This window comes from Alkanindiges hydrocarboniclasticus, from assembly GCF_001982605.1.
Lineage (GTDB): Bacteria > Pseudomonadota > Gammaproteobacteria > Pseudomonadales > Moraxellaceae > Alkanindiges > Alkanindiges hydrocarboniclasticus.
Map to the genome: position 1 here is coordinate 1 of NZ_MLCN01000027.1, position 57,671 is coordinate 57,671.

The window sequence follows — 57,671 nt, forward strand, 5'->3', positions numbered from 1 at the left end:
GTACCTAACCCTATTGTAATTGTACAATATGAAATTACTCCACCTTATACTTACAACCATTACCTCACATTAGATGAAATTGATGAGCAATATTCGAAAATCTTAGATTTATAATTTTTAATATTTATAAAATTATTTTTTCATCTGATTTGACCAAGCATCGACAAAACACGTACCGCTATTTACAGGAATTTTGGTTAAAACATAGACTTGTCTTTAGTCAGTAAGAAACACAAATGATTCCTGATGCGCAATGTTATGACGTAATTGTGGTGGGGGGCAGCTTTGCCGGAATGACGGCTGCCCTGCAACTGGCACGTGCACGCCGTAAGGTGCTGATTATTGATGCAGGTCTTAACCGTAATCGCATGGTGCGCCGTTCCTATGGTTTTTTGGGGCAGGATGGCAGCTCACCCGATGACTTTATCAATAATGCCAGACAGCAGCTATTAAAATACCCTAACCTTGTCTGGCTGGATAATGTGATTGCCCTAAAAGCTGAAAAGCAGGATGACGGCTTTATTATTGCCACCAATGAAGACAAATCCTATCAGGCCCAACGGCTAGTCTTGGCTATCGGTATTATTGATAAGCTGCCGGATATTGCAGGTATTGATGAGCTGTGGGGCAAGTATTTATTTCATTGCCCTTACTGTGACGGCTATGAGCTTAATGAAGAAGACATCGCCGTGATTGGCACCGGCCATGAGTCCATTGGCAAAGCCTTAATGCTGCCCGACTGGGGCAAGGTCACCCTGTTTTCCAACAAGGTCGTTCATCCTGACCCAAGTGAACTCAAACATTTGCAGGCGCGTGGTGTCAGCATTAATGATGAACTGATTGAGCAAATTTATGTAGAACACAACCGGCTGGCAATTCGCACCACAGATCAGCAAATCCATCGGTTTAAGGGCGGATTTTTATTACCCAAAACCCAGTTGGCCAGTCCGTTGGCCCAGCAACTCGGTTGTGAAATTGGTGAAAGTGCCATTGGGCCATTTATCATTACCGATGAATCCAAGCAAACCACGGTAAAAGGCGTATTTGCCTGCGGTGATGCAGCACGGACTACCGCCAGTATTTCATGGGCGGTGGGAGATGGTGCCAGTGCAGGCATTGGCGCGCATCAGTCGCTGATCTTCAAGGATATATTTGACTAACCCAGCCCGGCCTAACTGGCTTGCAAACGCAGAAGCCAGCGTTTTTCACTCAGCATAATCAAAAACGAAGCACCACACAAAATGGCAAAACCCCAGGTCATGGGCACCAGTGTATTGTCATATAACTGGCCAATAACGCTGGCAAGAATTAAAGACAGCATGGACGCTGATGCACCAATAATGGCAGAGGCCATGCCCGCCACATGACCCATGGGTTCCATGGCAATGGCATTTAAATTGCCAAACAGGCAGCCAAATACGGAAAATAAAAGACTGGCATACAGCAAAAACATCCAGAAGGTAATTTTAATGCCACTGTACTGCACCAGTAAGAAGCCAAAGGACAGCACAGCAATACACAGCATGCCGTACATGCAAATGGGCCGCATGCCAATTTTGGCTACCAGCCTTGAATTTACAAAGGAAGCCACACCCATTAAGGCAGCCAGCAGCGCAAAACACAGACTAAAGGTTTGCCCAGACTGACCAAACTGCTGCATAAAAATTTGCTGCGAAGTACCCAGATAACCAATAAAACCGCCAAAACACAGGCCGGTACACAGCAAATAGCTCATGGTGGTGCGGTTGCTGACCACTTCGCGAAAGCCACTTTGAAAAGCCTTAATCTGCATGGGCAGGCGTTGCTCTGGCAGCAGGGTTTCTTCCAGACGCAAGGCAATCCAGATTCCCACCACCAGCGCATAGGCAATATAAAGCAGGAAAATTTCACGCCAGCCTGAAAAATGAATAATCACTTGCCCAATAGCAGGGGCAATGGCAGGTGCCACCATAAATACCATCATAATCAGTGACATTACTTTTGCCATCTGGTTGCCGCTGTATTTGTCGCGCACCACAGAAATAGTAGCCACATATGGCCCGGCTACACCTACACCCTGAATAAAACGGCCCAGTAGGAATAGCTCAAAACTAAGGGTCAGATAACACAGCAGGCTACCCACAAAATAAATGGCAATGCCAGAAAACAAAATGCGCTTGCGGCCAATGGCATCCGACAGTGGCCCGGCAATCAACTGGCCCAGTGTCATGCCTGCAAAAATACAGGTAATGACCCATTGCACAAGGTTAGGGTTATCTACAGCAAACACCCGGCCAATCTGACCCAGCGCTGGCAAAATCGCATCAATGGAAAACGACACTACCGACATCAGTAATGCCATAAGCAAGGCAAACTCTCTGGAATGAATCTTGGACATATTTATTCTCGTGGATATCAAAGACACTGGACTACTCCAGCCTGCTTTATGTTTGGTGCTTTATCTTCGCGACATTGTATTATTGTGTGGTGACTGTTTGAGGGTTACACCTGCCCTATTCCACGATCTGATTTTTTACAGCGACTGAAACTTTTTATAACAGCCCTAAACACTTAAACCAGCCCAGCCAGATACTTGCCAAACCACTTGGCGGTTTCAATATCGCCTTTTGGGGGTGTTTGTTCTACTGGGGCATTGTCGGACTGGGTCATCAGGCCCAAAAAGCCGGACAGCCGGTTTAAATCATTTTCGGTATGCCCGGTTGGCATCAGGGGAATACCGCTCCACAGCATGCCATGCTGCATGGCAAACAGGCAAATTTGCTGCAATACCGCCAGCTTGTCACCGCTTAAGCCGCCGGAATTGGCAAACCCTGCGGCCAGCTTGCCAACCCATAAGCGATTTTTCCAGCGCTTGGAAGTGGCATCCATAAACAGCTTAAAGCCACTGGTTACACTGCCCATATAGGTGGGGGAACCAAATACAATGACATCCGCATGATCCAGCGCATGCCAGTCCACGTGCTCTACCGACATGACATGTACCTGTGTATTGGCAACCTGTCGCGCACCTTCGGCAATGGCACGCGCCACCCGCTCGGTGTGTCCATACGGACTATGGTAAACAATACAGACCTGTTTACAGGCAGCAGACAAGTGATGTGTAGTATCGGAAACAATTGCGTCGGTCAATTCAGCATCCTAAAAGCGGCCTGCAAAGAAATGCAGTTCAGGCGCAATAGCATAGCAGTTTGAGGGTTTTAGCACAAAAGCCGATGCAAAAAACCAATATTAAAGCCCTATAAAAGCATCTGTTTAAAAACATTTTGTGCTATCGGAATAGGCCTAAGCTTAACGTTAAAGATCAAGCACTTTTATTGTTGGGCCATAATTACGCTAACCTAAAAAGCTGGCTTTAAAATAAAGTAAACGCTTTACAGCATAACAAACGTTGCCATGCGGCCAGTTTTTGCCGTATGCCGATAAGAATAAAACCTGTCGGCCTGCTGATAGCTGCACGCCGCACCACCACTGATGTGCTGAACCCCTAACTGTTGCAGGCGCTGGCTGGCCAGTTGATAAATATCAGCCAGATACTTGCCTGTCCCATGGCTGGTAAAAGCACTAGCAGCTTCAGGATGGTGCTGGGTAAACGCTTCAAAAACCTCTGCGCCCACCTCAAAGCTGCATGGCCCAATGGCAGCACCAAACCAGGCAAACACAGCCGGTGACTGCATGGCATTAATCGTATTTTCAATAATGCCATGCAGCAAACCACGCCAGCCCGCATGGATACAGCCCACCTCGGTACCGTCTGCATTGCTCAGGACAATCGGCAGGCAGTCAGCCGTCATGATCATGCAGGCCACCCCAGTTTGCCGGGTAATGATGGCATCTGCATTAACTGCTGAAAACGGCATGGCTTGTTCAGTCACTTCATATACGTGGGTGCTATGGGTTTGTTCCAGCCAGACCAGTCGTTTGGCGCCATAAGGTTGTAATGCCTTTAACAGCTCAATGCGTTGCTGCTGAACTGTTTGGGCATCATCCCCTACATGTAGCGCCAGATTAAAGCCATCATAAGGCGCAGCACTATGCAATAAGGGATTAAGAGCTTGTCTGCTGGTTTGTCCGGCCAGCACACCAGCCGGCAAACCGGTTGCTGCAATCAGTCCTGCCGATAAAGGCAACCTAGTCATCAGCACCCTCATCACGCAGGGCTTTAACCAGTTGGCTAAAATCATCCGGCCATGGCGCTTCAAACTGCATATTTTTGCCAGTGCGCGGGTGCACCAAGCCCAGCTTGCGCGCATGTAAGGCCTGCCGCTTGAAGTTTTGCAGGGTCTTCACCAGATTCGGGCTGGCCCCTTGTGGCAAGCGCCGACGGGTGCCATAAAGGGGATCACCCACCAGTGGAAAGCCAATATGAGACAAATGCACCCGAATCTGATGCGTGCGGCCAGTTTCCAGTTGCGCCTGTACCAGCGTATGCGAGCCAAAGCGCTCCAGCACACGATAATGGGTTACCGAAGCACGCCCGCCCGGCTGCACACTCATGCGGGTACGTTCTACCGGATGGCGCTTGATTGGCTGGTCAACCGTGCCACCGGCAATCACATGGCCCACCACCATGGCATCATAAATACGATATACCGACTTATCGGCTAACTGCTTGCTTAAGTGGTGCTGGGCAGCCAGATTTTTGGCCACCACCAGTAAGCCACTGGTGTCCTTGTCAATACGGTGTACCAGACCAGCGCGTGGCAACTCTTTAAGCTTGGCCTCATGGTACAGCAGGCCATTGACCAGTGTCCCCGACCAGTTGCCCGCGCCCGGATGCACCACCAGTCCAACTGGCTTGTTGACCACCAGAATGTCATCGTCCTCATACACAATGTCCAGTGTCATTGGTTCAGGCTCGGTGGTGTTCTGGTCTTGCAGGGTCACATCCAGATTCAGCACCTCGCCGCCCAGACAGCGGATCTTGGGTTTTACCGTTTGACCATTGATGGTGAGCTGGCCATCCTGCAACCAGCCTTTAAGCCGTTCACGCGAAAACTCAGCAAAAAGACTGGCCGCTACCTGATCAAAGCGCAAGCCAATCATATCGTCCGGCACCACGGCCTGTTGCGAAATTTTGGTGGCTGTAGCTGCTTGATTTGGCGTCAGATCTACATCAAACAGGTCTTCTTGCAGATCAGCAAATAACGCATTGTCATCCTCAAGCGGCTCATTTATGCTTGAATCTGGTGTTTGCTGTAGATTTTGTGTATGGGCCATTTGGTATCTGTCATCAAAAATGGTTAAATAGCCCCATTGTAGCGTATTGCCCGTTAAGTCCAGAGGAGTATTTATGTCGCTGCCCCGTTTTAGTGTGTTGATGTTGTCATTTTCAGTGGCAATTGCAGGAGGAATGGCGGGTTGTAGCAGCTTTCCAAAGAAGAAAAATGATCTTAAGGATGCAGGCCCACAGCGCAGTGAGCAAGCCTATTATGAGTCAGCACAAAAGAGCCTGAAACGCGGCCAGTACACCGAAGCCAACAAATCACTGGAAGCACTGGATACTTATTATCCAACCGGTGAATATACCGAACAGGCCCAGCTGGACCTGATGTATTCCCGTTTCAAGCAAGGCGATTATCCCGGCGTTGTAACGCTGGCCGACCGCTTTATCCGCTTGTATCCCAGCAATGCCCAACTGGATTATGCCTATTATATTCGCGGTGTTGCCAACATGGAGCAGCATTATGACGGCCTGCTGCGCTACACCAACCTGAATCAGGCGCACCGTGATGTCAGCTATCTGCGTCTGGCTTATAGCAGCCTGCGTGAATTTGTACAGCGCTTTCCCAGCAGCCGCTATGCGGTAGATGCTGCCCAGCGCATGCAATATGTCAATCAGGAACTGGCCGAAAGTGAAATGAATGTAGCCCGCTATAACCTGAAACGTCAGGCATGGCTGGCTGCGGTACAACGTGCGCGCTGGGTGCTGGAATATTATCCGCAAACCCCGCAAATTCCTGAAGCACTGGCCACCATGGTGCATGGTTACCAGAAACTGGGCGACCAGCAAACAGCCAACCAGTATCTTGAAATCATTCGCCTGAATTACCCTACGCTGATCAAAGGTAATGGTGTTGACCTGAATGCAGCACGTGGCAAGGCTTCGTGGGTGAATCGTGCGACCTTGGGTATTTTCGGCCGTCAAGCACAGTCGTTTGTACCACAGGATCGCGCCAATGCAGCCGTTGTGGTGCCTCCTGCGGCAACCCCGGCCACCAGCAATGAACTGACTTCCGAGCAGATCAAACCTGATGTGCCGCAACCGGATCTGGACAATGCCGTACAGCAACCGCCAGTGCCCAGCATTGGTCTGGGCCTGCCTGAGGAAACCTCACCACAGGACGAGCGCAACCCTTAAGCTGTAACAGGCTTGCTGAACATTAAAACCAGTGCCTGAACTTGTATAGCCAAACTGCAAACTGAATGAAAAAATAGCCGGACTCCTGTTCCGGCTATTTTTTGCCTCAACAGCAGCAGCCTGACTATGCTATAGTGGCCCGACTGTAATGGCTTGATCCGCGTGTTGCAGCATGAGGGTAATATGGCAATTCCACAACACACCATCGACCAGATACTGGATCGCATTGATCTGGTAGAGCTGATTGGCAGCCGGATCAAACTCAAAAAAGCCGGTAAAACCTACACTGCCTGTTGCCCGTTTCATCAGGAAAAATCCCCGTCATTTAATGTAGACCGTAATAAAGGCTTTTATCATTGCTTTGGCTGCCATGCGCACGGCAATGCCATTGGTTTTTTGATGGAATACGAAAACCGCAACTTTATTGATGTGATCAAGGATCTGGCGCAACAAGCCGGCATTGAGCTGCCAAAAAACTCGCAGGATGACACTAACAAATTTAGCTATAAACGCAGTGACGCGCCCAAGCCCACTGTTAAAAAATCAACAGCTAAAGCCAACCAGCCAGCGAACAATACCAGTTCGCCAACCCGCATCAAACTCAATACTCAGCCTGCCCAAGGCAGTGACCCTTTTGACATTCCTACAGATAATGACTCAACCGACGGCTTTACAGCCTCTGATCACCTCATGCTGGATGACATCTGGCATGACAACGGCAGTCAGGGTGAACCAGAAAATGAAATGGCAGGTGCAGCCTCCCAAGAAGGCAACCTGTACGACCTGCTGGAACAGGTGGCCCAGTTTTACCAGCAGCAACTGGCGAAAAATAGCGCAGCGCAAGCCTATTTAAACAGTCGCGGACTGGACGATAAAGCCTGCGAATTCTGGCGACTGGGTTATGCGCCAAGCGACTGGCAACACCTGGAACAGCACTTTTCACGCGATGTTGAAGGCTTAAAAACCGTAGGCCTGATCCGTGATAGTGAAAAGGGCCGTGCCTATGATCTGCTGCGTGACCGGGTGATTTTCCCCATTCGGGATGCCAAGGGTCGTGTGGTGGGTTTTGGTGGTCGCGCCATGAGTGATGACATCAAGCCAAAATATATCAACTCGCCCGAATCAATAATTTTCCATAAAGGTGAAATCCTGTATGGCCTGTATGAAGGCCGCAAGGCGCGCGCGGGTCAATGGCTGATGGTTGAAGGCTATATGGATGTAATTGCACTGCAACAGGCAGGCATGGCTGGCGCAGTGGCCTCCTTGGGCACAGCTACGAATGTAGAACACCTCAATACCCTGTTTAAGCAAAGCAACAAGATTACACTGGCCTTTGATGGTGATACGGCTGGGCAACGTGCAGCATGGCGTACCCTTGAGCTGGCATTGCCTGCGCTCACTGATGGGCGTGAATTGCGTTTTCTGGTACTGCCTGAACAACATGACCCTGACTCGCTCATCCGGCTGGAAGGCTTAGGCGGTATCCGGCGCCGGATTGAACAGGCACCCCCGCTGTCAGATTTTTTGTTTGAAAGTCTGGCCCAGCAAATTGACATTAAAACGCCCGAAGGCAAAAGCCGGCTGATGCAGGAAGCACGTGTCTTAACCGGACTACTGCCGGCTAAAGGTAGTTTTAAACGACTGCTGGAACAATCACTGCGTGACCGGCTGGGACTGGGCTGGAATAAAAAACCAGCCGCACAGCAGCAATTATTGTCCTTTGAACAAAGCTCCAGCCTTGAAGAAAAAGCCCTGTTGTTGCTGTTGCAATACCCGGCTTTGTTTAACCAGATGACCCACCTGATTGATCTGGCCGATGCCAACCATGCCTTTGGCCGCGCACTCTACTTGATGCAACAGGCAGAAGAAGAGCTGCCGGATGACCCGGAACAATGCCTGTATTTCCTGCTGGGTGCATGGCCCAATGAACAGGAACGCAACAAGCTGTGTCATCTGCTGGACGCGGTGGACATGGGGGTGTATGTGCAGCAGCCTGAACGGCTGGATGGCTTATGTCAGGAAATAGTTTTGCAATTAAAAAAAATGTATTTAAGTAGAAAAATGAATATTGCGACCTCAGTTCAAGCGCAGCAGGATTTGAAAAACCAGCTATTAGAAGTTAGTAAGCAACTATCTTTCCGCGAAGATATTGTTTAACTATTTCTACAGTTAAAGCTGAACAGTTTTATTTTAAAATTTTATTAAAGCCAAAAGCTTACTTTCCTTTAATGTCTTTATCCTGACATTATTTTGTCACCCGCCTGTCATCAGTTCGCTATAGCTTAAGCCGGTCTTTACACTGGAACTGGTTCATGCAAATCAACTATAAACCGCTCATCATTGCCATGAGTGCGCTGGCTCTATCTGCCTGTAACGATAATAACGATCACCACAATGTTGACCATACTGCCCCAGCGGCCCAAGTACAAACCGCCTATTTTATTGATAGCACTATTAGTGGCCTACGCTATAACAGCGGCTCGCAACAGGGCGTCACTGGTACTGACGGCAAGTTTAATTATCAAGCCGGTGAAACCGTCACTTTTAAGCTGGGCGACATCACACTGGGCACGGCCCAACCCACCTCTGACAAGTTACTGCTGAAATCTCTGAATAACGGGACTACCGAACAAGGGAACGTGAGCAATAGTAGTATTAACCGCGCAGTGTTGCTGCAAACGCTGGATCAGGATGCTGACAGCAGCAATGGCATTCAACTGGACAGTACCATGCTGGCCCAGTTTAAAAATACCGATACACTGGATTTTAATATAGCACCGGATCAGTTTGCCCAGCAGCTTGGTAGTTTGTTTGTCAAACTGAATATTGCCAGCAGTGTGGTCGATGCTGCCCTAGCCAAGGATAATCTGCTGCTCAGTGAAGCCAAGGCCATGGGTAAAGTTACTTTACACTATGATAAAAACATAGGCAGTGGATTGGTGAGCCGTGTCGAGCGCCATATTATTCCCGATGTTTATGTGCCTTATCACGGTGCTGATGCCAGTCTCAAGCAATATTTCCCCAAAGGTTTTCCGCTGGCGGTGGGGTCTGGCTTAAGCTTTATAGGCACACAAAATGGTGTTTCCACGTTTTATGCCATTACCGATCGTGGGCCAAATGCCGACTCGCCCCTACTGGCAGATAGTACAGCCACTAAAGTTTTCCCAGCCCCGCAATTTGCACCGACTCTGGTTAAGCTCAGCGTTGACCAAAATGGCGTCAAACTGGCCAGCCAACTGGAACTCAGCTTAAACGGCAAGAAAATTACCGGTCTACCCTTGCCTGCTGGCAGTATTGGGTCCAGTAATGAAGCAGCGCTCAGCGAAGACCTGAAAACCAATCTAGGCACGGATATCAATGGCCTGGACACCGAAGCCATTACACTGGATGCCGACAATAAACATGGCTGGATTTGCGATGAATACGGCCCGTTTGTAGCCAAAATTGAACTGGCCAGCGGTAAAATTGTTGAAAAATTTGGCCCCGGTACGGGCTTGCCTGCCTTAATTGCCAAGCGCCAGCCCAATCGTGGCTGTGAAGGCTTGGCCTATGACAGCGGCAAGCTATATGCCATAGTGCAAAGCACGCTGGACATTAGCAAAAACAGTGCCCTGTTTACCCGTCTGGTGGAATTTGATCCGCAAACCCGCACCAGCAAAACCTATGCTTACCCGATTACGCCTGCTGACTGGCAGGATGGCAAGGCAGGTAAAGCCAAACTGGGTGATCTGCTGGCACTGGGCAATGGCCGGTTTATGACTATTGAACAAGGCACTTTTGCAGACAATAAAATTCATAACAAGCTGTATGTGTTTGATATCAAGAACGCTACGGATATCAGCAACATGAAATCCGGCGAAGATGAACTGGAAAAAATCAAAGATCCAGCCAAATTACTGGCTTCAGGCGTCAGGACTGCCAGCAAAACCTACCTGCTGGACTTGAAGGATTACGGCTGGCTGATGGAAAAAGCGGAAGGACTAACCCTGATTGACGCCACGGCCCTGGCCATTAGCAACGACAATGACTTTGGTTTGCGCGTGGATGCCCGTGACAAGGCAGGCAATAGCGTGGATGCTACTGAGCTGACCGTGAATGCTCAAGGTCAGCTAACGGATGAAGATGGCAATACGGGCTATAGCTATAAACTTGTTGCCAATAAGCCAGAAGAACGCCATAGCCAGTTGTGGTACATCAAGCTAACCCAACCTGTAAAATAATAGTTATTAGACTTTATTCATAAGTTATCACCTTGCTTTCGACAAGTCCAACGTGAGCTTGGTCTAGTGCTCAATGACCGCAGGCTACGGTGGTTGCCCTTCGGCAAGCTCAGGAACAGGGTCGAACTAGGGTTGGTGAGCATGTCGAACCGCTTTTGAAATAACTCTATTGTCTACGGATCGCAAAAAGGCGACTATGAATTCATAGCCGCCTTTTTAATGCTTATGATACGGGTGCAATTAGGGCTTTAGCAGTTCATTACCGGGCTGTCCGTCGGCTGCCCGCAGGTTGTCCTCAGTGGCTTCTTCACGAGGGATGGGGGTTTCTATTCCCAGTGCTGTCATGCTCCATTCCAGTATCTCAGGATTTTCATGCATGGCGGCTTGCCGTACCAGCTGGGATGGCGCATGGGCCAGTTTTGCAGTTAAGGCATTGGCCAGTCGTTCCAGCACATGCCCGGCATCCTGCCCCTGTAACAAAAGCTGTTTTGCCTTATCCAGCTCACTGCTTTTCAGCTGCTCAATGTGACGACGATACGCCACAATATGCGGCGTGGCCTGCTCGCTGCGTTGCTGGCGAATAAACTGGGCTGACAGCTGGCTCACCATCACCTCAGCTTCCAGCGCTGCCTGCCGCCGCTGTGCCAGATTGCCTTCAATGACGGTTTGCAGATGATCCACATCATACAAATACACATCGTTTAGCCGCGATACTGCCTGATCAATATCACGCGGTACGGCAAGGTCAACCATCAGCATTGGCTTAAAGCGGCGTTTTTTTAGGGCTTGCTTGACATCACTGGCCTGAATAATCTGGTGCAGGCTACCGGTACAGCTAGACACGATATCGGCACGCGGCAAGGCATCCGCCAACTGGTCAAATGGAATTATCTCTACCGGCACGCGTGCCATAAGCTCATCAGCCAGTTGTACTGCGCGCTCAACACTGCGGTTGCAAATCAGGATACGCCCAACATCCTGCTCCACCAGATGACGCGCCACCAGCGTGTTCATTTCACCAGCCGCCACAATCAGTGCGGTCGTCTGGTTTAAACTGCTAAAAACCTGCTGCGCCAGTTGTACCACCGCATAGCCCATCGAAATGGCCTGCTCACCGACTGCAGTTTCCGAACGTACTTTTTTGGCCGCATAAAATGCATGCTCAAACAGACGGCTTAACGGGTTACCCACTGTGCCGGCCTGTCTGGCAAGTTGAAGCGCATGTTTCACCTGACCAAAAATCTGTGGTTCGCCCAGTACCATCGAATCCAGCCCACTGGCCACCCGGATCAGGTGGGTAATGGCAGATTCATTATCAAATTGATAAACATGCTGCAACAGATCAGTACGCTGCAAGCCATTAAACTGGGCTAGCCAGTCCAGCAGCAGATCGGGCTGCTGGGTCATCGCATAAATCTCGGTACGGTTGCAGGTGGATAAAATCACCAGATCATTGAGATGACAAACTGCACAGGCTTCATGTAGTGCTGTGGCCAGACGCTCAGGCGAAAACGCGACTTTCTCACGCAAGTCAACTGATGCCGTAGTGTGGTTAACGCCTAACGCAAAGAAACCCATATTGCGTGGATTGCTGCAAAAAAATATGTGCTATTGTGCGTTATCTACTCCACAAACTCAAACAATTCGCAAAAACAGGATTCACTTTGCCCTTATTTTCTACTCCCCATGCTTGTGTTCGCGCTAGCCGGCAATGTCTTTGCACAGTGCTGATAGGGAGTATTTTTTTATTACAGCCGGTATATGCCTTTAAAAACAGTGATACCCCTATTACTCCGGTCAATGATCACTTTAGCAGTAGCCTGCAAGCCGAATTTTTACTGGCGCGGCAGCAGCAGGCCGAAGCAGTGGCCATTTACCAGAAAATGGCCTTTGAAACCCTGACACCCAGCATTCTGGAACGTGCCCTGACTGTGTCTATTGATGCACAGGACGACAAAAACGCACTGAATATTGCCAAGCACTGGGTTGAAAATGAACCGCAGGATACCCCAGCCCAGTTTTACCTGGCGCATTTGGCGCTTAAAACCCATGACTATCCACTGGCTGCCCAGATTCTGGACAAAATCCTGAGCGCAGATGCCGATGTTGCGCTGGATCAGGTACTGGCGGGCATTTACCCGGAAAATGAACAGGATCGTCAGCAACTCCTGAATGCCCTGATTCATCTGGATATGCATGACAACCCGTCGCTACTGGTACTCATGGCAGGCTTGCAGGCTCAAAATGGCCAACTGGATGAAGCCTTAAAGCGCATTAATCGTGCCCTGAAAAAACGCCCGGATGTCACGGCTTTTATGACCTTAAAAGCCAACATCCTGATTGCACAAAATAAAAATGCCGAGCTGATGCAGTGGCTGGACAAGCAAACCAAACTACAATCCACCAATAAAAGCCTCAAACTGTTTGAAGTCCGCTACCTGCTTAAACAAAACCAGCAGCAAAAAGCGCTTAAAAAACTCGATGGCATGATCCGGCAATGGCCTGACGATACCGAAATCCTGTTGCTGGCTGGACTGGTCAGCATTGATGAGCAGCAATATACCAAGGCAGAACAATACCTGTTAAAGCTGTTGCAACAGGAAACCTATATGGATCAGGCCTATTATTATCTGGCCATTAATGCGCAGCGGCAGAACAGGACTGATCTGGCCAGCGCCTATTACAAGCGGGTGGAAGGGACGCTCTACCAGAGTGCCCAGAAAAAACTGGCCCTGATGCTGGCCGAGCAGCAAGCACTACCACAGGCGATTTCGCACCTGACCCAGGAACGGGTTAACCACCCGGATGAAGCCAGCTTTCTGTACCAGTTACAAGTCCAGCTGCTCAAGGATAATAACCAGCCAGAAGCAGCACGTGCCCTGCTGGATGAGGCCATCAAAAACCTGCCGGATGACCCCGAACTAATTTATGCCCGTGTGTTATTGCTCAAACCCAATGAGCAGGCCTTGCTGGATCAGGAGCTAGAGCGCCTGCTGGGTATTGAACCCAATAGCCCAACCTATCTAAATGCCTATGCCTATACACTGGCCACCCAGAACCGGCGCTTAAATGATGCAAGGCAACTGGCTGAACGGGCCAATGCACTGGCGCCGGATCAACCTGCCATTCTGGATACGCTGGGGTTGGTGGCGTTCCTGCAAAAGGACTACGATAATGCAGCCAGTGCCCTGCAAAAAGCCTTGTCGTTTGGTGATAACCTTAACATTGCGCTACGGCTGGTCAGGGTTTATCAGGCCAAAGGTGAAATGACCGCTTACCAAACCTTAAAAGCCAAACTGCAAGCCCAGTATCCTGATAACCTTCAGGTCAAAAGCCTGTAACTATTCTGATCGCAGTGCTGTGCTGGATAGAATCCTGCCTTTTCAAAAAACCACAAAATGGCTTAACTTCACGGTAGCAACTTCCTTACAATACATGATTAATTTCACTCACTTAAAATTAAATCCATGCCTGTCCAGATTTCCCAGTCCCAAGTTTTTCGTCTTTCTGCAGTCTTATTGGCCAGTTGTATAAGCCTTGGCCTAAGCGGCTGTCAAAAAACCCTCAAAGCCCCAACCCTGAGCACTCCCCTGCCCACTCAGGAAGTGGTCAAAACCCAGTTTGGTATTGCCGGCAAAATTGGCGTGAGAACCCCACAGCAAAATGGCAGCGCCTTTTATGCATGGACACAGGTGAACAATTACTTTGCCATTGACCTCACGGGCGCGCTAGGCATTGGACAAACCCGGATTGAAGGTATACCCGGCAAGGTTAGCCTGACCAGTGCCAAAACTGGCACCCTGCAAGCCGCCACACCGGAAGAATTACTGCAACAAGCTACCGGCTGGCAAGCGCCTATCTCCTATCTGGTGTCCTGGGTGCAGGGCAAGCCAGCTTCCAGCAGCGCACAAGCCCAGTATGATGAACAGCGGCGACTTAAACAGCTAAATGAAGGCGGCTGGCAGGTTGATTTTAGCTATAACAACACGGAAGCCTTGCCGCAAAAACTGGTCATGGTACAGCCGCTGCAACAAGGCGAAAATCGGGTAACGCTTACCATACAAACGCGCGAGGATGCAACCCAGCAATGAGCCTACTAACGCTTCCTTCTCCCGCCAAGCTAAACCTGTTTTTGCATATTACCGGCAAGCGTGCTGATGGCTACCACAACCTTCAATCTGTCTTTCAGCTCATTGATTTATATGATTACTTGAGTTTTGATATTGCTTATGCCGATTTAAGCATCAACCAGCTGGACGAGGTGGCCAGTAGTGACAACCTGATTATCAAGGCAGCCCGGCTATTACAGCACCACACCGGATACAGAGGGGGCTGCCGGATTGAATTGCAAAAAAATATTCCCATTGGCGGCGGGGTTGGAGGGGGTTCCTCCAATGCGGCTACAACCCTGCTGGCATTAAACTCGCTATGGCAAACTGGCCTGACGCTGGCTGAACTGGCGGGGCTGGGTATTCAACTGGGTGCTGATGTTCCCATTTTTATTCTGGGTAAAAATGCTTGGGCGGAAGGTGTGGGTGAGCAGTTGGTTGCTGTCGATTTACCACAAATTGATTATATTGTGCTCAAGCCTGACTGTTTTATCAGCACTAAGCAACTTTTTTCACAAGAATCATTGACAAGAAACACGCCAGAAACTACATTTGCCGCCTATCAGCAAAACCCAACGCAATGCGGTAATAATTTTGAGGCAATTGCCCAGAAATTATATCCCGAAGTTGCACAAGCGCTCGCCTATCTCAACCAGTTTGGTCAGGCACGTTTGACAGGTACAGGGGCCTGTGTGTTTTTACCGGTTCAGCCGGAACAGGACATCACAGCCATCATGCAGAATGCGCCATGTCAAAGTTATTTTTGCCATGGATTGCAACGCTCTCCGGTACATGAACAGTTGGGTCTGGTTTAAACGTGGCTATCAATGTGATCATCCACGTCAACAGGGGCGTCGCCAAGTGGTAAGGCACCGGGTTTTGATCCCGGCATCCGTTGGTTCGAATCCAGCCGCCCCTGCCATTTTAACCAGCTGGTATCTTTCAAAATCAGGAACATGTGTGTGCTTAACTGATTAAAGGTTGCTTTTTTAAAAGCAGTTTTTATGTAAATCAGCTTGACAGTTTACAGCAATAACACTATAGTTTCCGCCGATTTAGGGGCGTCGCCAAGTGGTAAGGCACCGGGTTTTGATCCCGGCATCCGTTGGTTCGAATCCAGCCGCCCCTGCCATATTTCAAACTACTTTTCCTTAATTCTGTTAGAAAAATCATAGATTTTCTAATATACAGCGAAAAAGTAGTGCTTTTTATTATCGCTAGAAAAATTAACAAGTCTTGCTTCAGTAATTAAGCTAATGGTTTAGTGAGTCTAAGCTTAGGTAAATGTTTTAGGCTTGCTTTAATCTCTATGGAAAAATCATGGATTTTTCCCTTGCGCTTAGACGGAGCCTTAAAGCAAAGCTTTAAGTTCGTTATTTCTTCGCTCAGGTGTTACATGCCCAATCTTGTCGTTTTTAGTGGAAATGCCCACACCGAACTGGCCCATAAAGTCGTCAGCCATCTTCATGTTCCATTGGGTTCAGCTATTGTTAACCGTTTTTCTGACGGTGAAATTGCAGTAGAAATTACCGAGAATGTGCGTGGTAAAGACGTTTTTATCGTACAACCTACCTGTTGCCCGACAAACGACAACCTGATGGAAATTCTGGTCATGGCCGATGCATTGCGTCGTTCCAGTGCTGGACGTATTACCGCGGTTATCCCCTATTTTGGCTATGCACGTCAGGATCGTCGTCCACGCTCTGCCCGTGTTCCCATTACGGCCAAGGTTGTTGCCGACATGCTCACCACTGTCGGTATTGACCGTGTGGTCATGATTGACCTGCATGCCGACCAGATTCAGGGCTTCTTTGATATTCCGGTTGACAACATCTATGGTTCGCCGATTTTGCTTGCCGACCTGCGTCAGCAAAAATATGATAACCTGATTGTAGTTTCACCAGATATTGGTGGTGTGGTGCGTGCACGCGCCATTGCCAAACAAATGGGTGATGTAGACCTGGCAATTATTGACAAGCGCCGCCCAAAAGCCAATGAATCTCAGGTGATGCACATTATTGGTGACGTTTCTGGCCGTGATTGTGTCATTGTTGATGACATGGTGGACACTGCTGGCACCCTGTGCAAGGCTGCTGAAGCACTGAAAAAATTTGGTGCCCGCCGTGTGGTTGCCTACTGTACCCACCCGGTACTGTCTGGCCCTGCCATTAGCAACCTTGAAAACTCAGTGATTGATGAGCTGGTGGTTACTGACACCATTCCGTTATCGGTGGCTGCACAGCAATGTAGCAAGATTCGTCAGGTGTCAGTATCAGCAATGGTTGCTGAAACGGTTCGTCGTATTAATAACGAAGAATCCATCAGTGCCATGTTTGATGAAAGTATCTAAAATTTAAGTTTTCTGTTTGGTTATAAAAGCTGTTTTTTTATATCAAACACCCCAGCTGAACTGGTCGCAAGTTCAGCTTTTTTTAACTGTTAGGACATATCATGACTGATTTTAACTTAAATGCCGTAGCACGTGATCAGCAAGGGAAGGGTGCGAGCCGCCGCCTGCGTCACGCCAATCTGGTACCTGCCGTTATTTACGGTGGTGAGCAAGCGCCACAAAGTATTTCCATTACCTTTAAAGAACTGGTTAAGGTTCTGGAAAGCGAAGCGTTTTACTCTCACATTGTTAACCTGAATGTTGATGGCCAGGTACAACCTGTTGTCCTGAAAGCATTACAGCGTCATCCTGCCAAAAACTTCCCAATGCATGCTGACTTCCTGCGTGTTGATGCCACACATACCATTAACGTACGTGTTCCATTGCACTTCATTAATCAGGAAAGTGCCGTTGGTGTGAAGCAGCAAGGTGGTATCGTTTCTATTATTGCAAACGATGTAGAAATCATTACCCTGCCAGGCAACCTGCCTGAGTTCATCGAAGTTGATCTGGCTGAAGTTGAAGTCGGTACTGTTGTTCACCTGTCTGACATCAAACTGCCAGAAGGCGTAAAAATTGCTGCACTGGAACAAGGTGCTAGCCATAACAACGCCATTGCCAACATTCATGCACCAGCTGGTGGTGCAAGCCAGGACAGCGCTGAATAAGCCTGTACCTGTGATATTTGAGTCAGACCATTGAATAAATTGTCACTCATTGTCGGGCTGGGCAATCCGGGTTCGGAATATGCCCAGACCCGTCATAATGCGGGTTTCTGGTACGTCCAGCAATTGGCCGACCAGTACCGCATTAGCCTCAAGAACGACCCGCGCTTTTTTGGTATTTCCGGCCGGGGTACGATTGAAGGACAGGAAGTCAGATTACTGCTTCCCTCTACATTCATGAATCGTTCCGGGCAATCGGTTGCCCCGTTTGTTAAATTTTTCCAGATTCCTGTTCAGCAAATTCTTATTGCCCATGATGAGCTTGACATGCCTGCCGGTACTATTCGCCTGAAAACAGGAGGTGGTCATGGTGGTCATAATGGCTTGCGGGATATTGTGCCGCATATTGGCGCTGATTTTCACCGCTTGCGTATTGGCATTGGTCATCCAGGGTCGCGTGAAAAAGTCACTGGCCATGTTTTAGGCAAGGCACCGCCAGCCGAACAAAACTTATTTGATCAGGCCATTGAACAAGCACTACAGCAAACCCATCTATTGGTTAACGGCGATGTTGCCAAAGCCATGAACCAGCTGAACGCGTTCAAGCCTGAGCGAGGATAAGTCGAGTATTGCTCGACCCGAGCGCAAGACGAGAGCTGAGCTCGAGTGACGCGATGAAGCAAAGCCACTACGTCTTGCAGCATATATGCCTCATTTGCCGCGTCGCAAGATGAGAGCTAGGCTCGAATGCAAGGACAAGCAGGGATTGAGAATCCCTGACTGAACGCAAGAAAAAATCTATGATTTTTTGTGAGGATAAACAAAGATTAATCTTGTATCCTATATATCTCATGCCACCCTCAAGCTCCAGAAATACAGTTGGTCCTGTTGCAAACGAGAGTACGCTCTCATAACGCGTGTCAGGTCATTCACCCCCATGATTTTGTGATTATCCGCACAAATTACTTGCAGCACCGCCCTGAACACGGCAAAATGTCGCCGTTTCAAAGCGGAACAAGCTTTCGCAGAATATCTGTCGCTTAAACTGCTGATATTTTGCCAGCGTTGGTTACCCTACTCCTCAGGAGACATTTGCCATGCAAACTCATATGCTTAAATGTAAAATTCACCGTGCGGTTGTAACCCATGCTGAGCTACATTATGAAGGTTCCTGTGCCATTGATGGCAAGCTGATGGATCTGGCCGGTTTACTCGAATACGAACAAATTCAGGTCTGGAACGTGACCAATGGCAAGCGTTTTACCACCTATGCCATTCGCGGTGAAGATAACTCCGGCATTATTTCTGTCAATGGTGGTGCTGCGCATCATGCTGATGTGGGCGATATTATTATTATTGCCGCTTTTGGTGTTTATACCGAAGTCGAGCTAAAATCCTATAAGCCGCGTCTGGTCTATGCTAACCCGGACAATACGGTTAACCATACCACCAATGTCATTCCGGTTCAGGTTGCCTAAAGCAGCTTCCCGCTGGCTTTAGCAGTTGAGTGTTTTTGATGGTTTCAAGGAATTATGGCCAGCAAAACATGATTAAAGTTAGAAATTACTGTTACCAGTGAAATAAACTACTTAATACATATCCCACAAAGCCCATGCAGTGACATGGGCTTTTTGCTGTATACCATCTTTTGCTTATTATTAGCCTGCTGCAATAAGCCAGTAAAATTAAAACTGGCTACACGCCTGTCATGCATAAATTATTTTATATTACTAAAGCTTTAGCGCTGTTATTTTAGCAATTGTCATCACTGTACTAAAAGACGCGGCGATTAGTACAGCATGTGCTTGCCAAAATAACTGTATCAGCGTAGCTCTACATTACTACAGCTCTAAAACTGCTACGTTTAATTAAAGACTAAAACCGAGTTGGCAGTACTACTCACGCAAGCTTTCATCGGCTGGTACTTCAGTAATTTTGCCGCCCTGCGCCAGAAAACGTGCCACCTCATCTTCCAGTTGCTGGCGAATAGACTGCTTGGCAGTAACGGTCAGGCTTTCAGCTTCAGCCAGATCGGCATCAGTCAGACTTGGCACTTCCTCAGCACTATCACCACCTCCTACATCGGTAGAAACAGTTTCGGTTTCATCAACATCAACTGCTTCTACGTCACTGTCGGCATTGTCGTAGTCATCGTCGTGATCAATAGTCATTGTCATTACCCCTAATGCACATCTTGAAATATAGTCAGGTTTTCTTGAGCTTATTTTCGCCCAAGAATTTCGCTAACTGTAGCAATCTCGAAATATCCTTGCTAGTGGTGGTGACAATAACTTGCTATTTTTTTAAGCGGTTCAACAAAACATGGGTAAATAGTAACCCAAAAGCTAGAACTGGTAATATCTCGTATCTTTTATTGCAGATTTACCACTGGCTTGTTCAGTAAATATATTCAGCAATAACGGATTGTTAGCCACAAAATGCATGCCTTCACTTCGCAACCACTGGACTGCTTTTAACTGACTGCCCTGCAACCAGCCAAGCGCGGAAAAACTATGCATCATCAGGCTATTGTGGCTGCGACGCTTGACTTCATAACGGTTCAGGGTTTGCCAGTGTGCCCAGAGTCCACGCGCTGCATCACGCATCAGACAATCCACTAATAATGCCGCGTCCAGACAGCCCAGATTGACGCCCTGCCCTGCCAATGGATGCACCACATGCGCAGCATCACCAATCAGCGCCAGATGCGGCAATACGTAGCGCTCCGCCTGTCTGGCTGCCAATGGAAATGCAGCACGGGACTCTACGGCTATTACTTGTCCCAGCATATGTCCACTGGCATGGGTAATTGCCGCCAGAAAATCGGAATCACTTAGCTGGCTTAGCTCTTCTGCATCCTGTTCAGGCAGTGTCCATACTACTGATTGCCAATAGCCAGCGGGCTCATCCCCGTCTAAATCGGTCAACGCTAAATCAGTCATGGGCAGGAATGCTAAAGGCCCGGTGGGTAAAAATACCTGACGGGCAATCTGCTGATGTGGCTTTTCGGTTTTAATGGCACAGCTAATGGCGGTTTGCTTGTAATTCAGCACATCAACACCAATGCCTGCCATTGTCCTGACCAGTGAATTGGCCCCATCAGCGCCAATCAGTAAGGCCGTATTAAACTGCTGCCCGTCATTTAAGGTAATTTGCCAGTAATCACTAAATGGCTCAATGCCCTGCACCCGCACCTGTGTGTGGTATTGCTGAACCTGGGCTTTGAGTTCATGCTGAATGGCCAATCCCAGCACGCCCGGCTCTACCATGCTGCCGAGTAAATCTTGGGCCGTACGCGGTGCTGTCGTGTCTGTTTTGCCAAATTCCAGACTACCATAGCCGTCCCGTGACCAGACCTGCATGCCATAGTAATCTGCCTTGCGCTGGATATGCGGCCATACGCCGGTTTGTTCAAGTAAACTAATCGTAGCGGGACTTAATGCCAGTACCCGCGCATCACGGCGCTGTAAAATGGCCGTATCCAGTTCAGGTGCAGCATCCAGTACAATGGGCTGAATCCCAGCCCGGACCAGTAACAGGGCGCATAAACCACCAACCAGACCACCGCCGATAATAACCACCTTTTCAATAGGTGCTGCTTCCAACTGCTGATTTGCCGACATGTGCTGCCCCTATCCTAAGCTACTCGTTTCATACTGATGTTGTAATGATGATTTAAACCTTTAAGCCCATGGCATAAGTTGCGACCAGTTGCTTGGCACCCGGAATGACATCAAAGGCTACAAGACCTGTATTGCGTGCCAGCTTCAGCAGTGGATTCTGGTTGGAAAAGCCACGCACCACGCTATCACAAAAACGGATCACACGTTTCTGGTCACTCAAGCGGGCCTGTTCATAATGCTGAAGGCGGGTATTGTCACCCATGTCCTGTCCGGCCTGATATTGCTCAGTAAGGTAACGGGTCAGCACATGGGCATCACGCATGCACAGGTTAAAGCCCTGCCCAGCCACCGGATGCAGGGTGTGCGCGGCATTACCCATAAGCACTACACGGCCAGACACTTGTCCATGCGCCAGTACCTGTGACAGCGGATAGGCAAACCGCTTGCCTGTTTTGGTAAATTCACCGGCACGGTTGCCATAAGTATGCTGCAAGGCCTGTAAAAACTGCACATCATTGGCTTCGCCCAGCCACTGGTTTTCACTACCTTTTTCGACTGTCCATACTACCGAACGACGATAACTGTCCTGCTGGCCAGTGATTGCAGGCAATGGCAATAAGGCCAGAGGGCCATTTTTACTAAAACGCTCAAATGCCACTTGTCCATGTGGCTTGCTGGTTTGTACAGTGGTCACTATCGCCACTTGCTGGTAATCATGCTCATCCACGCCAATGCCCAGTGCCTTGCGGCAAAATGAATCACGGCCATCGGCTGCAATCAGCAAACTGGACTGAAACTCCAATTGCTCGCTGCCCTGCTGTGCGGTAACCCACACCTTGCCTGTATCCTGTTGCAGCGATGTCACCTGAATGCCATCCACCAGTTCAATATTGGCATTGGCACGCACTTCACTGAGCAACACACGGCCCAGCCATGCGTTTTCAATCACCTGACCAAAGCTTTCTACTTTTTCCTCATTGGCCTGCAAACGTGCCTTGCCAAAACCACCCTGCTCACTAATATTAACCTGCAAAATCGGCGTGGCATGCTGCGATAATTTATCCCACAGACCTAGCTCGGTAAAAATCTGTACCGTGCGACGTGATAAAGCCGTATTGCGGGCATCAAAACTGGAATGATACGTGTCAGGTTCACCAGCGGGGTTTTCAGGATATTTCACCGCTTCCAGCAAGCGAATGGCAATGCCTTGCCTTGCCAGCATTAATGCGAGGCTTAAACCGACCATACCGCCGCCAACGATTATTACTGGTTGCTGTGACATATTTTGGTTCCTGTTTCAGATGTCTTTTTTCAATCGACTTATTTTTAAATCAAATTCAATTACTGGCTAAGCTAGAAACACTGTAAAATCAGCCAGCCTTTTGCATTAATGCTTCAATCTCTTCCACGGTTTTTGGCACATCTTTAGTCAGTACCTCATTGCCCGTTGTCGTCAGCAGCACATCATCTTCAATACGGATACCAATGCCGCGCCAGCGTGCTTCCACTGTTTCATCATCCGGAGCAATGTACAGGCCGGGTTCAACCGTCACCACCATGCCGGGTTGATACGGCCGCCATTCATTGTTCAGCTTATAACTGCCCACATCGTGTACATCCATGCCCAGCCAGTGCCCTGTGCCATGCATATAAAACTGGCGGTAGGCTTCGCTGCTAATCAGCTCGTCCACATTACCCTGTAACAACCCCAGTTCTACCAATCCTTCGGTCAAAATTCGGACTGCGGTTTCATGCGGCAAACGGTAGTGATTGCCGGGTTTAGTTGCTTCAATCGCGGCAAGCTGGGCTTTTAACACCAGCTCATATAAGGCTTTTTGCTCCGGTGAAAACTGGCCATTGACCGGAAAGGTACGGGTAATGTCCGCGGCATAATGATCCAGCTCGGCACCGGCATCAATCAACACCAGGTCACCGTCTTTTAAGGGCTGGTTGTTTTCTACATAATGCAAAATGCAGCCATTGGCACCGCCCCCCACAATACTGTTATAAGCGGTCTGGCAGCCATTTTGCGCAAAGACATACAACAGCTCGGCTTCTAGTGCATATTCCATCATGCCGGGCTTAGCCTGCTGCATGGCACGCATGTGTGCCTGCGCACTAATTTGTGCTGCCTTGCGCATTAAATTAATTTCATGCGGATCCTTAAACAGGCGCATTTCATCCAGAATGGAATCCAACTGGATAATTTCCACAGGCCCCTGTCCACCCTGACGCTGGTTGGCCGCAATTTTTTTTAGCCAGCCTGTCACACGCAAATCAAATTCAGCATCCTGACCTAGCCGTACATACAAGCGCTTTTTACCACTCAGCAAGCCAATAATTTGCTCGTCCAGTTGTTGAATGATAAACGCCTGATCTGCTGCATATTGATTGACTGCGCCTTCGGTTCCGGCACGCAAACCATTCCAGATTTCCATTTCGCGGTTACGCTCACGGCAAAACAGCGTATACGGCTGCGTACAACCACTGTCCAGCACTGCTACTGCTTCTGGCTCGGCAAAACCGGTCAGGTAATAAAAGCTGCTATCCGCACGGAACTTATAGTCCGCATCGCGGTTACGGTACATTTCCGCACGGGTAGCAATAATGGCAATGGCATCATTCCCCATTTTTTCCATCAGGCGGGCGCGGCGGCTGGCAAAAGGCATCTGTTCTGGCAAGGTCATTGTTTAATAACTGACTTTAATGGATGGATTTTAGAATCATTCCCTCTTTTGCTGAGGGAATGCAAGCATTTTTATAAATACAGCAGCTACAGAATAGCTCATCTCAGGATGGGCGATCCGGTGTAAACATATCGACAATGGAAATATTATCATCCTGCACTACTCTGGCTGAGGATGCCTGATTTTTTGAATTGTTCTTGAAAATAGCGGTATCAGCCAAATCCTGTTTCTGGCGGCCAGTGGCAAGGCTTACCGGAATCAGGCGTACAAACTCCACCAGATCCGCATAGCTGGCTTCACCTTCCTCATCATCATCGCCAGCTTCAAACTCAACTGCCGCCACATCCTGCAAATCTTGTAACAATTCAGACTCATCGTTACGCAACTGGCCAGAAGCCAGCCCAAAACCCAATACCACGCCATTACACCAGTCTGCCAGACACTGTACCCGTTCTTCTAGGGTGTGCTGGTCATCCGGCAACATAGGCATGTAATCCAGACTATCATCAGCCAGTGCGGCGGCGGCATCTTCTGCTTCATCTACCAGCAATTGCAGGGCATTGGGGTCTAAGGGCGCAAAATCCAGCTGTTGCAGCATATACTGCCATTCTTCTGCATTGGGAGGCTGTGCCACCGATACAATTCCCATCACCAAGCCATGCAGCTCACTAGGGCTTGCCAGCTCGGGAATATCGTTAAAAGCGGCTTCCCATTCGTTCCAACCTGAAATATCGTCTTGCATTACATTGACCAACCTCTATCTTGGCCTCTATATTACTCTTCATTGTTAAGCGACGCGACCCAATCATGTTGGAAGAAGTTCAGCGTTTACAAACGCTCATTCAAAAATTAACCACTCAGTTGCAATTGGTGCAAACGCAAAACCAGGAATTGCGTACCGCGCTGGAAGCCAAGCCAAAAACGGTGGAAGACCCGGCAGTGCGCGAAGCACTGGAACTCACCAATGTCCGCAATCAGGAACTGGAACAGGAACTGGAGCAATTCCAGCAGCGTTATATCAGCCTGCAAACTGACGCCACTGCCTTGGCCGAACGCTATGGCCGCCTTGAACAAAATGCCGGTGAGTTAAAAAACCGTTTTGAGTCATTACTGGTGGTGCGTGACCAATTAAAAACCGAGCGTGACAAACTGGCCGCAGAACAGCAGCAACTGGCCCAGAAGCATCAGGGACTGATTAAAGAACGTGATGATTTAATCACCAAGAATGAACACGCCAAGCAAAAAGTGGAAGCCATCATTCAGCGTCTGGCCTCTTTGGGTCAGGGGGTCAGTCCGGCACAGGCCAATCAGGACATTGCGGGACTTGAAAATCTTGCTGCCGAAGAGGAAGGAAATCAGCCATGACTGTTGACGTAAGAATTCTGGACCGCTCCTATAAACTGGCATGCGAACCCAGCGAAGAGGAACAACTGCAAAAAGCGGTAGGCCTGCTGGAACAAAAACTACAGGAAATCCGCCGTAACATGCCAAGGCTGGAATCTGAACGGGTGGCGGTGCTGGTGGCCCTGAGTCTGGCCCAGGAAGTGTTAACCTTAAATAAAGGCTTGCAGGAACAAACCCATTGCCAGCGCCTAATTAAGCAAATGATTAACGAGGCTGAAAAAACGCTTGCATAGTAATAAGGTTGCAGAGTCGTTCACAGTGTGAAGTTCAAGCCTTAAAAGTGTTTTTTATACAAAGTCCCACAAAAGCTTTGCTAAAAAATAAAGCAAACGCACAACAGTGGGGCTTACAGCAGCTTCAGTCTGCGCTATAATGTGCTTAATCTGAAGTGTTCGCCAGTGTGTCCTAATCCCCTGAGCCGATATCAACACGTATGGATGCGGTCTGCTGACTTTGTGTGCATGTCTACCCCGAGTAGAAAGCCTGTAAGTTGGCGTCGCCTCCGCCTTGAACTTTAGGGTTCAAGGGTAACGACACACAGCGGCACTTTGGAGCTTTTATTTTAAAATAATAATTGATCTCTGTACGCTTCAGGACTCATACCAGCCAGTACCTTAAAGGCCCGTGCAAAGTTTGATGATGAGGAGTAACCCAGTTCATATGCGATCTGGGTAATGCTATCCGAAGAATTCTCAAGTCGTTGCTTGGCCCTTACAATAATCACTTGTTTTTTAATATAATTAAAATCTGTATTTTTCTTGCGCAGTTGGCGCTGCAATGTTTTGGTTGATACATGCAGCAGGCTGGCACATTCTGCCAGCGTTGGCATTTGATATGCATTCATCAATACGCTTTCGATCCATGCCGGAAAATCCTGTCCATGGGTAATTTCCTTCATTTGTTCCTGACATCTCAACTCCACTGCCTTTAAAGTCATCTCGTCAGCCAGTGGTAATTTATAGTCAAGCAATGTCTGACTTAAAATGAGTTTTAATCCCGGTTTATGCAATGCATTAAAATGAAATATTGCTGAGGTTAAATGTTTAAATTTAGGCAAGTGTCGCGGCTGCGGTATGGATAAAAAAATGTGATAGTTTGAGATATTCTGGTTAAGTAGCTCGTTGATATTATTCTGTAATGCCACGGCAATGGCTTCAATATGGAAATTCAGGCTAAGTGGTTGCATCACCAGTTCCGGTTCAATCAGCAATTCCATGTGGTTTTGCTCATTGTAATGAATGGATGCCTTAAAGCTGGGCATGATTAAGCTGAAGTAACGGGTGACAAGCTTAATGGCATGTTCAATAGTGCCACAGGTTAAAATTGCATAACCCACCAGACTATGCGAGCTTAAGTGTAAGGAACGGCCTAGTTCAAACGCCAGATCATGGTTAGCCGGATAGCTTAAACAATACTGAACAAATTTTTCTACCTGTTCCACCGATACCTTGAGATCAGGTTCGGCAACAAACTTCTCAATATCAATATTAAGCTCATCGAACAGGGCCTGCGTGGAAATACCCCTTGAGACAATGAGTTCAAGTAATCTTAAATAATAGCGCACCGGAATGAGCGGAATGGTTTTATTGATCATTTTAGTATGATGTTGAGGCAGGTTTAAGGGAATGATTTAAACCGCTGAGCATGTAGAAATGTCCAGCGGCTGCGTTAGACTTTGTTCACTTCAATTTTTTCCCATGTCAATTTTTGATCATTTCAAGCCGTAAGCACTTCAAATTTTAAACTTTAGCTATCTCAATGTTTGTCCATTTCAAAGCACTATCATTTCAAAATCCGCTTTGCTGACACCACAGTCAGGACATGACCAGTGTTCGGAAATATCTTCCCAGCGCGTACCGGCATCAATCCCTTCTTCTGGCCAGCCCAGTGCTTCATCATAAATCCAGCCACAAACAATGCACTGATATTTTTTCATGCTGCTCTCATTGTGCCAGCGTCACTGGTTGGGTGGTATGTTTAAATAAGGACGCGTACTTGTTTAACAGCAGTTTACGCGCTTTGGGATAAATATTCAGTTTGTCTATTTGACCCTCATAGTGCTGAATTACCCGTTCATCCATGAGTTTAAACCACCAGTTTGGAATCAGGGCGGGCAACACCATGCTGGCATAACCGGCAGGCAACTGCGGTACATTGGCATAATGGCGCAGCGACTGAAAACTGCGGGCAGGATACGCATGATGATCGGAATGACGCTGGAGCTGGTATAGCAGCACATTACTGAACATGCTGTTATTGTTCCAGCTATGCTCTGGCATGGTTCGCGCATAACGCCCATTGCCCAGCTCCTCCCGTTTCAGGCCATAATGTTCCATATAATTAACTGCCTCAAACAACGTGATACCGCACATTGCCTGCGTAAGCTGGGTTGGAATAATCCGGGTACCAAAGCATTTCAGCATAAGCAGATGGTAAGCTGCACTAATGGCCCAGCCGTGCATCAGTTCATTGTCCAGCGACCAGAACTGTTTGCCCTTGCGCTCCAAGCGGCGGGTTTCAATCTCTATGGCAGACTTAAAGCTGCCCACTACGGTACGGGGCCAGAACTGCCAGAAGCTTTCACCCAGTTGAGAGGATGCCGGGTCTTCCGGAGTAGCCACGCGGCGGTGATGCCCATACGGATGCTCAATGCGAAAATGGTTGTAGCCGGTTGGGGCCAGACACAAATGCGATAAGTAGTGTTCCAGCTTGCCCGGCTTATGACTTAATTCATGGGCAGTATTGATGGCAACACCGTTGACCACGCCCAACAGGTGACCAAATAAAATCCGGTCTGTCAGTGGTGTGGTTTCCCTGCTGGCAATGTAGTTACCATAAAAATTGGCAGCCAGTTGAAAAGGAATAAATAATTTCACCACACGGGCATAATAGGGATCATGTTCCAGCGCCGCAATTGCCTCTTCAGGCGGGTTATCAGGGTCTTCACCCATGGCTTTATCAATGGCTGGAATAATCAGATGCAACGCCAAAGGGCCAGTAGCAGCAAATACTTTCCGGGTTATTTTTGGGCCAAACTGGTAACCCAGAAAAGCCGCATTGGCAATATTGGGCACCACCAGCCCCAATAGCCATAGCCTCCGTTTGTTATCGCTGAATTTGACAGCGGACTTAGCTGAATTAATAGAGGTTTTCGCGTTCATCACCGGCTCCACAACTTGTTATCTTGGGCTTGATAAAACCAATTGTGGCCGTTAAACAGGCTTGCTGAAATTCATTAAACGACATTTATCATTCATTTTAAGACACCTTGTCATTTAATGGTGTGTGTTCTTTCGAGTACGTTGCAAATCCGGTTATTAGCTGACAGCAGGATTTTTATGCTGTACAAATACAAAGCCGGTTTGATCAACCGGCCAGTGGATGTAAATTGTGGCTTGCTAATCTTGACCCGTTATTCCTCATTCATGCTGCATTCATAGTTGGTTGGCTCAAACTTGCAGCGTACCCGCTTTAAAAACTGCATCATGGTTTTATCGTAGTAACCTTCCTTGGTCATGGCAATGCGTGCTTCACGCATCATTTTCAGATAACCCGGCTTGTCGGTACTGGGCACATCCATCCAGTATTTAACGGGAATGTCATTTTCGGTTTGATACACAAAGTCGTAGGCTGGTGCAAGGTTAAGCGAACTGACCTCCCGTACAATCTGGCCGAGGCCATCCGGAAACTTGCCACGGTGCATCATGAGCACGCCCGTCACCTGCATCAGTGGAAAACGGATAATGGCACCCTGTATCTGCCCATCCGGGCCAGTCATGCCTTTGGCCAGCTCCATGGGTTTAAAGATAAGCGCTGGCCCAGCCATCACCTGCACCTCGCCATTGTTAAATTTGCCGCCCACAGAGGTAAAATCCACAGCTACCGGCTGGGCACCTACCCGCTGTACCAGTTTGGCCTGTGATTTATCAAAATCAAATACCGCCACTTTCTTACCTGCTGCCTTGGCCAGCGTATTAATCTTGCGGTCATTGACCATAATGTAGGCGGCACCCAGCGGAATGATACCCACCACCTCATAGTCCTTATTGGTCATGCGGCTGGCAAATTCAGGCCGTGACAGCAAGCTGATGGCTTCGGACAATTGCTTGTAGGTGAGAATACCGCCAATGGCGTCCATGCTGCCGGTAAAGGAATTAAACTGGCGCGCACGAATATTGCTCATGCCGGCGCCATCACATTTTTTCATTTTAAAATCTTCGGCCAGCACACGCTCATCGCTATACACGCGGATTTTGGTTTCGGTACTGGCGCTTTTTTTCAGTTTGGGATAACCCAGATCAATGCGCAAGGTGAGCGGATTAATCATGGTGACATTCAGGTTAATGCCAATGTCCTTGGCCATGCGGGTGTATTTGGGCACTTCCGTCAGGTAACTCATGGCCTGTTTGAAACTTTCCCCCTTGGGACCGTCCGGTGAATACACACACAAGGTGACTTGTTTGGGGATTTTTTGCCACGTTGCCGGATTGTCCATCAGCTTTTGAATACGGCCAATCACCGACTGGCTCAGTTGCGGCTCAGGTTTGCTGGCAGGTGCCGCAAATGCTGTTGCAGGTAATAGTACGGGAGCAAAAGCTGCACATAACATACTGCTGCATATTAGGTTTTTTGAGGCAAACTGCTTGAGATTTTTCATTATTTTACATCCTGCTTGGCTAATCCTTCAGCAGGATTAAAGCATGCCTTGTGGGCGGCCACATTGACACTTGCATAACGAAGCACCTGAGAGTTTGGTCAATAGGACGACTGCCTGAATTGATTTCAGGGGTTGTCAGACCCAAATAAAATGCCGGCAGCTCAATTTTTATTGATTGGGACAGGCTCACTTGGGCATGATACAGAGGCAGCGCGTCATTACTTGACGCCAGCTAATATTTATTTATGCATTCTGCGTGGCCAACTGCTTTTATTATTTTCCAGATTGGTTAGTATTTTAGTCAGGCCAATTTATCTTACCGATTTTACAAATAATTTTTACAGGCATATCAATGCTAATGACAATTACTGCCGAACAGGCACAACAAGCAATTCCTGATGCCAACTCACAAAAAGCAGCAAAAAAACTGTCCAGATGTGAAGATTGGCACAATAAGGGAGCATCCAGCGAACAATGGATCTGGGGTGAAATTACCGGTAGCGCCATTTACCAAAGTGCGGTGTTTTTACCTGAACTGAAGTTTGAATGCAGTTGCCCCAGCTTTAAACGTCCCTGTAAACATGCGCTTGGCCTGCTGCTCTGCTATGTTGATCATCAAATCTTGTTTCCCATGGTGGATGAACAGCCTGAGCGGGTTAAAAAATGGATTGAGAAAAAACACAAGGCCAGTCAGAAAGCCACTAGCAGCGAACCCGCCAAGGCAGTTGATCCGGAAGCACGCGCCAAGCGCCTGGCTGCACGCGAGAAAAAAGTGGACGATGGCATCGGCACCCTTGAAGTCTGGTTGCATGATCTGGTTCGGTTGGGGTTAGCCAAGGCCAGACAGGACAGCTATAGTTTATTTAACCAGATTAGTACACGCCTAACTGATGCTCAGGCCACCGGTTTGCTGGCATGGATTGAGGCGCTGCATACGGCCCTGTTTACAGAGCACTGGCAACAAGACAGCCTGAACTGGCTGGGACGTTTAAATCTGGTGGTACACCTGTGGCAGCGACGCTCACAACTTGATCCGCTGTTACAGGCTGAGTTACGCCAGTTGATTGGTTTTACAATGACATCTGACCAGTTGGCCACTTTACCCTTCGAAAAAAAACATTACTGGACGCTGGGACATAAAATTGGTGCGCTAAATGATGGTAAGGGCCGTTATCGTCGCCAGTGGCTATGGCAGCCCGAACAACAGCAGCCTGCCCTGCTTCTGGATTTTGAGATTGGCTCATTCACCCATTTTCCACTGGCGTTACCGCTTGGCCAGTTACAGCCACTGGCGCTGCAATTTTACCCGTCTTCTGTGCCTTGCCGTGCCAAACTGGCTGAGCAGCCCAGTACCATTGCTTTCTCCAATGACAGCATTCCCCAAGGTGCATTTGCCCATTTTGAACAGGCATTACAGCACCACGCCAGCCGTCTAAGCCACAATCCGTTGATGACGCAAGAATGCTGGCTGGTAGAGAATTTATACTTGCATCTGATTGATAACAGGGTCTATGCGGTGGATCAGCAACAAGCCCTATTGCCGTTAAGCATTCAGGACCACTGGAAGTTAATGGCGGCTGTAGGCGATCAGGCATTTTTACTGGCGGCTGAATGGAACGGGCAGCAACTGGATGTGCTGAGTGTATGGCAGAACAATCAAATGAGTTGTTTTTATTAATAACCACAAATTAAAGAGTACAAAAAAGATGAGTACATTTGCCCATGAGCTAGGGCTACAACTGACTCTGGGAAGCCAGTTTAACAAGCCTCTTAATATTCCATCTGACGTAAAAGCCCTGCTTAAAGATGATATCACCGAGGGCGACAAGGAACAGTATTTGCTGCAACTGCTGTCGGCATGGACGCTGTATCAGGATGCTGGCTTTCAGCCCGTTACGCTTTCATTGGATCATCCCCGAACAATTTCACGTGCTGATCCAGAATCATTAATTGTGGTTGCCGAGCCAGTGCAGCACATTTTTAAACGCTATTTTGCTGAAAAAAGCGAACGCCAGCGCTTAAATTTCCCCAAAATTCTGTGGACTTACTGGATACAGGCTACCCGGCAGCAGCAAGGCAAGATTCCTAATGCCTTATTGGTGGACTTTTTATCTGCGCTGTATAGTGATCAACGTGCCGATGTGCTGCATTTGCTTAGCTCACGGGCCTTGTGGCTTGGCCAGCATAACCCGGAATGGCAATGGACAGCAGCAGCACAATCCATCACGCTGGATGCTACAGGGCAACTGGATGCGGCAACGCAACAACTCTGGCTGAGTGCCGATAAATCAGTTCGTGTGTTGCTATTACAACGGTTGCGCCAGCTTGACCCCATGCTGGGCTTACAACAATTACAATTGGTCTGGGACAGTATTGACGCTGAACAACGCGAAAACCTTGTTCAATGCTTGGCAGCACAATTGTCAGAAGCTGATGTTGCGTTTTTACAACAGGTATTTGGCACTGATCGTAGCCGCGTGGTCAAACAAAGTAGCGCCTATTTATTGAGCCGCTTGCCGCAAAGTGACTTTTACCAGCAGTTGGTAAGTATCTTTAATCAATCGGTAAACTACCAGAATAGCGAACAAGCGCTTGAATTTGAACTGCCCGAAACATTGCTAAAACAGCTTAAAGAACAATCACTGGATGGTAAAGGCAGCAAAATCCTGTCTGGCAATCAGCAGAAAACCGGCGAAAAAGCACAAACCATTGCGTTTTTATGCAGCCTGTTTCCACTGGATTGCTGGTCAAATTTGATTGCTGATGCGCACCAGTGCTTTAGTGCCATAAAAAAATGTATCTGGGCGGATAGCATTCTGGCTGGATTGCGTTTGGCCATCATTCACCAGCAGCGTCAGGACTGGGCAACCACATTATTCCAGCACCAGCAAGGCTTACTGATTCATCACGACGCCACCGATGAACAAAGCCAGTTACTGGCGCTGCTCTCACCCGAACAGCGTGAAAAAATCATGCTACTGCAATGCCAGAATTTTAAGTCTGGTCATTATCACGACAGCACCCGACAAGTATGGGATCAGTTTTTTGCTGAGCAAATCAGGCAAGTCAAAAATTTGGATGACTCGGCACAAGGTTTTATCTCTGAACTGCTTGCAGATGAGTGCCTGACATTTATTCAAACCCATGACAAATACACCCATACCTGTGCGTGGCTAAAAGATTTTCTGGTCTTATGCGCCTCTCCCCAATGGATGAACAGGCACTTAACTCACTTTGAACCCGATGAGTTGCCACTGTGGCATACCCGACAACAGTTAACCCAAATCAGTCCTTAATCAGACTGGCTATTTATTCATAAACACCAATTGACCAGACAACGAAAAACAAGGAACACCTCATGAACGATATTCTGCGCGCCAAGGCTGAAATACAATTTGCCCACGAGCTAACCGCCCTGCGTGAACATGATCACCATGTCCGTCCACCACAGTGGCAGTTGTCCCCGCAAGCTGTGGTGGACTACCTGATGGGCAAAACACTGGCTGATGGTACGGTGATTACGCCCAAATACATTGGTAACCGTCGCCTGATGGAAATTGCGGTTGCTACCTTGGCCACGGATCGCGCTTTATTGTTGCTGGGCGTTCCCGGAACCGCCAAATCCTGGGTATCTGAACACTTGGCTGCTGCCATTTCTGGCAATAGTGGCTTGCTGATTCAGGGCACAGCAGGCACCAGTGAAGACAGTTTGCGTTATAGCTGGAATTATGCGCTGTTACTGGCCAAAGGCCCAAGTACAGAAGCACTGATTCAAAGCCCAATGCTGAACGCCATGCAGGCAGGCAAGATTGCCCGGATTGAAGAACTCACCCGTATCCCTGCTGACGTACAGGACACCCTGATTACCCTGCTGTCAGAAAAAACCCTGCCGGTGCCGGAACTGGGGATTGATTATCAGGCGGTTAAAGGCTTTAGCGTGATTGCCACGGCCAATAACCGTGACAAAGGGGTGAATGAACTATCGTCGGCCTTAAAGCGCCGTTTTAATACGGTAATTCTGCCCTCACCTGCCAGCGTGGAAGAGGAAGTCCAGATTGTGCAGCAGCGGGTGGCTTCACTGGGTAAAACACTGGAGCTGCCTGAAATTGCCCCGGTGGATGAACAAATTATAAAGCTGGTGACCATATTCCGGGAGTTACGGCATGGTGCCACGCTGGACGGCAAACAAAAACTTAAAGCGCCAAGCGGTACGTTGTCTACTGCTGAGGCCATCTCGGTAATGAGTCAGGGCTGGGCCATGGCGGCGCATTTTGGCAATGGAACGGTTAATGCCGACGATCTGGCAGCGGGCCTACAGGGTGCTATTTTAAAAGACCCGGTACAGGATCAACTGCCCTGGAAGGAATATCTGGAAACCGTAGTAAAGGAACGTGAAGGCTGGCAAGACCTGTATCGTGCCTGTCGTGAGCTGGGTTAATTCCCTGCTACACAGATGGGTTGGCATATTGGTTAAAACAGGACATCAACATGATTCACTTACTGGGTATTCGCCATCATGGCCCGGGGTCGGCACGCAGCGTGCTGGCGGCCTTACACACATTGCAGCCTGACTGCATCCTGATCGAAGGCCCTAGCGATGCTGATGCACTGCTACAGCATGTGCTTGATCCCGCCTTTGTGCCGCCTGTAGCGTTGCTCATCAACACCCCCATTCAAAAGCAGGAACGCCCGCAGGCTGTATTTTATCCATTTGCCGAGTTTTCGCCGGAATGGCAGGCCATGCGCTTTGCAGCACAGCATACAATTCATGTTCGCTTTATGGATTTACCCTGCCAGCATGGTTTTGCCATTGACAGTGAATGGCAGGCAAAAATGGCTGAGCAAGCCAAGCAGGAACAGGCTAAGCCAGACCCTGATGCCGCTTTGCCTGATGCTGCTCATTCGGAAGTTCTTGCTGATATAGACCGCATTGATCCCATCCGGTTGCTGGCTGAAGCTGCCGGTTATCAGGATAGCGAACGCTTCTGGGAGCATCTGGTTGAACAGCAACCGCACGCTGGTAATGTGTTTGAACTGGTGGGTGATGCCATGCAGGCCGTACGTGAACATATTGAAAGCCAATACAGTGAAGCACAACAGCAGTCTTATGCCTATTACCGGGAAAAACTGCGGGAAGCCTGTATGCGCAAAGCCTTGCGTCAGGCTGAAAAAGACGGCTTCCAGAACATTGTGGTGGTGTGTGGCGCATGGCATGTGCCCGCTTTGCGCGAACTGAAAAAAACCCAGAAAGACGACAATGCCTTGCTGAAAGGCTTACCCAAAGTAAAAACCGAAAGTGCATGGATTGCATGGACCCATGGTCGGCTAAACCGCGATAGTGGTTACGGTGCAGGCATTGAATCAGTGGGCTGGTATGCCCATTTGTGGAAACACTATACCCAGACGCCTGAAGGACAAGCCATTGATGCTGAAAAAATCAGTATTGACTGGCTAAGCCGCTTTGCCCATGCCCTGCGCCAGCAGGGACAGGATGCCTCCAGTGCGCAACTGATTGACGCAACCCAGTTAATTCAGGCCTTGTTGAGCTTGCGAGGACGACATTTACCGGATCTGGATGACTTGCAGGAAGCCATTGTCAGTGTCCTGCATCATGGCTATGCCCTGCCGCAACCCGTGCTGGACCAATTACTGGCCGATGAAAAGCTGGGGCAAGTGCCTGAAGCCCTGCAAAACCTGCCGATTCAGCAAGACTTTGCCCAGCAATGCAAAAGCTTTCGCTTAAAACTGGAAGCACCACATAAAACCATTGAGCTGGATTTGCGCGTTGCCTTTGATCTGGCAAAAAGCCAGTTTTTGCATCGCTTAAAACTACTGGGCCTGCAATGGGCAGCGCTGGAAAACTACCCGAAAGGCCGTGGCAGTTATAAAGAAACATGGACGCTGTCATGGCAGCCCGAAAACAGCCTGTTTTTGAATGAGATGTCTGTGTGGGGCAACCGGGTTGATCAGGCCGCACAGGCGCTGATCCATGACCAGATCCAGCATGTCGATGACATTGCCATACTGGCCAGAACCATTGAAGGTATCCTGCTTGCAGCGCTGGATGACAGTCTGGAAACAGCCCTGTTACGACTTGATGCACTGTCCAGCCAGCAGCACGATCCGGTTTTGCTGATCCAGGCGCTGAACCCACTGGCCAATGCTGTGCGTTATGGCAGCGTGCGCCCGTTTAATCCTGAGCTGTTACAGCAAATCATTCATCGGTTTGCCCTGCGCATTAGCCTGTCCATGCCATTGCATTGCCAGAACTTAAATGATGAGGTGGCCGTAGAACGCGCCAAACAGCTTGACCAGTTTTATCAGCTGATTGACCTGCTGGACGATGCCGAACTCCGGCAGGCATGGCAAAGCCTGTTAGTTAAACTGCTCAATACTGAAACCCTGCATGGCTATTTGCAGGGCTGGTGCTGCCGGATTGCCCGTGAACAGCAGTTGATTGACGATGCACAGGCACGCACCCGGTTTTCCCATGCATTATCAAGTGGTCAGACACCGGAATACAGTGCAGCATGGTTTGAGGGATTTATTACCCAGCAGGCATTGTTGCTGATCCATGATGACACTTTATGGCAATTGGTAGATCAGTGGCTGCTTGGCCTGTCGGAACTGCAATTGATTGAACTCTTGCCATTATTGCGTCGCACGACCTCAAGTTTTAGTCATCCTGAACGGCAGCAACTGGCGCAAAAGTCACAGCATGGACACAGTGTACAAGGCAAACAACAGGGTCTGGAAGCGTTAAATCAGGCGCGCAGCCAGCAGGTACTGGCTGTATTACAGCAGTGGTTGCATTTACCACGCGATCAGGACTTGCCAGCCCGTCAGGCTGATACTCAGGAGCAAACTGTATGAATCAATCTGCCATGACTGAACGTGAGCGACGCTGGCGTCTGGTGCTGGGTGAAGCACCAGAACAGTCTGGTCAATGGAGCCAGCAGGATGTCCAGATGAATCAGGCGTTGAGCCTGTTGTACCAGAGTGAATCAGACCGCCGCGGTGGACTGGGTTCATCCTCGCCCAAAATTGCCCAGTGGCTGGGGGATATTCGCCAGTATTTTCCAAGTTCTGTGGTCAAGATCATGCAAAAGGATGCTTTAGAACGCCTTAATTTGCAGCAGATGCTGTTGGAACCTGAATTACTGGCTACCGTGGAAGCCGATATCCATATGGTGAGCACGCTGATCAACCTTAACCATTTAATGCCTGAACAAACCAAGGAAACCGCACGTCAGGTGGTGCGTAAGGTGGTTGAAGAACTGGAGCGACGTTTGGCACAGCCCATGCAGCAAGCCATTCGGGGTAGCCTCAATCGCGCCCAGCATAGTCGTCGCCCAAAACGGATTCAGGACATTAACTGGAAGCGCACCATTCAGGCCAACCTGAAACACTGGCAACAGGACTACCAGACCATTATTCCGCATGAGCTGCATGGTCATCCACGCCAGCAATCCTCCATGAAGGATATTGTATTGTGTGTGGATCAAAGTGGCTCCATGGCGCCTTCGGTGGTGTATTCCAGCCTGTTTGCTGCAGTGATGGCCAGCATCCGCGCGGTCAGTACCCAGATGGTGGTGTTTGATACCAGTATTGTCGACCTCACGCCGCTGCTGGCTGACCCGGTGGACGTGCTGTTTGGTACACAGCTTGGCGGCGGCACAGACATTGCCAAGGCACTTAAATTTTGCCGCCAGAAAATCACCCGGCCTGAAGATACCATCTTTATTCTGGTGAGCGACCTGTACGAAGGCGGTGATGCCAAGCAAATGCTGAAACAGGCGGCTGAAATGGTCAATAGCGGCATTCAGGTGATTGCCCTGCTGGCTTTATCCGATGAAGGCGCACCGTTTTATGATGCCAATCATGCCACCTTATTTTCTCAAATGGGGATTCCAACCTTTGCCTGCACGCCGGACCAGTTTCCTGACATTATGGCCGCTGCTATTGAAAAACGGGATATTCAGCAGCTTTTGGCACAGAATCCTTAAATAAATAAGAACCTGAAACTGGCGTGTCATTTCATACTGGTGATCGCTAGCACAGCAACGCTAAAACATTAATGGAAAGGCAGACCGCAAGATGACAAAAAAATCTGCCTTTCCATGGCATCATTTTCTTTAATCCACTTTGAACCTACTTAGGCGCAAGGCATTCATCACCACCGATACCGAGCTAAGCGACATGGCCAGTGCCGCCATCATCGGGGTGAGTAAAATACCAAATAGCGGATAAAGCACCCCGGCCGCAACGGGTACCCCAATGGCGTTATACAGCAGGGAAAATGTCAGGTTTTGCTTCATGTTTTTCACCGTGGCCTGTGACAAGCGATAAGCCCGGGCAATGCCATACAAATCACCTTTCACCAACGTCACACTGGCACTTTGCATGGCAATATCGGTGCCGGTGCCCATGGCAATTCCCACTGTTGCGGCTGCCAGTGCGGGCGCATCATTAATGCCATCACCGGCCATAGCCACCACCTTGCCCTGCTGTTGCAGGCGTTTGACCAGCTCAGCCTTGCTGTGCGGAGTCATGTCGCCATAGGCCTGGGTAATCTCCAGGGTATTGGCTACTACATTGGCACTGGCCTGACTATCGCCAGTTGCCATAATCACTTCAAGGTTTTGCGCTTTTAGGAACGCCAGAGCCTGCGCGGTGGTTGCCTTGATGGGATCATTCACACTCACCAAAGCAGCCAGTTGTCCATTAATGGCAAAATACAAAATGATTTCACCCTGATGACGCAATTCTTGCGCCTGACGCTGGGTGGCACTGTCTAGCACAATGCCTGCCTGTTTCAGCCAGCTTTCACTGCCAGCCATTAACTGATGACCGTTGAGCTTGGCTTGTACGCCAATCCCGGATGAAGAATCAAAATCTTCCACCGTTTGCAGGCTGATATTTTGGGTGTGGGCAGCTTGCATAATGGCACGTGCCAGTGGATGCTCGCTGCCCTGCTCCAGTGATGCCAGCATGCCCAAAAGCTGATCATTGTCAAACTGGTTGGTCTTGGCAAGCAAACGATTCAATACCGGACGGCCTTCCGTTAAGGTGCCGGTTTTATCAATCACCACCGTGGTCACTTGCCGTAGCTGCTCAATGGCTTCGGCATTACTAAACAGCACGCCGCTGGTTGCAGCCCGGCCAGTTGCAGCCATAATCGACATGGGCGTTGCCAAGCCTAATGCACAAGGACAGGCAATAATCAGCACGGCCACACTGTTGAGCAAGGCATAACTTAACTGCGGTTGCGGGCCAAACAATGCCCAAACTGCAAATGTCATCAGTGCAATCGCCAGCACCACCAGTACAAAACCACCCGCCACTTTGTCAGCAATTCGCTGCATGGGCGCACGCGAACGTTGTGCATCCGCTACCAGCCGCACAATCTGCGCCAGCATGCTGTCCTGTCCAATATGCTGCGCTTCAATCACTACGCTGCCACTGCCATTAATTGTGGCACCAATCACCCGGTCACCAGCCTGTTTTTTCACTGGCATCGGTTCACCCGTCAGCATGGATTCATCAATACTAGTGCTTCCCTCTAGTACCATGCCATCTACCGGAATTTTATCACCGGGCCGGATGCGCAACTGGTCACCCACCTGCACCTGTTCCAGTGGAATTTCCTGTGCCTGCCCATCCTGCACCCGCCATGCAGTACTGGCCTGTAAACCCAGCAGGCTTTTTAGTGCGCTGGAGGTTTTGGAGCGGGCTTTAAGCTCCAGAATCTGGCCAAATAAGGTGAGTGATACAATCATACAGGCGGCTTCAAAATACACGCCCACCCGACCATGCATATAAAACGACTGCGGGAAAATTTGCGGGGCTAGTGTAGCCACCACGCTATAAATAAATGAGGCGCTCACGCCAATGCCAATGAGCGTCCACATATTCAAATGACGGGTTTTTAGGGATGCAAAACAACGCTGTAAAATTGGCCAACCCGCCCACAGTACCACAGGCAGGCTAAGTAAGAGTTCCAGCCCACTGCGTACACCGGCAGACAGTCCTGCAATATGGTGACCCAGCATGGCCAGTGTCATGACGATGATAGATAGCGGCAATGTCCAGTAAAAACGACGGCTAAAATCAACCAGTTCCGGTGATACCTCATCAGTTAAACTGGGCTGCATGGGTTCTAGCGCCATGCCACAAACTGGACAGGTGCCCGGCCCTTTTTGCACAATTTCCGGGTCCATGGGACAGGTGTACAACATTTCCGATGCACCAGCGGGCAAGGGCTGTGTGGCTTTTGGTTGCAAGTATTTTTCTGGCTCAGCCTGAAATTTGGCCAAACAACCTTCCCGGCAAAAATAATAGTGCTGCTGCTGATAATCAGTATGCCACTGACTCGCTGTGCTGACTGTCATGCCGCACACCGGATCAATGGCCGACTCAGTTGGGTAATCAGGGTTTGCATTGGACTTTGTTCCGCCACAACATCCCTGTTTTTCTGGCTCAGTTGCAATTGACTGGGTTGGCTGATGTTGATGATTCGACAAATGTGGATCGCTGGCATCTTGAGGCACTTCGCCACAACAGGAGGAATGGGCCTTGTGATTTGTGTGGTTTGCGTGGTCTGATTTAGCATGATTCATGATCAATACCTGATTTGACATTTCTTACCAAACACGATAAACCCTGTACTCAGGTACAGAGTCAAGTCCGCTTTGTACACATTTTTTGGCAACAGCAATGTTGTTTAATTATTCATTTTTTGCGCACTCATGAGGCGACAACGCACATGCTAACCATTGGCAAACTGGCAAAGCAGGCAGGTGTTTCCAGCGAAACCATCCGTTATTACCAGCGTATTGGCTTGCTGCGCATTCCTGAAAGTACACAGGCTTACCGCTATTATCAGGCGCACGATCTTGAACGTCTCTTATTTATTAAACGTGCCAAACAGGCTGGCTTGCAGCTCAATGAAATTGCCGAGTTGCTGGCACTCGATGGTTTACAGGACAAACAGCGTGTGCGTGAAGTCATCAAAAAGCGTTTGCATGAAATCCAGCACCGTATTGATGAACTCGAGCATTTACAGCATCGCCTGAGTACCTGGATTGATGAATGCGAGCACTCCAGCACTGCCTGCTGTCCTATTTTGCAGGCGTTAAATGACCCTGCTGTTTCATCCGACCAAATTCCCAGACTTTAATCCGCCTATTGGATTGCAGATCAATCAACCATCCAGATATTGAGTATATGACACCCGAACAGCTTAAGCTTTTGCGCAAACAATTACGCCAACAGCGCCGTTCTTTAGCCTTGCGCACCCGGCAACAGGCAGGACGCAAGGTTTCTCAGCATCTGCGCAGGCAGGCTGTATTGCATCAGGCGCGCCATATTGGGATTTACCTGAGCGCCTTTAGTGAAGTTCCTACCCAGTCCATTATTAACTTGGGCTTAAAACTGCATAAAAAAATTTACCTGCCACAAATCCGTAACTTTGACCAGAAACTGCGGTGGGTGCGCATTAATCGCCAGCAATGGCAAAACCGGCGTTTTTCCAGTCACAAACTGGGTATGCATGAACCACGGCAACGCGGCATTAGCGTCAATCGCTTGGATCTATTAATAATGCCACTACTGGCCTTTGACCGGCATGGCTCCAGGGTCGGCATGGGCGGCGGTTACTATGACCGCACCTTATGGAAGAAGCATAAGGCTTACCGGCTGGGACTGGCCTATGAGTTTCAACAGGCAGAGCAGCTTGATCGGAAGCCGTGGGACCAGCCACTGGATGCCGTGCTGACCCCATCCGGCTTGATCAGTTTTACCTCACAAAAATCGTTCTACAAAACATAAAACAAAATCAAAAACAAAATCAGTGTCCTAAGCTCAGGATTCATTCATTTTTTTGTGAATAAATGATGCCTTGAGTCTGAACCATTTGCGTCAAAAGTCCAGACAAGGTAAATTGCAGCACCAGTATTCGTTGTATTTTTATTCGTGGCAAAACTTTATTTTGTCATTGATTGAAGGGTTAGTTAATGAGTTTATTTATTTCCACTGCCTATGCTGCACCAGCGGCTGGCCAGCAAAGTCCGCTACCTTCCATCCTGATGATGGTTGGCTTTATCCTGATTTTCTATTTTCTGATCTGGCGTCCACAAGCCAAGCGCACCAAAGAACACCGTGTCATGGTAGAGAGCATTAGTGTGGGCAGCGAAGTGGTATTTGCTGGTGGACTGATGGGCCGCATTACCAAAGTGGAAGGTGATTACGCAGTGGTTGAACTCAACCGTGGCAATGAAGTGAAAATTCAAAAAGCTGCGGTCATTTCCGTATTGCCAGAAGGCACTCTCAATAGTCTGTAATTTTTATAGGGATTGGTTAATCAATCCCTTTTTTCATTAAGTAGAATTCAAATGCGTTATCCAGCGTGGAAATATGTACTGATCCTTTTTGTTCTGGTGATCAGTACATTATATGCCCTGCCCAGTCTCTATCCTGACGAGCCAGCGGTTCAGATTTCAGGCGCCAAGGCAGGAAGCCAAATAGACCAGACGGTACTGAACCGTGCAGAACAAATTTTAAAAAGCGCCAATATTGCAACCCATAACGGCAGTTTCGGCCAGAATGCGGCCTTGTTGCGCCTGCGTACCAGTGAAGACCAGATCAAAGCACAGGAAATCCTGCGCCGTGGACTGGGTGAAAACTACGTGGTTGCGCTAAACCTTGCGCCAACGACACCAGCATGGCTACAGGCCATTGGGGCCAAGCCCATGAAGCTGGGACTGGACTTGCGTGGTGGTGTACATTTCCTGCTGGAAGTAGACATGAGCAAGGCGCTGGAGCAACGACTGGAAACGGCCACGGCTGATATCCGTCGTAACCTGCGTGATAACAAGGTCAGTTTTAACGGTGTGCGTCAAACCAAAGACAATATTGTGGTGAACTTTGCCACAACCACAGACCGTGATAATGCCTTAAGCGTGCTACGCCGCCAGAGCAATGACTTTAACATTCAGCCATTGGCCTCAGCCGATGGCCCAATCTTGCAATTGCAATATACCGAAGCCCGCTTGCAGGAAATCAACCAGTATGCGGTCAACCAGAACTTAACCACGCTGCGTAACCGGATTAACGAGCTGGGCGTGGCAGAAGCACTGGTACAAACCCAGGGCAGCAATCGCATTGTGGTGGATTTACCGGGCGTACAGGATACGGCCGAAGCCAAGCGCGTACTGGGCCGCACGGCCAACCTTGAGTTCCGTCTGGTGTCCGAACAGGCAGACACTTATGCTGGCGGCCCTGTTCCGGCTGGCACTCAGGCTTTCCCGTTTGAAAAGCTTGATGGACCCACCATTTTGCTCAAGCGCCAGCGTATTGTTACCGGTGAGCGCGTACAAAATGCCATGAGCGGCTATGATGAAAACAACCAGCCTGAAGTCAACATTACGCTGGATACTGCTGGCGGTAAACTGATGGCTGATGCCACCCGTAATGCCGTTGGCAAGCAAATGGCCGTATTGTTTATCGAAAACAAGCAGCGCATTAGCTATGTCACCGATCCTGTCACTGGCAAAACAGTTGAAACCCGTACCCCCTATACCGAAAGTATTGTGATTAACCGCGCCACCATTCAGGCTGTACTGGGTTCACAGTTCCGTATTACAGGTGTAGGTACACCTCAGGAAGCTTCCGAGCTGGCACTGTTATTGCGTGCAGGCGCACTGGCTGCCCCCATGTACTTTGTAGAAGAACGCACCGTTGGCCCAAGTCTGGGTCAGGACAATATCGACAAGGGACTGTTATCCACTCAGGTTGGTTTTGTGCTGGTTGCGCTGTTCATGATCGTGTTTTACCGCGTGTTTGGCTTAATTGCCAACGTGGCACTGTTTATGAACCTTGCCATGATCCTGACAATAATGTCATGGATTGGCGCGGCACTGTCCCTGCCCGGTATTGCCGGTATTGTGCTGACCATTGGTATGGCGGTCGATGCCAACGTCCTGATCTGTGAGCGAATACGGGAAGAAATTCGCTGGGGGTCCTCACCCAAGCAGGCCATTGTGGCAGGTTATGACCGCGCTTATACCACCATCTTTGACTCCAACCTGACTACACTGCTGGTTGCATTCATCCTGTTTGCTATTGGTAGCGGCCCTATCAAAGGCTTCGCCGTTACACTGGCCATTGGTATTATCTGCTCCATGTTCACGGCCATCACGGTCACCCGTGGTATTGTGCAACTGGTTTATGGCAAGCGCCGTATTGAAAAATTGAGCATTTGAGGAGAAACCCATGCAAAAATCAACTGCTCAAAATCCGGTTCCATCCAACGACAACCAGCCGCGTGAATACGGACGCCGTGGTGACGAACCCGTTATTCGGTTTATGCGCTTTAAAACACCAGCCGCTATTTTTTCGCTGGTGTTCAGTCTGGTGTGCCTTGCCGCTATATTCACCAAAGGTCTAAATCTTGGACTGGATTTTACCGGTGGTGTTTCGGCTGAAATTAACTACACCCAGCCGGTTGAACAAAAACAGGTAATGAATGCGCTGGAAGAAGCCGGCTTTAAAGAACCTGTTGTACAGTTTCTGGGTAATCAGCGTGACCTGATTATCCGTATGCCTGCGCAAGAAGGTGAAGACCTTGCCAGCCGCCTGAACACTGCCGTACAACTGCCCAACAATACTGCATCGGTGCAAAAAGTGGATGCTGTGGGCTCTCAGGTGGGCAATGAGCTATATATCCGCTCTGTCGGTGCAGTGGCTCTGGCGCTGATTCTCATGCTGGTTTATGTCACCATCCGCTTTGAGTTCAAGCTGGCAGTCGGTGCAGTGATTTCCCTGCTGCATGACACCATTGTGACTGTGGGTATTTTTGCCATTTTCGGCTGGCCATTTGACCTGACCGTACTGGCTGCGGTACTGGCGCTTATTGGTTACTCGCTTAACGACAGTATTGTAGTAGCCGATCGTATCCGCGAAAATTTCCGCAAGATCCGTGGCGCTGACCCAGTTGAAGTGGTGGATATTTCCCTCACCGAAACCCTGCGCCGCACCATCATGACGGTCACTACCGTATTGCTGGTTGATTTGGCCATGCTGTTTTTAGGCGGTGATGGACTGTTCTGGTTTGCAGTTGCCATGCTGGTTGGCCTGTTTGTTGGCACCTACTCGTCCATTTATATCGGCACCTCCTACGCCTTATGGCGTGGCCTGAACCGTCAGGATTTTGTGGTTCAGGTAAAACCCGAGTTTGAAGAAACTGACATCGTGCCTTAATCCTTTTTAAGGGTTAACACGATCCAAATCCTGCTGTTAATAGCCTGCTGGTTAATAGAGTAATGAATATTAACCAGCAGGCTTTTTAATGCATGCTGGTTTGGCTTGTGGATACGCTTTACTACATCTCAAGGTAGCCAGTTTACGCTAACCGGATGATATAAATGATTTTGCCATGCAACCGTGCAGTAATAGCCTGCCGTTTCAAAACACAGATATGCCCATTCGCCAATTGCTGCATGATAAGCCGTACTGACGCCATGCTGAATGTCCCTATTTTTAATGGCTGTATCTGTGTTTTCTATCCTATTAAATAAACTATTTTTATTTTCTGTTTCCAGCGTATTCAGGTTTAAACGAATCCCTAGGCCACAGGCTTTCAGCACTGCTTCCTTGATGGTCCAGCACTTTAGCAAATAAGCCTGCGGGTCTTTGGTATGTGTAAATACCTGCATTTCGCTAGCGGTTAATATGCGCCGGGCCAGCCTTGCCTGATTTATCACGCGCCGTTTGGCTTCAATATCCACTCCCAGTGCTATTCCCTGCTGGTTAAATGCCAGTACAAACTGCTCTGTACAATGCGACTGGCTAAATTGCAATGCTGGATAATGCATTAAATATGGCTTGCCATAAGCATCTTTTACGAAGCACAAATTGTCCGGCGTTTGATGAAGCTGTGCTGCTAAAATTTGCCGCCGCCAGCTTCGACTGATTAATTGCTCCATTCTACGCTGCGGATGCGTGGCTAACTGCTGTTGATCCGCTGCTATCACCTGTAGGCTCTCCAGCTGTTCAGGATGAATCTGCCGTAAGGCCATTGTAAGGAACAGGTTATTTGGCATTAAGGTAATTGATGGATCCGTCATCGTTGAAGCTTTAACCTATTATTCTAGCGGCAACGTTAGCTTATAAATGGTTGTGTTTAGCTGTTCTGTATCGTTGTCTTCACACAGTAAAAACTCCAGCTTATGAGGCGCTTTATGATACAGGGTTAGGCCTTCAAACTTATGGCATGTGCTAATTAACTGTACGTCCTGCACGGTTTTGGTGTTTATATCCATACAACCAATATAACTACCCAGCACCTCCCCATCATGGTAAGTTGAACTACTGTTTTCTGCGGTGGCCAGAAAATAAATGGTTTGTTCTACCAAAATAGCATCGGTAAATCCGCTGGTTACCTGATTAATCACTGGCAACTGGACTGGCACAAACTCTACCGTATGACTGGCATCCAGAATTTCTGCATGCTGTATGTTTTCATCCTGAAAACCAGCCTTATCTAAAGTATTTACCTGCCAATCAGCCCGTTGAAAAAGATTACCCTGAACGACAAAAATACCATTCTGCGCTTGTTCGCCATTACCCCGCTGGAAAAATAGCCATTGTCCCTGATGATAGATTGCCCCTTCAATATTTAGTTCACTCTTGCTGAGCTGCGCGGTGTGCTTAAATTTCTGGTATAGCGCAGACAAGTCATACTGACGCGGCTTTGAATTGGCGCTGCGCTCATTATCCGGGGAGCCAGCTAAATTATAACGTACCCCCGTATTACGGCGCTGGGTAGAACCTGATCCCAGCAATAACAAGGCATTGTCATATTGCAGCAGCGCTTCAAAATCAAATTTTTCCGGCTTGGGTATCACTTCGCGGCTATCGTCAAACAAGGCAAGCTTATGCAGTTTGATTTCGTCCAGATCATAGCAATACAGATAGCTGCTGTAATCTGAAATCAGGTAAAGGCGAGGATGCTGGTAAACCAGTCCGGAAGCAGCACCCAGCCCCTCAATTTCCTGAAAGGCTTTTAATATAAATTGCATGATGCTGCCTGCTTGCTAGGGGATAGCTTATGATCATACAAAGAAAAAACGCCGCATTAGCGGCGTTTCTTATCCATTTTCTTAAATTTTTGTACAAAACGCCGTTTACGATCAGCTACTCGTGGATCAACCTGTGTACGCCGGCCTTCAAATGGATTGGCACCCGCCTTGAATTCAATCTGGATCGGTGTCCCTTCCAGTTTAAACACCTTGCGGAACACGTTTTCCAGATAGCGTTTATAAGCCGCTGGCACATGGTCGGTCTGGTTACCATGAATAACAATGAGTGGTGGATTAAGCCCACCCATATGGGCATAACGCAGCTTGATGCGACGTCCAGACACCATGGGAGGTTGATGCTGCTCGACCGCATCTTCCAGAATCTTGGTGAGTTTGGGCGTTGGAATCTTGGTAAATGCAGACTCATAGGCCCGGTGAATCGACGGATATAAATCGCCCACGCCTGTGCCATGCAATGCTGAAATCAGGTGAATTCGTGCCCATGGAATAAAGTCAAAACGACGCTCCATGGCTTCCTTAACCTGACTGCGGTCATAGTCGCTCATGCCATCCCATTTATTAATGGCAATGACGATGGCACGGCCCGCTTCCAGTGCAAAGCCTAGCAGGTGTAAATCCTGCTCAACAATCCCCTCGCGTGCATCCAGAACCACCACTACCACATGCGCATCCTTGATGGCTTGCAGCGTTTTAACGACCGAGAATTTTTCAATCATTTCATTGACACGGCCACGGCGACGCACACCAGCAGTATCAATCAGGGTATATTGCTTGCCCTGCCGCTCATACGGAATATAAATACTGTCGCGTGTGGTACCCGGCATGTCAAACACCACCACCCGCTCTTCACCCAGCAGGCGGTTAACCAGCGTGGACTTGCCTACATTGGGTCGGCCAATCACTGCAAGACGCAAGCCCTTGATATGTTCCTGCTCATCAATGGGTACATCTTCAGGTAATTCAATCAGCACATCTTCCAGCAGTTGCTGTACACCACGGCCATGACTGGCCGCCACATGATGCGGCTCGCCCAGGCCCAGCTTGAAGAATTCGCTAACTGCTGCCTCCGCATGTACACCATCAACCTTATTGGCCACCAGATGTACTTTTTTACCCAAAGTACGCAGGTCACGTGCAATTTGTTCATCAGAGGCCAGCAAGCCTGCACGGGCATCAACCACAAACAGGATGATATCTGCTTCTTCAATTGCAGTTTTGGATTGCTCTGCCATATAGGCATCAATCCCACCCTCGCTTTCGCCAATACCACCGGTATCCACCACAATGAAAGACTTGTTTTCATACGTGGCATCACCATACTGGCGGTCACGGGTCAGGCCAGGAATATCAGCCACCAGCGCATTACGGCTTTTGGTAATCTGATTGAATAAAGTCGATTTGCCCACATTGGGGCGGCCAATCAAGGCCAAAACAGGTTTCATGAATTAGGAGGCCTGCCACACACTTAAGTTGCCGGTACGCGTTGCTACATACAGGCGGTTATCGATTGCACGAATGGTGGTAATTTCACCCTTGCTGCGTACACGTCCCAACACATTACCTGTGTTAGGGTCAATCAGGTGCAGGTAGCCGTCAAGGTCACCCACCACCACATACTGGCCAATGACGACCGGATTGCTTAGCTTGCGGTAAGCCAGCGCATCCTGTTCCCACGTTTTTTCGCCAGTCACCTGATTAAACGCCTGAAGATGGCCTTCGCTGGTGGCCACATAGACCAGTCCATTGCCCACCGCCGGACTACGCAGGCTGCTGGTATCCTGTGCCCACATTACCCGCTGGGATTGCAGGTTAACCGCAGTCAGCTGGCCCTGATAGCTTACGGTAAACATGTTATTGTCCTGAATCACCGGTTCGCCATCAATATCAATCAGGCGTTGCACTTCGGAACGGCCTTCGCTGACTGCAACGCGACGCTGCCAGCGTGGAATCCCGCTTTGCACATCAAGGCCATACACATAGCCACTGTTGTTGGCCAGAATCACCGTATTGGCATCCGCCAGTACTGGTGCTGCATTACCACGCACACTTAAGGGCGCGGTTGCGGTATCAAATGTCCATACCGGCTCACCCGTGCTGGCATCAGTACCAAATACAGTACCATCGTTGGCATAAGTAATGACACGGCCATCATGGATCAGCGACGGTGACAAAATGGAACCGGATAACTGGCGCTGCCATTTGACTGTACCAGTAGCTGCATCCAGCCCATACAGGTAACCCTTGCCCGAACCAACCACAACCAGTCCATCGGCTGCTGTCACACCACTGGTCAGGTCTTTGTCTTTCTTGCGTGGACGGGTTTCCCAGATCTTCTTGCCATTTAAATCATAGGCAACCACTTCACCTTTACGGCTAACGGCATAAATGGCCTGATTGCTGGCATCCAGTTGCAAACGCAGTGGATCATGCTTTTCGCTGCCACTAACGCTTTCCTTAAATACTGGGGTCAGGGCCTGCATTTGCGCGACTTTGGGCAATTTGCTGGGCTTGTGTTCTTCAACCTTGGGGCCTTTGCTACAGCCTGCCATAATAGCCATGGCAATACAGGTGCTTAGCAATAAGGGTTTACGCAGGTTGCTTACTGCCATTATGTTCACCATTGTCTTATGCTCCTGAACCGGATTGTGCTGTTGGTATTGCTGGCGTAGTGCCTGGCTTAGCGCTGCTTTCACTGGCTGAACGGATCGGACCATCTATTTTTAGCTCAGGGACCTGAACACCCAGACTTTCCAGCTTAACCTGCAATAACTGACGTGGTTCTTCACGCTTAGCCAGCGCATCCCACGCCGCCTGATACGCTGTTTTGGCACCAGCCAGATCATTCTTCTGGACTAAAACATCGCCTTTGGCTTCATTGGCACTTGGCAGGAACGCAGCATCAGTTACCTGCTTTAGGCTCGCCAGTGCAGCATCATGCTTGCCCTGCGCCATTTGCATATAAGCCAGACGCAACCATGCCAGCTGTTTTAAGCCTTCATCTTTGACATTGCTCTTGGTGGCCGCCAGCAACTGTTTTTCAGCCGTTGTATAATCACCCTTGCCTGCTGCAATTTTGGCACTTAAAAAATGGGTTTGCAGCGCATGCGCGCTATCCGGATTGGTTTTCACCAGTGCATCAGCCTGAGAAAAATACTGGGTCCGCGCAGGCTGGTTATCTGGTGCTGCTGCCAGACGCTTGCTGGAATCCACCACCTGCTGGTACTGGGTTGCCAGATTAAAGCGTTCAACCGCCTGTTTCTTTTGCCAGTATTGCCAGCCAAAAAAGATAATCAGGGCCAGCAGAATACCAATGACAATGGCATTACCATACGTTTTCAGAAAGCCTTTAAAGCGATCAATTTGCTCTTCATCACTTAAATAGGTACTCATGTATGGCTTCCTGTCTGCGGGTTAAAAGAATCACTGTTCAAAGAATTGGACGATAAAGAAGATTGCTCTACTGTAGCCGATTGTTGCAATTGTTCAAGTAAATAGCGGTTTAAATCCGTTAATGAAACAGTGCTTTGCTCACCCGTGGCCAGTGTCTTTGCCATGACTTGCTGGTTTTCAGCTTCACGCTCGCCCAGAATCAGTGCCAGCTTGGCCCCCGATTGGTCGGCTTTTTTCATCTGGCTTTTCAGGCTGCCCTGTGAACCGGTTTTTAGGCGAATCAGTACACCTTGCTGGCTAAACTGGCTGCGCAATTGTTCGGCCAGCACCAGTGCCTGACCCTGACAGACCGGATCAGCCAGCAGGAACACATCACATTCGGTGGTATTAATGACCTGACTGGTTTGCTCTAGCAATAACAACAAACGCTCCATGCCCAAGGCAAAGCCCACTGCCGGTACACTCTGTTCAGGCTTGCCTTTCAACTGGCCAACCAGTCCATCATAACGGCCACCTGCACATACTGTGCCTTGCGCACCCAGATGTGTGGTTGTCCACTCAAACACGGTTTTATTGTAATAATCCAGACCACGCACCAGTTTCTGGTTAATCACAAATTCAATGCCCGCTGCTGTTAAATAGCCTTTAAGCTGTTCAAAATGGGCCAGCGTTTCCTCACCCATAAAGTCATGCAGCTTGGGCGCATTTTCCAGAATGGCTTGGGTCTGGGCATTTTTACTGTCGAGGATACGCAAGGGATTGCTGTCCAGACGGCGCTGTGAATCCTCATCCAGCTGCGCTTTATGCGCTGTTAAATAATCTACCAAAGCCTGACGATATTGGGCACGCTCATCACTTTCACCCAAGGTATTCAGTTCAAGTTGTACCTTGTCGCTAACGCCCAGACGCTGCCATAACCGCGCGGTCATCAGTATCAATTCAGCATCAATATCCGGCGTTGCAATGCCAAAGGTTTCTACACCAAACTGGTGAAACTGGCGATAGCGGCCTTTTTGCGGTTTTTCATAGCGAAACATGGGGCCTATATACCAGACCCGTGGTGCCGCACCACGCAGCAAATTATGCTCCAGCATGGCACGCACACAGCCTGCGGTTCCTTCCGGACGCAAGGTCAGTGAATCTGGTGGATCACCTTTGTCAAAAAAGGTATACATTTCCTTTTCAACAATATCAGTGGCATCACCAATTGACCGCTTAAACAAACTGGTTTGCTCAACAATGGGCAAGCGGATCTGCTGATAGCCATAACTATCCATCAAACCTGTTAGCTGGATTTCCAGCGCACGCCATGCCGCAGTTTGCGCAGGCAAGATATCATTAAAACCTTTAATTGCTACAATTGAACTCATAACCCACTCAAGACGCTTTTATCATTTAGCGCGAATAATCTCTTTTTCTCTAGCTTTTTCAAGCACGTCAACTTTGGCACGAACCATGGCTTCAATTTCATTAACCAGCTGGTTGGTGTCAATCAAATGGCTCTTTTCACCATTCATATACACCAGTGAACGCGGACTAGCGCCCACCACACCAATATCAGCTTCCTTGGCTTCGCCCGGCCCATTCACCTTGCAGCCAATAACAGAAACATCCATTGGTGTGCGGATATCTTCCAGCCGCTCTTCCAGTGCATTCATCACCCGGATAACATCAAACTCCTGCCGTGAACAACTGGGACAGGCAATAAAATTAATCCCATTGGAACGAATATTTAGGGACTTTAAGATATCAAAGCCAATCTTGACTTCATCTTCCGGCTCAGCGGCCAGTGAAACACGCAAGGTGTCACCAATGCCATCCAGCAATAATCCACCTAATGCAATGGCAGACTTAACAGTACCGGAACGGAATACCCCAGCTTCAGTTACGCCCAGATGCAGTGGATTATCAATTTGCCGGGACAATAAACGGTAAGCATCCAGTGTTAAAAATACATTGGATGCTTTCACACTTACCTTGAATTCGTGGAAGTTTAAGCGATCCAGAATATCAATGTGGCGCATGGCCGATTCGAGCAGGGCTTCACCGGTTGGCTCACCATACTTGACCTGCAAATCTTTTTCCAGAGAACCCGCATTGACCCCAATCCGCATGGAAATGCCATGGTGACGCGCCGCAGCGACCACTTCACGTATCTTGTCTTCGTTGCCAATATTGCCGGGGTTAATGCGCAGGCAATCTGCACCATAATCAGCAACAGCCAGCGCAATCCGGTGGTCAAAGTGAATATCGGCGACCAGTGGCACATTCACTTGCTTGCGGATTTGCCCAAATGCTTCTGCAGCCTGCATGGTCGGCACCGAGACACGCACAATGTCTACCCCGACATCAACACAACGGTTAATCTGTGCCACGGTAGCCGCTACATCACAGGTTTCGGTGTTGGTCATGGTCTGCACCGTAATGGGCGCATCGCCACCAACATAGACTGAACCCACACGGATTTTACGGGTAGGTCGACGCACAATAGGAGAGTGGTGCATTCTTTATATTTTCCGTCAAAATTCTGGAGAAAAGTCCAAACAACCGAGGCAAACTGTAAACAAAACCTGTTAGCGCGATAACCGGAACTCGGCTTTGCCATTTACGGTATAAGGCGACAGGGATATCTGTTCCTGATTAAAGCTTAAATTCACAGCCGCAGCATCATCTAAACGAATGCTAAATGGCGATTGCCCGGTCAGGGTCAATGGCTGGGTCTGACGGCCAGACGCCAGATTTTTACCGGTTGCATCATGAATGGATACAGTAACCGGATGGCTAAAGGTCAGACTCAGGCGATCTTCACTACTGGCGGGTGTCGCGGGCAGTGTTACTGGGACTGGCAATACTGCAGGTGCTGTCGTAGCTTCAATCGGGGCTACTTCTGTGGCTACGGGATCAACGGGCTGTGCCGGCTTGCTGCTACGCCATGCCTTGATACCCGCATAGAGCAGCCACACTACGGCAATAATAACCAGCGCACCTACCAGCCACTTTATCCAGCTTAAGCGCTCACGGCGGCCACGCTGCAAGCGGCCCAGTGCCTTTAAGGGAGAATTCTCCAATGCATGATTGGTGGGCAGTCCGGTATCACTGGTATAAATTTCATCAAACCGACGAATCAGGTGATTGGCATCAGCACCCAGCAAACGGGCATAAGTCCGTAAATAACCCTTGATAAATGCAGGCTCTGGCAGTGCCTTATAGTCATCAGCCTCCAGTGCAGTCAACTGGCGTTCCGGCATATTTAGTTCGCGGGCAACTTCACTCAGCTCACGCTTTTGCATGCTCCGCAACTGACGCAAATATTCACCCGGACGCTGCGCATTACTCAGGTTACCTGTACCTGATGATGGCTGCTGGTTGCTGTTTATTTCCATACTGCCTCAGGAGTTTGTTGCAATTGAAGATAACGTTGATACTCGGGACTGGCTGGATAGGCCGCACCAAGTTGATTAATAAAATTTTTCATGCGTATGGTATCACGTTCTGCGCGGGCAATGCGGATTCCTAGCCATAAAGAACGTGCCCCCTGCTCTTGTGAGCCAATCTGGCGCAAGTAATCATTATACAGGGCGCTGGCATCCCGAATCTGGTTACGCTGCAAAAACAGGTCTGCCAGTTCCAGCTTGGCAATCACCGAATCACGGTTGGCCTGCAAGGCCTGCTTAAAGGCTTTTTCAGCATTTGGGGTGTCATTTACCTGAAGATAAGTACGCCCCAGATTTTCAAGGGCAGCCGCGCGTCCTTCATAACCCAGGGTTGCACCTGCTTCACGAAACTGGGCAATGGCTTCCGGGTAACGCTTGCGGCCACTTAGATAAACGCCGTAGTTATTGCGTACCTGTGCATATTTGGGATCAAGGGAAATGGCGCGCTTAAAGTAAGCTTCGGCCTTGGCCACATTGGATGGGCTACCTTCCTGCTGCAATAGCACACCCATCATGTTATTGGCTTCCACTGAGCTAGGCTCTGTTTCCAGTGCTTCATCCAGATTGCGCTTGGCAGCATCCAGATCACCACTGCGAATATATTCAGCGGCCAGTGCTGTACGGGTGGCAACAGCCGCTTTTGGATCAGCTTTAAGCCGGTGGGTGGTCTGGCATCCTGTCAGGGCCAGCGCCATAACCAGTGCATAAACAGCACCCGGATTTAATTGTCGTCCATAACGGACGTATGCTACTGCAGGTTTATGCTTAACGCTCACCTTAACCTCGTGTTCTTAGTATTTCAGTATGATTCGCGGTGGTGGTAGACCCCTGCTGCAACACTTTTTTCTGCCAGCGTTCAGCACGACGGGTACGGTCTGCCACTTGTCCAACCAGTTGCCCACAGGCTGCATCAATGTCGTCACCACGGGTAGTACGTACGGTACACACAAACCCGGCATCAGAAAGCTGCTTTTGAAAGGCCATGATCCGGTTACGGCTGGAACGGCCATAGGGTGCATGTGGAAATGGATTAAACGGAATCAGGTTAATCTTACTGGGTAAATTGCGTAACAGTTGTATTAATTGTTTGGCATGCTCCGGCAGGTCATTCACGCCTTCCAGCATCACATATTCAATAGTGACGTGCTTGCGGGCACTATCAATCACGCCATCAGTAGAAATATAACGGCGTGCGGCTGGAATTAGCTCAGCCAAAGGATATTTCTTATTTATAGGCACCAGTTCATTACGCAGTGCATCATTGGGGGCATGCAAGGAAATCGCCAGTGCCACGTCAATTTCTTCTGCCAGTTTGTCAATCATGGGCACAATGCCAGATGTCGACAGGGTCACACGGCGCTTCGACATGCCGTAAGCAAAGTCATCCAGCATCAGGCGCATGGCCGATACCACCGGATCAAAATTCAGTAACGGCTCGCCCATGCCCATCATCACCACATTGGTGACGGTACGGGTACGCTCACCCACGGGTACATCTTCCATATAGGACTGATTGGCTACCCATAGCTGGCCAATAATTTCGGCAGTAGTCAGGTCACGTTGAAAACCCTGCTTACCGGTGCTGCAAAAACTGCAATCCAGTGCACAGCCAACCTGTGAGGAAATACACAGGGTTTTGCGCGCGCCAGTTTTGTCATCCGCTGGAATCAGCACGGTTTCAACCAGTGAACCTGCGCCATCGCCTACCCTGAACACCCATTTGCGCGTGCCATCCTTGGAAAAATTCTTGTGGACAACTTCGGGTGCCTGAATATAGGCCACGGTTTTTAGTTTTTCACGTAGCTTGCCGGCCAGATTGGTCATCTGGTCAAAATCAGTGACACCAAACTGGTGAATCCATTTCAGTACTTGGGTAGCACGAAACTTCTTTTCACCCATCGCTTCAAAGAAAGCTTCCATTTCCGGGCGCGACAGGCCCAGCAAATTGGTTTGATGTGCTTTAGGCTGGGCTGATAATTCACTAGGGCAAGCAGCCGCAGCAGATTGTTGCTGTTCTGCCGGAGATAGAGAAATATGTTCTGCTTGCGCTAGTAAATCAGGGGATTCGATGTGCATAACCTGTCATCTTCAAGACGAAATCTACAGCTACAAAATAATAGCTACAGATTGAACAATGGGTAAAATTATACCGTGACACAAACGTCATATTGTATAAAAAACAAACCAGACAAGCATAACACTTATCTGGTCTGTAAAAATGAACGATTAACGAGTGCGTGGGCAGATTTCGTTGTCGTTAAAGAAGTACGCAATTTCACGCGCAGCAGACGTGGTAGAGTCTGAACCATGCGCTGCATTTTCATCAATGCTGGTTGCAAAGTCAGCACGGATGGTACCTGGCGCTGCATCTTTAGGGTTAGTTGCCCCCAGAATGTCGCGGTGAGCCAGAACTGCGTTTTCGCCTTCCAGTACAGATACAACCACCGGACCAGAAGTCATGAAGCTTACCAGATCACCAAAGAAGCCACGCTCTTTGTGTTCAGCGTAAAAGCCTTCAGCATCAGCCTGAGACAGGTGCTTCATTTTGGTGGCAATAATTTTCAGGCCAGCTTTTTCAAAACGGCTGAAAATGTCGCCGATGTGGTTTTTGCTAACTGCATCTGGTTTAACAATGGATAAAGTACGTTCGATAGCCATAATTTAGCTCCTTAAAAAAACAAACATCAAAAAAAGATGGCGCATTATAACGTTGTCATCTGACAAAGATAGCGTCAGGCCTGAGCAAAATGTTTTTTTTGTCAGGCGGTTTGCCAGTGACAAAAGCGCGATGAATCAGTTAACCCCCAGCATTTGTTCTAGCTGGCCTCGTCAATCCATGCCATCTGGATACCTTCCAGCAAACCCTCATTGGAACGGTTAGGGTCATCGGCAAAATCGGGTAGCTCGCACACCCAGCGATGCAAATCGGTAAAACGCACATATTGCGGATCAACATCCGGATGTGCTTCATACAGCTCAATGGCAATGTCGATGGTATCTGTCCAGCGCAAGCCCATGGTATCGCTCCAAAACTCTGGTGTATTTTAGGCGCTTACTTTAGCAAATATTAGTGCCTGTGTTGCAGTGCCTTGTCATACATTTTAGCTGAGCAATCGTGAACCAGGAAAACCATTAAAATAGTCTGCTCACTATAACTTCAATTAAAATATTAATGGCCATAAAACCTGCCACGCACCGGCCAGTAACACCAGCGTCCCCCCCAGCTCGGCAAGAATGAGCGACCACATGAATAACTGAATCAGCACGCTGGGCAAGCTCATTGGCCCTAGACGGTGCGGCCGCCGTAGCTGGTTATCGGTATCCTTTAGCGCGCCATGAATCACATAAGTCCCAATGGCCAGCGCAAAATAAACCACATTGGCCAGCACGGCCCACCAGTTGACCCAGTCTGGCCATACTGAAAAATAAGCCAGTGCCGCCAGAATCAGTGCGGCACTGGCATACAGCAGGGACGCACGGTGGGCAATATCCACATAATACGGTGCACGGGCTTTTTCACTGCGCATAATGGCAATGTACTTCCAGATCCCTGTGAGCAAGCCAATTAACAAAAATATCCCCGATGCCAGCACCGCCAGTGCCACAGCCGGACTTAAGGTTTCATCCATGGAAAAT

At 49.0% G+C, this 57,671-nt stretch carries 50 protein-coding genes, 2 tRNA genes, 1 other RNA gene and 1 pseudogene; 26 read left to right on the forward strand and 28 right to left on the reverse strand.

The genetic code is table 11. The annotated features are described in order from the left end of the window. Nucleotides 1-236: 236 nt before the first annotated feature. Entirely contained in the window at nucleotides 237-1,160 is a 924-nt protein-coding gene (locus BKE30_RS10220; protein WP_076878500.1) for an NAD(P)/FAD-dependent oxidoreductase, read from the forward strand. An 11-nt stretch (nucleotides 1,161-1,171) separates the two neighbouring features. On the opposite strand, the gene BKE30_RS10225 is transcribed toward BKE30_RS10220, so the two are convergent. From BKE30_RS10225 to rluD, 4 genes are all read right to left on the reverse strand, one after another. Continuing rightward, nucleotides 1,172-2,377: a multidrug effflux MFS transporter gene (locus BKE30_RS10225; RefSeq protein ID WP_076878501.1), complete on the reverse strand. Its 1,206-nt coding sequence runs from the start codon at nucleotides 2,375-2,377 to the stop codon at nucleotides 1,172-1,174. A 173-nt stretch (nucleotides 2,378-2,550) separates the two neighbouring features. Beyond that, entirely contained in the window at nucleotides 2,551-3,093 is a 543-nt protein-coding gene (locus BKE30_RS10230) for a flavodoxin family protein (protein ID WP_076878546.1), read from the reverse strand. Between the two features lie 278 nt (nucleotides 3,094-3,371). Then, nucleotides 3,372-4,136 carry a peptidoglycan editing factor PgeF gene (gene pgeF, locus BKE30_RS10235; protein WP_076878547.1) on the reverse strand — a complete coding sequence of 255 codons (765 nt, stop codon included), beginning with the start codon at nucleotides 4,134-4,136 and terminating at the stop codon, nucleotides 3,372-3,374. Next, complete coding sequence (gene rluD, locus BKE30_RS10240; protein WP_076878502.1) at nucleotides 4,129-5,217, reverse strand: 23S rRNA pseudouridine(1911/1915/1917) synthase RluD; 1,089 nt, start codon at nucleotides 5,215-5,217, stop codon at nucleotides 4,129-4,131. The genes pgeF and rluD overlap by 8 nt, the downstream gene beginning before the upstream one ends. A 73-nt stretch (nucleotides 5,218-5,290) precedes the next feature. Between rluD and BKE30_RS10245 the strand changes: the two genes are divergently transcribed. The 3 genes from BKE30_RS10245 (at nucleotide 5,291) to BKE30_RS10255 (ending at nucleotide 10,578) form a co-directional block, all read left to right on the forward strand. Further along, the gene (locus tag BKE30_RS10245) at nucleotides 5,291-6,358 is read left to right on the forward strand and encodes an outer membrane protein assembly factor BamD (protein WP_076878503.1); all 1,068 of its coding nucleotides are present in this window, start codon (nucleotides 5,291-5,293) and stop codon (nucleotides 6,356-6,358) included. 183 nt (nucleotides 6,359-6,541) lie between these two features. Then, nucleotides 6,542-8,515 (forward strand): DNA primase, encoded by a 1,974-nt coding sequence (locus BKE30_RS10250; RefSeq protein WP_076878548.1) that lies wholly within the window; start codon nucleotides 6,542-6,544, stop codon nucleotides 8,513-8,515. Nucleotides 8,516-8,670: 155 nt separating this feature from the next. Beyond that, nucleotides 8,671-10,578 carry an esterase-like activity of phytase family protein gene (locus tag BKE30_RS10255; RefSeq protein ID WP_076878504.1) on the forward strand — a complete coding sequence of 636 codons (1,908 nt, stop codon included), beginning with the start codon at nucleotides 8,671-8,673 and terminating at the stop codon, nucleotides 10,576-10,578. A 240-nt stretch (nucleotides 10,579-10,818) separates the two neighbouring features. Here BKE30_RS10255 and hemA read toward each other — a convergent pair whose 3' ends face one another. Then, entirely contained in the window at nucleotides 10,819-12,156 is a 1,338-nt protein-coding gene (hemA, locus tag BKE30_RS10260) for a glutamyl-tRNA reductase (RefSeq protein WP_076878505.1), read from the reverse strand. A gap of 146 nt (nucleotides 12,157-12,302) precedes the next feature. Here hemA and BKE30_RS10265 point away from each other — a divergent pair, with 146 nt between their 5' ends. The 9 genes from BKE30_RS10265 to panD all read left to right on the forward strand — a co-directional run bounded on the left by BKE30_RS10265 (nucleotide 12,303) and on the right by panD (nucleotide 19,219). Then, complete coding sequence (locus tag BKE30_RS10265; RefSeq protein ID WP_143253707.1) at nucleotides 12,303-13,919, forward strand: tetratricopeptide repeat protein; 1,617 nt, start codon at nucleotides 12,303-12,305, stop codon at nucleotides 13,917-13,919. A gap of 126 nt (nucleotides 13,920-14,045) precedes the next feature. After that, nucleotides 14,046-14,669, forward strand: coding sequence for a lipoprotein insertase outer membrane protein LolB (gene lolB / locus BKE30_RS10270; RefSeq protein ID WP_076878506.1), 624 nt, complete (start codon nucleotides 14,046-14,048; stop codon nucleotides 14,667-14,669). Continuing rightward, nucleotides 14,666-15,502 carry a 4-(cytidine 5'-diphospho)-2-C-methyl-D-erythritol kinase gene (ispE, locus tag BKE30_RS10275; RefSeq protein ID WP_076878507.1) on the forward strand — a complete coding sequence of 279 codons (837 nt, stop codon included), beginning with the start codon at nucleotides 14,666-14,668 and terminating at the stop codon, nucleotides 15,500-15,502. The genes lolB and ispE overlap by 4 nt, the downstream gene beginning before the upstream one ends. 32 nt (nucleotides 15,503-15,534) lie before the next feature. Continuing rightward, nucleotides 15,535-15,609: transfer RNA gene (locus BKE30_RS10280), tRNA-Gln, on the forward strand. Nucleotides 15,610-15,744: 135 nt separating this feature from the next. Beyond that, nucleotides 15,745-15,819: transfer RNA gene (locus BKE30_RS10285), tRNA-Gln, on the forward strand. Nucleotides 15,820-16,083: 264 nt separating this feature from the next. Continuing rightward, nucleotides 16,084-17,037 carry a ribose-phosphate pyrophosphokinase gene (locus tag BKE30_RS10290; RefSeq protein ID WP_076878508.1) on the forward strand — a complete coding sequence of 318 codons (954 nt, stop codon included), beginning with the start codon at nucleotides 16,084-16,086 and terminating at the stop codon, nucleotides 17,035-17,037. A gap of 101 nt (nucleotides 17,038-17,138) precedes the next feature. Beyond that, nucleotides 17,139-17,744, forward strand: coding sequence for a 50S ribosomal protein L25/general stress protein Ctc (locus tag BKE30_RS10295; RefSeq protein ID WP_076878509.1), 606 nt, complete (start codon nucleotides 17,139-17,141; stop codon nucleotides 17,742-17,744). Nucleotides 17,745-17,774: 30 nt separating this feature from the next. Beyond that, nucleotides 17,775-18,362, forward strand: coding sequence for an aminoacyl-tRNA hydrolase (gene pth, locus BKE30_RS10300; RefSeq protein ID WP_076878510.1), 588 nt, complete (start codon nucleotides 17,775-17,777; stop codon nucleotides 18,360-18,362). Nucleotides 18,363-18,838: 476 nt separating this feature from the next. Further along, complete coding sequence (gene panD, locus BKE30_RS10305; RefSeq protein WP_026469866.1) at nucleotides 18,839-19,219, forward strand: aspartate 1-decarboxylase; 381 nt, start codon at nucleotides 18,839-18,841, stop codon at nucleotides 19,217-19,219. Between the two features lie 417 nt (nucleotides 19,220-19,636). On the opposite strand, the gene BKE30_RS10310 is transcribed toward panD, so the two are convergent. From BKE30_RS10310 to BKE30_RS10330, 5 genes are all read right to left on the reverse strand, one after another. Continuing rightward, a complete protein-coding gene (locus BKE30_RS10310; RefSeq protein WP_076878511.1) occupies nucleotides 19,637-19,918 on the reverse strand; it encodes a hypothetical protein in 282 nt (93 codons plus the stop codon). A 168-nt stretch (nucleotides 19,919-20,086) separates the two neighbouring features. After that, nucleotides 20,087-21,364 carry an FAD-dependent monooxygenase gene (locus BKE30_RS10315; RefSeq protein WP_076878512.1) on the reverse strand — a complete coding sequence of 426 codons (1,278 nt, stop codon included), beginning with the start codon at nucleotides 21,362-21,364 and terminating at the stop codon, nucleotides 20,087-20,089. A 52-nt stretch (nucleotides 21,365-21,416) separates the two neighbouring features. Further along, entirely contained in the window at nucleotides 21,417-22,646 is a 1,230-nt protein-coding gene (gene ubiH / locus BKE30_RS10320) for a 2-octaprenyl-6-methoxyphenyl hydroxylase (protein ID WP_076878513.1), read from the reverse strand. Between the two features lie 88 nt (nucleotides 22,647-22,734). After that, nucleotides 22,735-24,051: a Xaa-Pro aminopeptidase gene (gene pepP, locus BKE30_RS10325; protein ID WP_076878514.1), complete on the reverse strand. Its 1,317-nt coding sequence runs from the start codon at nucleotides 24,049-24,051 to the stop codon at nucleotides 22,735-22,737. Between the two features lie 103 nt (nucleotides 24,052-24,154). After that, nucleotides 24,155-24,793: a UPF0149 family protein gene (locus tag BKE30_RS10330; protein WP_076878515.1), complete on the reverse strand. Its 639-nt coding sequence runs from the start codon at nucleotides 24,791-24,793 to the stop codon at nucleotides 24,155-24,157. A 65-nt stretch (nucleotides 24,794-24,858) separates the two neighbouring features. Between BKE30_RS10330 and BKE30_RS10335 the strand changes: the two genes are divergently transcribed. The 3 genes from BKE30_RS10335 (at nucleotide 24,859) to ssrS (ending at nucleotide 26,014) form a co-directional block, all read left to right on the forward strand. Next, nucleotides 24,859-25,416 (forward strand): hypothetical protein, encoded by a 558-nt coding sequence (locus BKE30_RS10335; protein ID WP_076878516.1) that lies wholly within the window; start codon nucleotides 24,859-24,861, stop codon nucleotides 25,414-25,416. Beyond that, entirely contained in the window at nucleotides 25,413-25,688 is a 276-nt protein-coding gene (locus tag BKE30_RS10340; RefSeq protein WP_076878517.1) for a cell division protein ZapA, read from the forward strand. Before BKE30_RS10335 ends, BKE30_RS10340 begins: the two co-directional genes overlap by 4 nt. 144 nt (nucleotides 25,689-25,832) lie before the next feature. Next, nucleotides 25,833-26,014, forward strand: a non-coding RNA gene (gene ssrS / locus BKE30_RS10345) — 6S RNA. A 3-nt stretch (nucleotides 26,015-26,017) separates the two neighbouring features. On the opposite strand, the gene BKE30_RS10350 is transcribed toward ssrS, so the two are convergent. The 4 genes from BKE30_RS10350 to BKE30_RS10365 form a co-directional block, all read right to left on the reverse strand. Further along, nucleotides 26,018-27,049, reverse strand: a complete 1,032-nt coding sequence (locus BKE30_RS10350) for an AraC family transcriptional regulator (RefSeq protein WP_076878518.1) — start codon at nucleotides 27,047-27,049, stop codon at nucleotides 26,018-26,020. 177 nt (nucleotides 27,050-27,226) lie between these two features. Continuing rightward, the gene (locus tag BKE30_RS10355; protein WP_076878519.1) at nucleotides 27,227-27,391 is read right to left on the reverse strand and encodes a rubredoxin; all 165 of its coding nucleotides are present in this window, start codon (nucleotides 27,389-27,391) and stop codon (nucleotides 27,227-27,229) included. Between the two features lie 7 nt (nucleotides 27,392-27,398). Beyond that, nucleotides 27,399-28,616 carry an alkane 1-monooxygenase gene (locus BKE30_RS10360; protein WP_076878520.1) on the reverse strand — a complete coding sequence of 406 codons (1,218 nt, stop codon included), beginning with the start codon at nucleotides 28,614-28,616 and terminating at the stop codon, nucleotides 27,399-27,401. Between the two features lie 251 nt (nucleotides 28,617-28,867). Then, nucleotides 28,868-30,112, reverse strand: coding sequence for a putative solute-binding protein (locus BKE30_RS10365; protein ID WP_076878521.1), 1,245 nt, complete (start codon nucleotides 30,110-30,112; stop codon nucleotides 28,868-28,870). A 352-nt stretch (nucleotides 30,113-30,464) separates the two neighbouring features. On the opposite strand from BKE30_RS10365, the gene BKE30_RS10370 reads away from it, so the two are divergent. The 5 genes from BKE30_RS10370 (at nucleotide 30,465) to BKE30_RS10390 (ending at nucleotide 38,118) form a co-directional block, all read left to right on the forward strand. Beyond that, a complete protein-coding gene (locus BKE30_RS10370) occupies nucleotides 30,465-31,790 on the forward strand; it encodes an SWIM zinc finger family protein (protein ID WP_076878522.1) in 1,326 nt (441 codons plus the stop codon). A gap of 28 nt (nucleotides 31,791-31,818) precedes the next feature. Continuing rightward, on the forward strand, nucleotides 31,819-33,408 hold the full coding sequence (locus BKE30_RS10375; RefSeq protein ID WP_076878523.1) for a DUF5691 domain-containing protein: 1,590 nt from the start codon (nucleotides 31,819-31,821) through the stop codon (nucleotides 33,406-33,408). Nucleotides 33,409-33,470: 62 nt separating this feature from the next. Beyond that, nucleotides 33,471-34,550 carry an ATP-binding protein gene (locus BKE30_RS10380; protein WP_076878524.1) on the forward strand — a complete coding sequence of 360 codons (1,080 nt, stop codon included), beginning with the start codon at nucleotides 33,471-33,473 and terminating at the stop codon, nucleotides 34,548-34,550. 50 nt (nucleotides 34,551-34,600) lie between these two features. Continuing rightward, nucleotides 34,601-36,985, forward strand: a complete 2,385-nt coding sequence (locus tag BKE30_RS10385) for a DUF5682 family protein (protein WP_076878525.1) — start codon at nucleotides 34,601-34,603, stop codon at nucleotides 36,983-36,985. Beyond that, nucleotides 36,982-38,118, forward strand: coding sequence for a VWA domain-containing protein (locus BKE30_RS10390; protein WP_076878526.1), 1,137 nt, complete (start codon nucleotides 36,982-36,984; stop codon nucleotides 38,116-38,118). Before BKE30_RS10385 ends, BKE30_RS10390 begins: the two co-directional genes overlap by 4 nt. 129 nt (nucleotides 38,119-38,247) lie before the next feature. On the opposite strand, the gene BKE30_RS10395 is transcribed toward BKE30_RS10390, so the two are convergent. Then, nucleotides 38,248-40,731 carry a heavy metal translocating P-type ATPase gene (locus BKE30_RS10395; RefSeq protein ID WP_083698534.1) on the reverse strand — a complete coding sequence of 828 codons (2,484 nt, stop codon included), beginning with the start codon at nucleotides 40,729-40,731 and terminating at the stop codon, nucleotides 38,248-38,250. 146 nt (nucleotides 40,732-40,877) lie between these two features. Between BKE30_RS10395 and BKE30_RS10400 the strand changes: the two genes are divergently transcribed. The 5 genes from BKE30_RS10400 (at nucleotide 40,878) to secF (ending at nucleotide 45,370) form a co-directional block, all read left to right on the forward strand. Continuing rightward, entirely contained in the window at nucleotides 40,878-41,291 is a 414-nt protein-coding gene (locus tag BKE30_RS10400) for a MerR family transcriptional regulator (RefSeq protein ID WP_076878527.1), read from the forward strand. Between the two features lie 47 nt (nucleotides 41,292-41,338). Further along, nucleotides 41,339-41,941 (forward strand): 5-formyltetrahydrofolate cyclo-ligase, encoded by a 603-nt coding sequence (locus BKE30_RS10405; RefSeq protein ID WP_076878528.1) that lies wholly within the window; start codon nucleotides 41,339-41,341, stop codon nucleotides 41,939-41,941. Nucleotides 41,942-42,126: 185 nt separating this feature from the next. Beyond that, nucleotides 42,127-42,453 (forward strand): preprotein translocase subunit YajC, encoded by a 327-nt coding sequence (yajC, locus tag BKE30_RS10410; protein WP_076878529.1) that lies wholly within the window; start codon nucleotides 42,127-42,129, stop codon nucleotides 42,451-42,453. Nucleotides 42,454-42,504: 51 nt separating this feature from the next. Beyond that, entirely contained in the window at nucleotides 42,505-44,373 is a 1,869-nt protein-coding gene (secD, locus tag BKE30_RS10415; RefSeq protein ID WP_076878530.1) for a protein translocase subunit SecD, read from the forward strand. A gap of 10 nt (nucleotides 44,374-44,383) precedes the next feature. Continuing rightward, nucleotides 44,384-45,370, forward strand: a complete 987-nt coding sequence (gene secF / locus BKE30_RS10420) for a protein translocase subunit SecF (protein WP_076878531.1) — start codon at nucleotides 44,384-44,386, stop codon at nucleotides 45,368-45,370. 128 nt (nucleotides 45,371-45,498) lie between these two features. Here secF and BKE30_RS10425 read toward each other — a convergent pair whose 3' ends face one another. The 13 genes and pseudogenes from BKE30_RS10425 to BKE30_RS10485 all read right to left on the reverse strand — a co-directional run bounded on the left by BKE30_RS10425 (nucleotide 45,499) and on the right by BKE30_RS10485 (nucleotide 57,664). Then, on the reverse strand, nucleotides 45,499-46,236 hold the full coding sequence (locus BKE30_RS10425; RefSeq protein ID WP_076878532.1) for a 4'-phosphopantetheinyl transferase family protein: 738 nt from the start codon (nucleotides 46,234-46,236) through the stop codon (nucleotides 45,499-45,501). Between the two features lie 18 nt (nucleotides 46,237-46,254). Further along, complete coding sequence (locus BKE30_RS10430; protein WP_076878533.1) at nucleotides 46,255-47,190, reverse strand: DUF6929 family protein; 936 nt, start codon at nucleotides 47,188-47,190, stop codon at nucleotides 46,255-46,257. A gap of 56 nt (nucleotides 47,191-47,246) precedes the next feature. After that, nucleotides 47,247-48,653 carry a ribosome biogenesis GTPase Der gene (der, locus tag BKE30_RS10435; protein WP_076878534.1) on the reverse strand — a complete coding sequence of 469 codons (1,407 nt, stop codon included), beginning with the start codon at nucleotides 48,651-48,653 and terminating at the stop codon, nucleotides 47,247-47,249. A gap of 3 nt (nucleotides 48,654-48,656) precedes the next feature. Further along, nucleotides 48,657-49,820 (reverse strand): outer membrane protein assembly factor BamB, encoded by a 1,164-nt coding sequence (gene bamB, locus BKE30_RS10440; RefSeq protein WP_076878535.1) that lies wholly within the window; start codon nucleotides 49,818-49,820, stop codon nucleotides 48,657-48,659. Between the two features lie 16 nt (nucleotides 49,821-49,836). Further along, the gene (locus BKE30_RS10445) at nucleotides 49,837-50,601 is read right to left on the reverse strand and encodes a YfgM family protein (protein ID WP_076878536.1); all 765 of its coding nucleotides are present in this window, start codon (nucleotides 50,599-50,601) and stop codon (nucleotides 49,837-49,839) included. An 80-nt stretch (nucleotides 50,602-50,681) separates the two neighbouring features. Further along, a pseudogene (hisS, locus tag BKE30_RS10450) lies at nucleotides 50,682-51,971 on the reverse strand (histidine--tRNA ligase); the annotation flags it as partial. Between the two features lie 21 nt (nucleotides 51,972-51,992). Then, on the reverse strand, nucleotides 51,993-53,105 hold the full coding sequence (ispG, locus tag BKE30_RS10455) for a flavodoxin-dependent (E)-4-hydroxy-3-methylbut-2-enyl-diphosphate synthase (protein WP_076878537.1): 1,113 nt from the start codon (nucleotides 53,103-53,105) through the stop codon (nucleotides 51,993-51,995). 69 nt (nucleotides 53,106-53,174) lie between these two features. Continuing rightward, on the reverse strand, nucleotides 53,175-53,984 hold the full coding sequence (locus BKE30_RS10460; RefSeq protein ID WP_076878538.1) for a helix-turn-helix domain-containing protein: 810 nt from the start codon (nucleotides 53,982-53,984) through the stop codon (nucleotides 53,175-53,177). Continuing rightward, nucleotides 53,975-54,730 (reverse strand): type IV pilus biogenesis/stability protein PilW, encoded by a 756-nt coding sequence (gene pilW, locus BKE30_RS10465; protein WP_076878551.1) that lies wholly within the window; start codon nucleotides 54,728-54,730, stop codon nucleotides 53,975-53,977. The genes BKE30_RS10460 and pilW overlap by 10 nt, the downstream gene beginning before the upstream one ends. An 82-nt stretch (nucleotides 54,731-54,812) precedes the next feature. Further along, nucleotides 54,813-56,111 (reverse strand): 23S rRNA (adenine(2503)-C(2))-methyltransferase RlmN, encoded by a 1,299-nt coding sequence (gene rlmN / locus BKE30_RS10470; RefSeq protein WP_076878539.1) that lies wholly within the window; start codon nucleotides 56,109-56,111, stop codon nucleotides 54,813-54,815. Between the two features lie 150 nt (nucleotides 56,112-56,261). Continuing rightward, on the reverse strand, nucleotides 56,262-56,693 hold the full coding sequence (ndk, locus tag BKE30_RS10475) for a nucleoside-diphosphate kinase (RefSeq protein WP_076878540.1): 432 nt from the start codon (nucleotides 56,691-56,693) through the stop codon (nucleotides 56,262-56,264). A gap of 158 nt (nucleotides 56,694-56,851) precedes the next feature. Next, the gene (gene iscX, locus BKE30_RS10480) at nucleotides 56,852-57,052 is read right to left on the reverse strand and encodes a Fe-S cluster assembly protein IscX (protein ID WP_026469841.1); all 201 of its coding nucleotides are present in this window, start codon (nucleotides 57,050-57,052) and stop codon (nucleotides 56,852-56,854) included. Between the two features lie 144 nt (nucleotides 57,053-57,196). Beyond that, the gene (locus BKE30_RS10485) at nucleotides 57,197-57,664 is read right to left on the reverse strand and encodes a hypothetical protein (RefSeq protein WP_076878541.1); all 468 of its coding nucleotides are present in this window, start codon (nucleotides 57,662-57,664) and stop codon (nucleotides 57,197-57,199) included. Nucleotides 57,665-57,671 lie beyond the last annotated feature (7 nt).

What these genes read in the sequence shown, in the direction of transcription:
- BKE30_RS10220 (WP_076878500.1), top strand. Translation starts at nt 237, where the DNA reads ATGATTCCTGATGCGCAATGTTATGACGTAATTGTGGTGGGGGGCAGC.
- BKE30_RS10225 (WP_076878501.1), bottom strand. Translation starts at nt 2,377, where the DNA reads ATGTCCAAGATTCATTCCAGAGAGTTTGCCTTGCTTATGGCATTACTG.
- pgeF (WP_076878547.1), bottom strand. Translation starts at nt 4,136, where the DNA reads ATGACTAGGTTGCCTTTATCGGCAGGACTGATTGCAGCAACCGGTTTG.
- rluD (WP_076878502.1), bottom strand. Translation starts at nt 5,217, where the DNA reads ATGGCCCATACACAAAATCTACAGCAAACACCAGATTCAAGCATAAAT.
- BKE30_RS10245 (WP_076878503.1), top strand. Translation starts at nt 5,291, where the DNA reads ATGTCGCTGCCCCGTTTTAGTGTGTTGATGTTGTCATTTTCAGTGGCA.
- BKE30_RS10250 (WP_076878548.1), top strand. Translation starts at nt 6,542, where the DNA reads ATGGCAATTCCACAACACACCATCGACCAGATACTGGATCGCATTGAT.
- BKE30_RS10255 (WP_076878504.1), top strand. Translation starts at nt 8,671, where the DNA reads ATGCAAATCAACTATAAACCGCTCATCATTGCCATGAGTGCGCTGGCT.
- hemA (WP_076878505.1), bottom strand. Translation starts at nt 12,156, where the DNA reads ATGGGTTTCTTTGCGTTAGGCGTTAACCACACTACGGCATCAGTTGAC.
- lolB (WP_076878506.1), top strand. Translation starts at nt 14,046, where the DNA reads ATGCCTGTCCAGATTTCCCAGTCCCAAGTTTTTCGTCTTTCTGCAGTC.
- ispE (WP_076878507.1), top strand. Translation starts at nt 14,666, where the DNA reads ATGAGCCTACTAACGCTTCCTTCTCCCGCCAAGCTAAACCTGTTTTTG.
- BKE30_RS10290 (WP_076878508.1), top strand. Translation starts at nt 16,084, where the DNA reads ATGCCCAATCTTGTCGTTTTTAGTGGAAATGCCCACACCGAACTGGCC.
- BKE30_RS10295 (WP_076878509.1), top strand. Translation starts at nt 17,139, where the DNA reads ATGACTGATTTTAACTTAAATGCCGTAGCACGTGATCAGCAAGGGAAG.
- panD (WP_026469866.1), top strand. Translation starts at nt 18,839, where the DNA reads ATGCAAACTCATATGCTTAAATGTAAAATTCACCGTGCGGTTGTAACC.
- BKE30_RS10310 (WP_076878511.1), bottom strand. Translation starts at nt 19,918, where the DNA reads ATGACAATGACTATTGATCACGACGATGACTACGACAATGCCGACAGT.
- BKE30_RS10315 (WP_076878512.1), bottom strand. Translation starts at nt 21,364, where the DNA reads ATGTCGGCAAATCAGCAGTTGGAAGCAGCACCTATTGAAAAGGTGGTT.
- ubiH (WP_076878513.1), bottom strand. Translation starts at nt 22,646, where the DNA reads ATGTCACAGCAACCAGTAATAATCGTTGGCGGCGGTATGGTCGGTTTA.
- pepP (WP_076878514.1), bottom strand. Translation starts at nt 24,051, where the DNA reads ATGACCTTGCCAGAACAGATGCCTTTTGCCAGCCGCCGCGCCCGCCTG.
- BKE30_RS10330 (WP_076878515.1), bottom strand. Translation starts at nt 24,793, where the DNA reads ATGCAAGACGATATTTCAGGTTGGAACGAATGGGAAGCCGCTTTTAAC.
- BKE30_RS10335 (WP_076878516.1), top strand. Translation starts at nt 24,859, where the DNA reads ATGTTGGAAGAAGTTCAGCGTTTACAAACGCTCATTCAAAAATTAACC.
- BKE30_RS10340 (WP_076878517.1), top strand. Translation starts at nt 25,413, where the DNA reads ATGACTGTTGACGTAAGAATTCTGGACCGCTCCTATAAACTGGCATGC.
- BKE30_RS10350 (WP_076878518.1), bottom strand. Translation starts at nt 27,049, where the DNA reads ATGATCAATAAAACCATTCCGCTCATTCCGGTGCGCTATTATTTAAGA.
- BKE30_RS10355 (WP_076878519.1), bottom strand. Translation starts at nt 27,391, where the DNA reads ATGAAAAAATATCAGTGCATTGTTTGTGGCTGGATTTATGATGAAGCA.
- BKE30_RS10360 (WP_076878520.1), bottom strand. Translation starts at nt 28,616, where the DNA reads ATGAACGCGAAAACCTCTATTAATTCAGCTAAGTCCGCTGTCAAATTC.
- BKE30_RS10365 (WP_076878521.1), bottom strand. Translation starts at nt 30,112, where the DNA reads ATGAAAAATCTCAAGCAGTTTGCCTCAAAAAACCTAATATGCAGCAGT.
- BKE30_RS10370 (WP_076878522.1), top strand. Translation starts at nt 30,465, where the DNA reads ATGCTAATGACAATTACTGCCGAACAGGCACAACAAGCAATTCCTGAT.
- BKE30_RS10375 (WP_076878523.1), top strand. Translation starts at nt 31,819, where the DNA reads ATGAGTACATTTGCCCATGAGCTAGGGCTACAACTGACTCTGGGAAGC.
- BKE30_RS10380 (WP_076878524.1), top strand. Translation starts at nt 33,471, where the DNA reads ATGAACGATATTCTGCGCGCCAAGGCTGAAATACAATTTGCCCACGAG.
- BKE30_RS10385 (WP_076878525.1), top strand. Translation starts at nt 34,601, where the DNA reads ATGATTCACTTACTGGGTATTCGCCATCATGGCCCGGGGTCGGCACGC.
- BKE30_RS10390 (WP_076878526.1), top strand. Translation starts at nt 36,982, where the DNA reads ATGAATCAATCTGCCATGACTGAACGTGAGCGACGCTGGCGTCTGGTG.
- BKE30_RS10395 (WP_083698534.1), bottom strand. Translation starts at nt 40,731, where the DNA reads ATGAATCATGCTAAATCAGACCACGCAAACCACACAAATCACAAGGCC.
- BKE30_RS10400 (WP_076878527.1), top strand. Translation starts at nt 40,878, where the DNA reads ATGCTAACCATTGGCAAACTGGCAAAGCAGGCAGGTGTTTCCAGCGAA.
- BKE30_RS10405 (WP_076878528.1), top strand. Translation starts at nt 41,339, where the DNA reads ATGACACCCGAACAGCTTAAGCTTTTGCGCAAACAATTACGCCAACAG.
- yajC (WP_076878529.1), top strand. Translation starts at nt 42,127, where the DNA reads ATGAGTTTATTTATTTCCACTGCCTATGCTGCACCAGCGGCTGGCCAG.
- secD (WP_076878530.1), top strand. Translation starts at nt 42,505, where the DNA reads ATGCGTTATCCAGCGTGGAAATATGTACTGATCCTTTTTGTTCTGGTG.
- secF (WP_076878531.1), top strand. Translation starts at nt 44,384, where the DNA reads ATGCAAAAATCAACTGCTCAAAATCCGGTTCCATCCAACGACAACCAG.
- BKE30_RS10425 (WP_076878532.1), bottom strand. Translation starts at nt 46,236, where the DNA reads ATGACGGATCCATCAATTACCTTAATGCCAAATAACCTGTTCCTTACA.
- BKE30_RS10430 (WP_076878533.1), bottom strand. Translation starts at nt 47,190, where the DNA reads ATGCAATTTATATTAAAAGCCTTTCAGGAAATTGAGGGGCTGGGTGCT.
- der (WP_076878534.1), bottom strand. Translation starts at nt 48,653, where the DNA reads ATGAAACCTGTTTTGGCCTTGATTGGCCGCCCCAATGTGGGCAAATCG.
- bamB (WP_076878535.1), bottom strand. Translation starts at nt 49,820, where the DNA reads ATGGCAGTAAGCAACCTGCGTAAACCCTTATTGCTAAGCACCTGTATT.
- BKE30_RS10445 (WP_076878536.1), bottom strand. Translation starts at nt 50,601, where the DNA reads ATGAGTACCTATTTAAGTGATGAAGAGCAAATTGATCGCTTTAAAGGC.
- ispG (WP_076878537.1), bottom strand. Translation starts at nt 53,105, where the DNA reads ATGCACCACTCTCCTATTGTGCGTCGACCTACCCGTAAAATCCGTGTG.
- BKE30_RS10460 (WP_076878538.1), bottom strand. Translation starts at nt 53,984, where the DNA reads ATGGAAATAAACAGCAACCAGCAGCCATCATCAGGTACAGGTAACCTG.
- pilW (WP_076878551.1), bottom strand. Translation starts at nt 54,730, where the DNA reads ATGGCGCTGGCCCTGACAGGATGCCAGACCACCCACCGGCTTAAAGCT.
- rlmN (WP_076878539.1), bottom strand. Translation starts at nt 56,111, where the DNA reads ATGCACATCGAATCCCCTGATTTACTAGCGCAAGCAGAACATATTTCT.
- ndk (WP_076878540.1), bottom strand. Translation starts at nt 56,693, where the DNA reads ATGGCTATCGAACGTACTTTATCCATTGTTAAACCAGATGCAGTTAGC.
- iscX (WP_026469841.1), bottom strand. Translation starts at nt 57,052, where the DNA reads ATGGGCTTGCGCTGGACAGATACCATCGACATTGCCATTGAGCTGTAT.
- BKE30_RS10485 (WP_076878541.1), bottom strand. Translation starts at nt 57,664, where the DNA reads ATGGATGAAACCTTAAGTCCGGCTGTGGCACTGGCGGTGCTGGCATCG.